Origin of the sequence: Streptomyces sp. OR43, from assembly GCF_008042275.1 — a bacterium.
Classification (GTDB): domain Bacteria; phylum Actinomycetota; class Actinomycetes; order Streptomycetales; family Streptomycetaceae; genus Streptomyces.
Genome location: NZ_RDBK01000006.1, coordinates 1 through 46,026 on the forward strand (window position 1 = coordinate 1; position 46,026 = coordinate 46,026).

40 protein-coding genes and 2 pseudogenes are annotated in these 46,026 nt (G+C 69.3%); 15 read left to right on the forward strand and 27 right to left on the reverse strand.

The window, feature by feature from the left end; all coding sequences use genetic code 11:
* The 7 genes and pseudogenes from EAO72_RS42695 to pqqE all read left to right on the forward strand — a co-directional run.
* A pseudogene (locus EAO72_RS42695) lies at positions 1 to 601 on the forward strand (PQQ-dependent sugar dehydrogenase); the annotation flags it as partial.
* Between the two features lie 867 nt (positions 602 to 1,468).
* Positions 1,469 to 2,113: a ThuA domain-containing protein gene (locus tag EAO72_RS42700; RefSeq protein ID WP_261991299.1), complete on the forward strand. Its 645-nt coding sequence runs from the start codon at positions 1,469 to 1,471 to the stop codon at positions 2,111 to 2,113.
* 261 nt (positions 2,114 to 2,374) lie between these two features.
* Positions 2,375 to 2,512, forward strand: a complete 138-nt coding sequence (pqqA, locus tag EAO72_RS41770) for a pyrroloquinoline quinone precursor peptide PqqA (RefSeq protein WP_187284915.1) — start codon at positions 2,375 to 2,377, stop codon at positions 2,510 to 2,512.
* Positions 2,513 to 2,523: 11 nt separating this feature from the next.
* The gene (pqqB, locus tag EAO72_RS03080; protein WP_148015666.1) at positions 2,524 to 3,420 is read left to right on the forward strand and encodes a pyrroloquinoline quinone biosynthesis protein PqqB; all 897 of its coding nucleotides are present in this window, start codon (positions 2,524 to 2,526) and stop codon (positions 3,418 to 3,420) included.
* Entirely contained in the window at positions 3,417 to 4,175 is a 759-nt protein-coding gene (pqqC, locus tag EAO72_RS03085) for a pyrroloquinoline-quinone synthase PqqC (RefSeq protein ID WP_148015667.1), read from the forward strand. Before pqqB ends, pqqC begins: the two co-directional genes overlap by 4 nt.
* The gene (gene pqqD, locus EAO72_RS03090) at positions 4,172 to 4,444 is read left to right on the forward strand and encodes a pyrroloquinoline quinone biosynthesis peptide chaperone PqqD (RefSeq protein WP_148015668.1); all 273 of its coding nucleotides are present in this window, start codon (positions 4,172 to 4,174) and stop codon (positions 4,442 to 4,444) included. Before pqqC ends, pqqD begins: the two co-directional genes overlap by 4 nt.
* Complete coding sequence (gene pqqE, locus EAO72_RS03095; protein WP_261991288.1) at positions 4,441 to 5,544, forward strand: pyrroloquinoline quinone biosynthesis protein PqqE; 1,104 nt, start codon at positions 4,441 to 4,443, stop codon at positions 5,542 to 5,544. The genes pqqD and pqqE overlap by 4 nt, the downstream gene beginning before the upstream one ends.
* A gap of 77 nt (positions 5,545 to 5,621) precedes the next feature.
* On the opposite strand, the gene EAO72_RS03100 is transcribed toward pqqE, so the two are convergent.
* The 3 genes from EAO72_RS03100 to aroQ are packed head-to-tail and all read right to left on the reverse strand — an operon-like array spanning position 5,622 to position 8,768.
* A complete protein-coding gene (locus tag EAO72_RS03100) occupies positions 5,622 to 7,409 on the reverse strand; it encodes a bifunctional sugar phosphate isomerase/epimerase/4-hydroxyphenylpyruvate dioxygenase family protein (RefSeq protein ID WP_148015669.1) in 1,788 nt (595 codons plus the stop codon).
* Between the two features lie 19 nt (positions 7,410 to 7,428).
* On the reverse strand, positions 7,429 to 8,301 hold the full coding sequence (locus tag EAO72_RS03105) for a shikimate dehydrogenase (RefSeq protein ID WP_148015670.1): 873 nt from the start codon (positions 8,299 to 8,301) through the stop codon (positions 7,429 to 7,431).
* Entirely contained in the window at positions 8,298 to 8,768 is a 471-nt protein-coding gene (gene aroQ / locus EAO72_RS03110) for a type II 3-dehydroquinate dehydratase (RefSeq protein ID WP_148015671.1), read from the reverse strand. The genes EAO72_RS03105 and aroQ overlap by 4 nt, the downstream gene beginning before the upstream one ends.
* A 151-nt stretch (positions 8,769 to 8,919) precedes the next feature.
* Here aroQ and EAO72_RS03115 point away from each other — a divergent pair, with 151 nt between their 5' ends.
* Positions 8,920 to 9,621 (forward strand): TetR/AcrR family transcriptional regulator, encoded by a 702-nt coding sequence (locus tag EAO72_RS03115; protein WP_148015672.1) that lies wholly within the window; start codon positions 8,920 to 8,922, stop codon positions 9,619 to 9,621.
* Between the two features lie 240 nt (positions 9,622 to 9,861).
* Here the strand turns inward: EAO72_RS03115 and EAO72_RS03120 are convergent, their stop codons facing one another.
* The 7 genes from EAO72_RS03120 to EAO72_RS03150 all read right to left on the reverse strand — a co-directional run bounded on the left by EAO72_RS03120 (position 9,862) and on the right by EAO72_RS03150 (position 19,137).
* Complete coding sequence (locus EAO72_RS03120) at positions 9,862 to 11,103, reverse strand: serine hydrolase domain-containing protein (RefSeq protein ID WP_148015673.1); 1,242 nt, start codon at positions 11,101 to 11,103, stop codon at positions 9,862 to 9,864.
* A gap of 305 nt (positions 11,104 to 11,408) precedes the next feature.
* Positions 11,409 to 11,777, reverse strand: a complete 369-nt coding sequence (locus EAO72_RS03125; protein ID WP_148015674.1) for a VOC family protein — start codon at positions 11,775 to 11,777, stop codon at positions 11,409 to 11,411.
* Between the two features lie 409 nt (positions 11,778 to 12,186).
* Positions 12,187 to 12,486 (reverse strand): hypothetical protein, encoded by a 300-nt coding sequence (locus EAO72_RS42705; protein WP_261991289.1) that lies wholly within the window; start codon positions 12,484 to 12,486, stop codon positions 12,187 to 12,189.
* 115 nt (positions 12,487 to 12,601) lie between these two features.
* Positions 12,602 to 14,719, reverse strand: a complete 2,118-nt coding sequence (locus EAO72_RS03135) for a phosphocholine-specific phospholipase C (protein ID WP_148015675.1) — start codon at positions 14,717 to 14,719, stop codon at positions 12,602 to 12,604.
* Between the two features lie 360 nt (positions 14,720 to 15,079).
* Complete coding sequence (locus tag EAO72_RS03140) at positions 15,080 to 15,373, reverse strand: putative quinol monooxygenase (RefSeq protein ID WP_148015752.1); 294 nt, start codon at positions 15,371 to 15,373, stop codon at positions 15,080 to 15,082.
* Positions 15,374 to 15,405: 32 nt separating this feature from the next.
* Complete coding sequence (locus tag EAO72_RS03145; protein ID WP_148015676.1) at positions 15,406 to 17,967, reverse strand: glycoside hydrolase family 32 protein; 2,562 nt, start codon at positions 17,965 to 17,967, stop codon at positions 15,406 to 15,408.
* A 219-nt stretch (positions 17,968 to 18,186) separates the two neighbouring features.
* Complete coding sequence (locus EAO72_RS03150) at positions 18,187 to 19,137, reverse strand: carbohydrate kinase family protein (RefSeq protein ID WP_148015677.1); 951 nt, start codon at positions 19,135 to 19,137, stop codon at positions 18,187 to 18,189.
* 247 nt (positions 19,138 to 19,384) lie between these two features.
* Here EAO72_RS03150 and EAO72_RS03155 point away from each other — a divergent pair, with 247 nt between their 5' ends.
* The 4 genes from EAO72_RS03155 to EAO72_RS03170 all read left to right on the forward strand — a co-directional run bounded on the left by EAO72_RS03155 (position 19,385) and on the right by EAO72_RS03170 (position 23,452).
* Positions 19,385 to 20,407: a sugar ABC transporter substrate-binding protein gene (locus tag EAO72_RS03155; protein ID WP_148015678.1), complete on the forward strand. Its 1,023-nt coding sequence runs from the start codon at positions 19,385 to 19,387 to the stop codon at positions 20,405 to 20,407.
* A 128-nt stretch (positions 20,408 to 20,535) separates the two neighbouring features.
* Positions 20,536 to 21,531, forward strand: coding sequence for an ABC transporter permease (locus EAO72_RS03160; protein ID WP_148015679.1), 996 nt, complete (start codon positions 20,536 to 20,538; stop codon positions 21,529 to 21,531).
* Positions 21,528 to 22,361: an ATP-binding cassette domain-containing protein gene (locus tag EAO72_RS03165; protein ID WP_148015680.1), complete on the forward strand. Its 834-nt coding sequence runs from the start codon at positions 21,528 to 21,530 to the stop codon at positions 22,359 to 22,361. Before EAO72_RS03160 ends, EAO72_RS03165 begins: the two co-directional genes overlap by 4 nt.
* A gap of 74 nt (positions 22,362 to 22,435) precedes the next feature.
* Entirely contained in the window at positions 22,436 to 23,452 is a 1,017-nt protein-coding gene (locus EAO72_RS03170; RefSeq protein WP_148015681.1) for a LacI family DNA-binding transcriptional regulator, read from the forward strand.
* Between the two features lie 174 nt (positions 23,453 to 23,626).
* Here the strand turns inward: EAO72_RS03170 and EAO72_RS03175 are convergent, their stop codons facing one another.
* From EAO72_RS03175 to EAO72_RS03195, 5 genes are all read right to left on the reverse strand, one after another.
* Positions 23,627 to 25,084: a glycoside hydrolase family 32 protein gene (locus tag EAO72_RS03175; RefSeq protein ID WP_148015682.1), complete on the reverse strand. Its 1,458-nt coding sequence runs from the start codon at positions 25,082 to 25,084 to the stop codon at positions 23,627 to 23,629.
* A 76-nt stretch (positions 25,085 to 25,160) separates the two neighbouring features.
* A complete protein-coding gene (locus EAO72_RS03180) occupies positions 25,161 to 26,033 on the reverse strand; it encodes a carbohydrate ABC transporter permease (protein WP_148015683.1) in 873 nt (290 codons plus the stop codon).
* A gap of 1 nt (position 26,034) precedes the next feature.
* Positions 26,035 to 26,961 (reverse strand): carbohydrate ABC transporter permease, encoded by a 927-nt coding sequence (locus EAO72_RS03185; protein WP_187284916.1) that lies wholly within the window; start codon positions 26,959 to 26,961, stop codon positions 26,035 to 26,037.
* Between the two features lie 72 nt (positions 26,962 to 27,033).
* Positions 27,034 to 28,335: an extracellular solute-binding protein gene (locus tag EAO72_RS03190; protein WP_148015685.1), complete on the reverse strand. Its 1,302-nt coding sequence runs from the start codon at positions 28,333 to 28,335 to the stop codon at positions 27,034 to 27,036.
* A 145-nt stretch (positions 28,336 to 28,480) separates the two neighbouring features.
* On the reverse strand, positions 28,481 to 29,515 hold the full coding sequence (locus tag EAO72_RS03195; protein WP_261991290.1) for a LacI family DNA-binding transcriptional regulator: 1,035 nt from the start codon (positions 29,513 to 29,515) through the stop codon (positions 28,481 to 28,483).
* A 495-nt stretch (positions 29,516 to 30,010) separates the two neighbouring features.
* On the opposite strand from EAO72_RS03195, the gene EAO72_RS03200 reads away from it, so the two are divergent.
* Entirely contained in the window at positions 30,011 to 32,854 is a 2,844-nt protein-coding gene (locus tag EAO72_RS03200; protein ID WP_187284917.1) for a GH32 C-terminal domain-containing protein, read from the forward strand.
* A 152-nt stretch (positions 32,855 to 33,006) separates the two neighbouring features.
* Here EAO72_RS03200 and EAO72_RS03205 read toward each other — a convergent pair whose 3' ends face one another.
* The 10 genes from EAO72_RS03205 to EAO72_RS03245 all read right to left on the reverse strand — a co-directional run bounded on the left by EAO72_RS03205 (position 33,007) and on the right by EAO72_RS03245 (position 43,135).
* The gene (locus EAO72_RS03205) at positions 33,007 to 34,995 is read right to left on the reverse strand and encodes a PQQ-binding-like beta-propeller repeat protein (RefSeq protein ID WP_148015687.1); all 1,989 of its coding nucleotides are present in this window, start codon (positions 34,993 to 34,995) and stop codon (positions 33,007 to 33,009) included.
* A 71-nt stretch (positions 34,996 to 35,066) separates the two neighbouring features.
* Complete coding sequence (locus tag EAO72_RS03210) at positions 35,067 to 35,738, reverse strand: ThuA domain-containing protein (RefSeq protein WP_148015688.1); 672 nt, start codon at positions 35,736 to 35,738, stop codon at positions 35,067 to 35,069.
* Between the two features lie 88 nt (positions 35,739 to 35,826).
* Positions 35,827 to 36,837 carry a hydroxyacid dehydrogenase gene (locus EAO72_RS03215; RefSeq protein WP_410089987.1) on the reverse strand — a complete coding sequence of 337 codons (1,011 nt, stop codon included), beginning with the start codon at positions 36,835 to 36,837 and terminating at the stop codon, positions 35,827 to 35,829.
* A 33-nt stretch (positions 36,838 to 36,870) separates the two neighbouring features.
* Positions 36,871 to 37,803, reverse strand: coding sequence for a carbohydrate ABC transporter permease (locus tag EAO72_RS03220; RefSeq protein ID WP_148015755.1), 933 nt, complete (start codon positions 37,801 to 37,803; stop codon positions 36,871 to 36,873).
* Between the two features lie 8 nt (positions 37,804 to 37,811).
* Positions 37,812 to 38,708 carry a carbohydrate ABC transporter permease gene (locus EAO72_RS03225; RefSeq protein WP_148015689.1) on the reverse strand — a complete coding sequence of 299 codons (897 nt, stop codon included), beginning with the start codon at positions 38,706 to 38,708 and terminating at the stop codon, positions 37,812 to 37,814.
* 96 nt (positions 38,709 to 38,804) lie between these two features.
* Positions 38,805 to 40,109: an ABC transporter substrate-binding protein gene (locus tag EAO72_RS03230; protein WP_148015690.1), complete on the reverse strand. Its 1,305-nt coding sequence runs from the start codon at positions 40,107 to 40,109 to the stop codon at positions 38,805 to 38,807.
* A 113-nt stretch (positions 40,110 to 40,222) separates the two neighbouring features.
* Positions 40,223 to 41,407: a substrate-binding domain-containing protein gene (locus tag EAO72_RS03235; RefSeq protein ID WP_261991291.1), complete on the reverse strand. Its 1,185-nt coding sequence runs from the start codon at positions 41,405 to 41,407 to the stop codon at positions 40,223 to 40,225.
* Positions 41,408 to 41,428: 21 nt separating this feature from the next.
* Complete coding sequence (locus EAO72_RS03240; protein ID WP_261991292.1) at positions 41,429 to 41,908, reverse strand: polysaccharide lyase; 480 nt, start codon at positions 41,906 to 41,908, stop codon at positions 41,429 to 41,431.
* 60 nt (positions 41,909 to 41,968) lie between these two features.
* Positions 41,969 to 42,199 carry a hypothetical protein gene (locus EAO72_RS42710; RefSeq protein ID WP_261991293.1) on the reverse strand — a complete coding sequence of 77 codons (231 nt, stop codon included), beginning with the start codon at positions 42,197 to 42,199 and terminating at the stop codon, positions 41,969 to 41,971.
* A gap of 12 nt (positions 42,200 to 42,211) precedes the next feature.
* Positions 42,212 to 43,135, reverse strand: coding sequence for an SDR family NAD(P)-dependent oxidoreductase (locus tag EAO72_RS03245; RefSeq protein ID WP_148015691.1), 924 nt, complete (start codon positions 43,133 to 43,135; stop codon positions 42,212 to 42,214).
* Between the two features lie 98 nt (positions 43,136 to 43,233).
* Between EAO72_RS03245 and EAO72_RS03250 the strand changes: the two genes are divergently transcribed.
* Positions 43,234 to 43,917, forward strand: a complete 684-nt coding sequence (locus EAO72_RS03250; RefSeq protein WP_148015692.1) for a TetR/AcrR family transcriptional regulator — start codon at positions 43,234 to 43,236, stop codon at positions 43,915 to 43,917.
* Positions 43,918 to 43,993: 76 nt separating this feature from the next.
* Here EAO72_RS03250 and EAO72_RS03255 read toward each other — a convergent pair whose 3' ends face one another.
* The gene (locus EAO72_RS03255) at positions 43,994 to 44,467 is read right to left on the reverse strand and encodes a MarR family winged helix-turn-helix transcriptional regulator (RefSeq protein WP_148015693.1); all 474 of its coding nucleotides are present in this window, start codon (positions 44,465 to 44,467) and stop codon (positions 43,994 to 43,996) included.
* An 84-nt stretch (positions 44,468 to 44,551) separates the two neighbouring features.
* On the opposite strand from EAO72_RS03255, the gene EAO72_RS03260 reads away from it, so the two are divergent.
* Positions 44,552 to 45,478 (forward strand): quinone oxidoreductase family protein, encoded by a 927-nt coding sequence (locus tag EAO72_RS03260; RefSeq protein WP_148015694.1) that lies wholly within the window; start codon positions 44,552 to 44,554, stop codon positions 45,476 to 45,478.
* 60 nt (positions 45,479 to 45,538) lie between these two features.
* Here EAO72_RS03260 and EAO72_RS03265 read toward each other — a convergent pair.
* Positions 45,539 to 46,026: pseudogene (locus EAO72_RS03265) on the reverse strand (hypothetical protein); the annotation flags it as partial.

The following is a 46,026-nucleotide window of genomic DNA, read 5'->3' on the forward strand; positions in this document are numbered from 1 at the left end:
ATCGCCGTGGGGTCTCGCGAAGCTGCCGGACGGCGATCTGCTGGTGGGCTCGCGCGACAAGGGGACGATCACCCGGATCAACGCGAAGAGCGGCAAGAAGACGCTGCTGGGCACCGTCCCAGGGGTGGCGCCGGCCGGCGAGGGCGGACTGCTGGGCCTCGCGGTCTCCCCCGACTACGGCACGGACCACCTGGTGTACGCGTACTTCACCACGGCGTCGGACAACCGCATCGCCCGCATGCTCTACGACGAGGACGGGACGACGCCGGGCCAGCTGCTGGGCGCCCCGGACACGATCCTGCGGGGCATCCCGAAGGGCGCCATCCACAACGGCGGCCGGATCGCCTTCGGCCCGGACCGCATGCTGTACGCGGGCACGGGTGAGACGGGGGACGACGGCCGCGCGCAGGACAAGGAGTCCCTGGCCGGCAAGATCCTGCGGATGACCCCGGACGGTGAGCCGCTGCACGGCAATCCGGAGGCCGACTCCGTGGTGTATTCGTACGGTCACCGCAATGTGCAGGGGCTGGCCTGGGACGGTAACAAGCAACTGTGGGCGGCCGAGTTCGGCCAGGACACCTGGGACGAGCTGAACCGGATCGTGGGCGCAGAACGCCATGTCCCCGCAGCACCTCGCCGTCGCCCGAGGCACGACGGTGACCTTCACCAATCCGGCGGCGAACAAGTCCGCGCACGGGGCGGTCGCCTTCTTCGAGGCCGAGTTCGACACCGGACTGCTGATGCCGGGCGACTCGTACACGTACACCTTCAACACGCCCGGCGAGTTCTTCTACAACGACCCGGTCTCACCGCAGAGCACCGGAAAGATCGTCGTCTCCTAGCCGGCTCCCGCACAGCACCTCTCGCCGGGCGGATCGACCCGGCCGGGAACCGCGACCGCCCGGCCGGCGCCGCCGGGCCACCGGTCGCCGCATCACCACACCGTTGGCATGGCCCGCGCGACACGGCCGGCCCGCCGTGGATCGCGCCGGCAGCGGCGGACGGCCCGACCGGCGCCCGCACCGACCCGGTGCGCGAGGCACCCCGCCCCACGACGCCCCACCTCTCTCCGGCATGCCGTTTTCCCGGCACGTCACCTACCAGAGAAGGAAACACACCCATGTCAGGAAGCACGCTCCGAGCGAGAGCCCTGAGCACACGCTCGGCGGTCCTCGCCACCCTGGGGATGGCAGTCGCCATGGTGGTGGCGCTCATCGCCACCGGCACCCTCAGCGTCGCCCACGGACGGATCGGGACCGGCGCCGAGGAACTGGGCGATCCGGACTACGGCGTCTGCCGCGGCCTCGATCCCGACTGCTACCACGACTGGGGCAACTTCGACCCGGCCAAGGGCTACAAGGTCCTGCTGTACACCCGTACCGCGGGTCCCCGGCACGCGAACCTCGGCCCCGCCCTGGCCACCGGTCTCAACCCGCCGCTCACCGACGCGAACGTGGTCCAGAAGGCCATGATCAAGCTGGGCGAGACCGGAGGTTTCCAGGTCGACTACACCGAGGACGTCACCCAACTGGCCTCCCCCAACACCCTGTTCAAGTACAACGCCGTGGTCTTCTTCTCCACCAGCCGCGACGCGCTGGACGACGCCGCCCAGACCTCGCTGCGGCAGTACATCCGCGGCGGCGGCGGCTTCGTCGGTATCCACAACGCCTTCGGCACCGAGTACAACTGGCCCTGGTACGAGGGGCTGCTGGGCAACGCCAACTTCTACGACCACGGCGCGTCCCAGCCCGGCACCGTGCAGACCGTCGAACGCAAGGACGTCTCCACCAAGGAGCTGCCGGCGCGGTGGAACTTCACCGACGAGTGGTACAACCTCGTGCCCGCACCCACCAAGGTGCGCGTGCTCGCCAAGGTCGACGAGAGCACCCTCGCCAAGGGAGTGACCGGCAACTACAACCACCCCGGGCACGGCGACAACCACGCGGTGGCCTGGTGCCAGTACTACGACGGCGGCAAGTCCTGGGTCACCACCCTGGGGCACGACGCCAAGGAATTCACCACGGACGGCTCCTTCGCCGGCGCCGCCGAATTCCAGAAGCTGGTCGTCGGCGGCATCCAGTCCGTCTCCGGCATCAAGCCCTTCTGCAAGTAGTCCCGGAACCCGAGCCGGGAACCGCACGCGGCTTCACCCGCTGCCGGCAACCGCGTGGATCCACCCCTGCTCACCTCTTGCCACCGCTCACTGCCGTGTCTAGCGTATGACGCGAACCGCCTGGCGGGACACAGGAACCGCACAACGGATTCCCGAATGGTCCTCAACTCACTCGCCGCGAGGGCTCTCCTGCCCTCTGCGGAGCCCGGCTCCGCCCTTCACCTCCTCATCGACCGCACGTCTTCCGAAGGGACCTCGATCATGCTCGAAGCCAGCGCATCCGCCCCGCAGGACCAGGCCACGTCCGGCACCACTCCCGTGGTCACCTGGTCGTCGCCGGACTTCACGGTCATCGAGACCGGCATGGAAGTCACCGCCTACTACCTCAACGACCTCTAGCAGACCCCGTCATGCTGTTGCTCACGCTGGGCACGGCAGCAGGTGGAGGAGTTCCTCAGTGGAACTGCGCGTGCCCCGGTTGCTCCGGGGCACGCGCGCACCCCGACCGTCGCCGCAGCCACGACTCCCTCGCCGTCTTCAACGGCGGCCCGTCCTCCTGGTTCCTGATCAACGCCGGTCCCGACATCACGGACCATATGGAGACGCACCCCGAACTCCGCCCCGCGGCGGGCAGCGAGCGCACCCCCGTGGTCCGGATCCTGCTCACCGACGCCGAACTCGACCACACCCTGGGGCTTCTGAGACTGCGCGAGGCCCACCACCTCGAAATCTTCGCCACCGCACCCGTCCGGCAGGCCCTGCGCAAACGCCTGGCCCTGGACGCGGTCCTCACCCCGTACGCCACCCTCACCTGGCACGATCTGCCCGCTGCCGCACAGAACCCGGCAGTGGCCGCCGGGATCGAAGTGTCCGCCGTCCCCCTGTCGACGAAACGTCCCCGCTACGCCGCCGACGCCGTGGAGGACGACACCTGGGTGGTCGCTGTCCGGCTCCATGACCCCACCACCGGCATGACGGCCCTCTACGCGCCGGCACTCGCGGCCTGGACCGAGGGCTTCGCCGACGAGGCCGCCGGAGCCGACTGCGTCATCGTCGACGGAACGTTCTGGGACGACGACGAGCCCAGACGCCTGGGCATCTCCGCCCGGACCTCCACCGGCATGGGACATCTGCCGATCGACGGCCCGGGCGGCACGTCCGGACAGCTGGCAGGTCTCCCCGGCCGCTGCCTCTACACCCACCTCAACAACACGAACCCGCTGGTCGATCCCTTCGCCCCCCAACACGGCGTGCTCGCCGGGCTGGGGCTCGAAGTAGCACAGGACGGCATGGTGATCGAACTATGACAACCGCGCCCGCACGCCCGACACGAGCTGCGACGACGACGGCACCGCCCGCCGACAGCCCTTTGCCGGCCGACGCGTTCGCGCACGAACTGCGCGGGCTCGCACACAGCCGCTACCACGACACCCATCCGTTCAACGTGCGGATGCACCAGGGCGGGCTCAGTCCTGCCGAAATCCGCACGTGGGTCGTCAACCGCTTCCATTACCAGCGCAGCATCCCGGTGAAGGACGCGCTGATCCTCGCCAAGCTGCCCGAGCCGGCCATGCGCCGTTCGTGGCTGCGCAGGATCCAGGACCACGACGGCGTCGCGGAGGGCGAAGGCGGCATCGAGCGCTGGCTGCGGCTCGGCGAGGCGGTCGGCGTCGACCGCGCGGAGCTGGAATCGGGCGAGTCCGTCCTGCCCGGGGTGCGATTCGCGGTAGACGGATACGTGAACTTCTGCCGGCTGAGCCCCGTCATGGAAGCCGTGGCCTCCTCGCTCACGGAACTGTGCGCGCCGGACATCATGCTGACCCGCTTGGAAACCTTCCCTGTCCACTACCCGTGGATCGAGGCACCGGGCCTCGCCTACTTCCGCAGCAGGGTTCCCCAGGGACGCCGCGACGGAGTGGAGGCTCTGACCTGGGTCACCGCCTGGGCGCGGAGCCGTTCCGAACAGCTCGCCGCCCTGTCGGCGCTTTCCTTCAAGTGCGACATCCTGTGGTCGCTGCTGGACGCCGTGGAGCACGGGAGCCGGCCGGGGAGCGCACGATGACCACCCCCGATCCGGACCACTGGTGCCCGCGACCGGCACCCGCCGTGCTCATGCGGCACGACCGGGCGCGCGGCAACCACGTCCTGCTGATGCCCGAGCGGGTCGTCGTGCTGACGGGCAGCGCCCGCCACGTGGTGGAACTGTGCGACGGCACACGCACGCTCGCCCGGATCAGCGAGGAACTTCGGGCGCGCTTTCCCGATGCCCCTGTCGACGCGGAAGTGGGTCCGTTCGTCGAACGGATGCGCAAGGAAGGCTGGATCCGGTGACGATTCCACCCCCCTGGGGTCTCCTCGCGGAGCTGACGCACGCGTGTCCACTGCACTGCGGCTACTGCTCCAACCCGCTGGAGCTGACCCGCCGTTCACGCGAACTGACGGCCGGGCACTGGGTGGACGTATTCCGGCAGGCCGCGGAGATGGGCGTTCTGCAGACCCATCTCTCCGGCGGCGAGCCACTGCTCCGCAAGGATCTCGAAGCCATCGTCACCGGTGCCGAGGAATCGGGGATCTATACCCAGCTGGTCACCAGCGGTTCAGGGCTGACCGCGGACCGCCTCGGTTCCCTGGTCGGCGCGGGACTGCGCAGCGTCCAGCTTTCGGTGCAGCACGCGGACCCGGCCCTCTCCGACCGCATCGCGGGCAGCCGGGCGTTCGCCGCGAAGGAATCCGCGGCGGCACTCGTCACCGAAGCCGGGCTGCCCCTGGGCGTCAACGCCGTACTGCACCGGCACAACCTGGACGCCGTCGACGCTCTGGTGGAGCTCGCCCTGCGCTGGGGAGCGGACCGGATCGAACTCGCCAACACCCAGTTCTACGGATGGGGCCTCCTCAACAGGGAGGCGCTGATGCCCGGTCGTGACCAGCTCGCCCGTGCGGTGGAGTCCGTCAACAGATGGCGGGAGCGTCTGGCCGGAAGCCTGGAGATCGTCTGGGTCGCGCCGGACTACTTCAACGGAGTGGCCAAACCTTGCATGGGAGGGTGGGGAGCGGTCTCCCTCACCGTGACTCCTGACGGCACGGCCCTGCCCTGTCCTGCCGCGGCCACCCTGCCCGGACTCGACCCGGTCAACGTCAAGGATCATCCCCTGCGCTGGATCTGGGAGGAGTCCACAGCGTTCAACCTCTATCGCGGAACCGACTGGATGCCCTCGCCGTGCCGGTCTTGTGAGCGACGTGACCAGGACTTCGGCGGGTGCCGCTGCCAGGCTTTCGCCCTCACCGGCGACGCCGCACGCACCGACCCCGCCTGCTCCCTCTCCCCCGACCACACGGCGCTGACGGCCCTCACCCACGCCACTCCCGGCGAACTGGCCGCTCTGGTCCCCCGCCGTCCGACCACGGGCCCGCAAGCCGCCTCCCGCGCCTGACATCACGTGGCCGGCGCCCGAGGGGTTCCCCGAACCCCTCTTCGGCCTTCGCCGGCCCAGTCATGTGGCCGGGCCGGTCACGCCTGCCTCTGGGCGTGCTGAGCGGTCAGGCGCACATGGGCACTCTGCTCGCCGAAGCCCGCATAGCCGTGGTCGCGCTGGACGACTTCGAAGAAGACGTCCCCCATGGTCCTGGTGTAGAAGTGGCGGAACTGGCCGTGCTCGTCGCCGTCGTAGAGGATTCCCAGCTCACGGTACATCTGGAGTTCACCGGGGCCGAGGGCGTAGCGCGCTCCGAGATCGTCGTAGTAGTTGTCCGGAACGGGCAGCAGATGCCCCGTGGCTCCGATCCGCCGCGCGGCCGCGACGATGTCGTCGGTGGCCAGGGCGATGTGCTGGGACGCGTGGGAGGAGGCACTCGGTGCCGGGTCGATGCTCAGCGCGATCCGCACCGACTCGCCCTCGTTGCTGACGGCCCGGCTGCGCCGCAGGCCGTACGGGTCGGAGACATCGACGCCGTCGTGCGGCCGGAGCCCGATCACGCTGCGGTAGAAGAGGAGCGCTTCGTCGTACTGGTGCCACGGCTGCGTGAGCGCGACATGATCGACCCCCGTGATGAGCTCCGGCTGCGGCGCGGAGGCCGGTACGGGGGCGAAGTCGTCGAGCCAGTCGGGCAGACCCTGGCGGCCGGACGCGCAGAAGAACAGCTCCGTGCCGTCCGGGGCCGCCACCGTCTCAAGCAGGACGTCCGTGCGAGCGCGCCGGCGCGGCAGAACCGGCGCGCCCAGAGCCTCGGCCCGCTTGGCCGCAGCCCCGGGGTCGGGTGACTCGAGGCCGACGGCCGCGAGACGCGGCCCGCTGCCGCCGGTGGCGGGCTCGGTGTTCACCAGGACACGCGCGGCGCCCTGCTCCCAGAGATCGACGGGCTTGGACAGGTGCTTTCCGGTGCGGGAGAATCCCAGCGCCCGGAGCAGGGCGGTGACCGGCTCCGTGTCCAGGGTGACCAATTCGGCAAAGGCGATTCCGATCGGCTCGACGGCGGCGGGAAGTCGCAGTACTCCGGCGGCCTCCTGCAACGCCGTGAGGGAACGTCTGGCGTCGATGGCGGTGCGGCCGGAGTCGGCTTGGCGGAAGACGTCGTTGAACACTTCCAGCGAGAGCGGGCCGTCGTACCCGGAACGGACCACGGACCGGACGAACTCCGCCAGGTCGAAGTCACCCTGGCCGGGGAAGCACCGGTGATGCCGGCTCCATTGCAGGACGTCCATACCCATGAGCGGGGCATCGGCCAGCTGAACGAAGAAGATCTTCTCGCCGGGGATCGAGGCGAAGCCTGCCGGGTCCGAACCGCGGGCCAGGATGTGGAAGCTGTCGAGGCAGACTCCGAGAGCGGGGTGGTCCGCTGCCTCGACGATGCGCCAGGCGTGGTCATACGTGTTGACGTGGCGTCCCCACGCAAGTGCCTCGTAGGCGACGCGGATCCCGTACTCGTCTGCCAGCTCGGCCAGTTCGCGCAACTGTGCTGCGGCCAGGGCATCGTCGTCGCGGGCGTGCGCGGAGACGCTGGAGCAGACCAGCACGGTGTCGACGCCCAGTCGGCGCATGACACGGAACTTGTGCTCCGCCCGGCGCATGCTTCGCGCGAACGCGTCGGCGGGGAGTCCTTCGACATCCCGCATCGGCTGGTAGAGAAAGAGTTCGAGGCCCAGGTCCGCCGCTCGCTCCCTGATCCGCTCGGGGCTGAGCGGACTGCCCAGCAGGTCGTTCTCGAAGATCTCCACACCGTCGAACCCGGCACGGGCCACGGCGTTGAGCTTCTCCGTCAGCGTTCCGCTGACGGAGACGGTGGCGATGGACGTACGCATCGTGATCCTTCTTCTGGCTTCAGCTGGCTGGAGGGACCCTGGTGAGATCGGTGACGTCGGCGAGCATGCGTTCCACATCGGGTTCACGCCGGGTGAAGAGCCTGAAGGCGTCCGCGGCCTGCAACGCGACCATTCCCGAACCGTCCAGCGTGGTGCAGCCCAGGGCGCGTGCCTCGGCGAGCAGCCGTGTCTCCAGCGGCCGGTAGACGACTTCGGCCACCCATATCCCCGGGTGGAGCAGCTCGGGGGCGAACGGCGTCCCCGGATGCGCGCTCATCCCGGTCGGGGTGGCGTGCACGAGGCCGTCGCAGCGGGCCAGTTCACGGGCGAGATCCCGCGGGCCGCCGGCCGCCACCCGTTCCGTGCGGAAGATGGCGTTCAATGAGGCCGCGAGGGACTGGGCACGCGACTCGTCGGTGTCGATCAGGGTGAGGTGTCCGGTGCCCAGGGTGAGCATGGCATGGGCGACGGCCGCACCTGCCCCGCCGGCTCCCAGCTGGACCACGTGCGAGGTGGGCGCACGGGGCAGTCCCCGGGCGAACGCCGCGCCGAATCCCGTGACATCGGTGTTGTGCCCGGTGGCCCGCCCGTCCTGGAAGACGATGGTGTTCACGGCACCGAGCGCCTCCGCCTGGGGGTCGAGGACGTCCAGGTGCGGGATGACCGTCTGTTTGCAGGGGTGGGTGATGTTGAGCCCGTCGTACCCGAGGTCGCGGGCGGCTCGCACGAGGTCGCCCACCTTCTCGGGGCCGGCGCCGAGATCATCCAGGTCCAGGATCCTGTACAGGTAGCGCAGGCCCTGCCGGTCCGCCTCGCGCTCGTGCAGAGCGGGGCTGAGCGACGTGGTGATGCCCGCGCCGATCAGCCCCACCAGGTACGCCCCCGTCGTCACCGCGACCCCTCACCGAGCAACGTGGCGAGACGCATCAGCGCGAAGACGTACCCGTCCGTGCCCGCCCCGCAGATCACGGCGGCCGCCACCCCCGACACGTAGCTGTGGTGACGGAACTCCTCACGTCGGTGAATGTTCGTCAGGTGCACCTCCACGACCGGCCGTTCCACCGCCGCGAGGGCATCGCGGATGGCAACCGACGTGTGGCTGTAGGCGCCCGGGTTGATCACGATCCCGTCGAATCCGGTGCGGGCCTCATGGATGGCGTCGACCAGGGCGCCCTCGTGGTTGCTCTGTCTGCAGTCGGCTTCCAGACCGTGGGCGGCCGCGGTCTCCTGGCAGAGCTTCTCCACATCGGCGAGTGTGTCGCTGCCGTAGAGGGCCGGCTCACGGGTGCCGAGCAGATTGAGGTTGGGCCCGTTGAGAACGAGTACCCTCCCGATCGCCCGCGCAGGGGTCCGGTCCATCGCGCCTCCAGTAATGTACGAACCAGTACGTTACTTATAGCAAGAGCGGGCCACGTCGAGAAGCCCTCGCACCGAAGGATCCGGGCACGGCCTGCTCCTACAATCGCGGGACAATCACGGGACACTCACGACGCACCGGAGGAGCCAGGGCATGCCCCACGCCCAGAAGCCAGCGCCCGCAGAGCGTCAGCGCGACGCGGCCCGCACCCGGGCGGAGATCCTCGCGGTGGCGACCCGGGAGTTCGCCCGGGACGGTTATGCGGGCGCACGGGTCGACAAGATCGCCGACCTGACCCGTACGACGAAGCGGATGATCTATTACTACTTCGGCGGCAAGGAACAGCTCTTCACAGCCGTGCTCGAAGCCGCCTACTCGGAGATCCGCCAGCTGGAAGGCGACCTGGACGTCGAACATCTCGATCCCGTCGCCGCCACCCGCCGGCTCGTCGAGCTGACCTTCGACCACCACGAGGCACACCCCGACTTCATCCGGCTCGTCAGCATCGAGAACATCCACGAGGCGGAACACATCATCGGCTCCGAGAAGTTGAGCCGACTCGGCTCCCCGGCGACCGACGTACTCCAGCGCATCCTCGAGTCGGGACGGCAGGCCGGACTCTTCCACGCGGAGGTCGACGCCATCGACGTCCACGCGATGATCAGCTCGTTCTGCTTCTTCCGCGTGTCGAACCGCCACACGTTCGGCGCGCTCTTCGCCCGCGACCTGGTCGCCCCCGACAGCCGGGACCACTACCGGACCATGCTCGCGGACATGATCTGCGCCTACCTCACATCGCCGCCCGCGCACAGCGGCAGCGAGGAACCGGAACAACACCGCGCACGCCGCCGGTAGGCGGGCGGCACCTGTGGGCGACGAGGCGCCCGCGCCCGGACCCTGCTTCCCGGGCGCCGGCCCTTGACCGGACCAGGTACCTGCGGCGGGCCGTCGAGACAAGCCCGAAGGCCCGGTACGCCAGAACCTGACCGCCGAGTACCCGTGCGGAACCACCGAGGGCCCGGCCGCCGGGTGATGACCGTGGGCGCCGCGGGGCGAGGGCTGGTGCTGCCCCGGCCCGCGGCGTCCGGAGCGGTGTCAGTCGTTGATCGCCTGGTAGAGCGTGGTCCAGAAGTCGTGCATGAGCCGTACCGGGTCGGGGACGGACGCTCCGACCTGGGTGAGCAGAATGCCGGTGAGCCGGTTGCCGGGGTCCGCGTACGTGGAGGTACCGCTTCCGCCGTCCCAGCCGAACTGGCCGATGGGCGCGTAGTCACCGCGATAGGTGCGTACCGCCATCCCGAAGCCCCAACCGCCGTGCTGGCCCTGGCCGAAGGAGATGTGGACGTTGTCGGTGGCCAATGCGTGCCGGGCCGCTTGCTGCTGCGGGCCGAGGCGGTTGGTGGTCATCAGCTCGACGGCGGCGCGGGAGAGGATCCGCTCGCTCCCGTGCGTTCCGCCGTTGAGCAGCATCCGGAAGTAGGCGTGGTAGTCGTCGGCCGTGGAGTTCAGTCCGCCTCCACCACCCTGGAACGCCGGAGGAGCACTGTGACGTCCTCCTTCGGCCTCGTCCCATACGTGGAACTCTCCGGTCGCCGGATCGGGAGCGTACAGCGGCGGCAGCCGGTCCAGGTGGTCGGCGGGCACGTGGAATCCGGTGTCGTTCATTCCCAGCGGATCGAAGATGCGCTCGCGCAGGAACGACTCGAACGACTGGCCCGTGACCCGGGCGACGAGCACGCCGAGCAGATCGCTGGCGATCTGGTACTGCCAGCTCTCGCCGGGCTGGTGCATCAGCGGAAGCGTGGCCAGGCGGCGCATCCACTCGTCGGGCTCGGGCATCGGTTCCGGCAGGTTGGGGGTGATTCCCTGCTCGAAGACCGCGCCCATGATCGGGGTTCCCAGCACCGTCATATCCATGCCGAGTCCGAACGTGGACGTCAGCACGTCCCTCACGGTGATCGGCCGCCGCGCCGGCACGGTGTCGTCCAGCGGGCCGTCTATCCGCTTCAGCACCTGGCGGTCGGCGAGTTCGGGCAGCCACTCCTGTACCGGGTCGTCAAGGCGCAGCCGGCACTCGTCGAGCAGGACCATGGCCGCCGACACCGAGACCGGCTTCGACGTCGAGGCCATCCGGAAGATGGTGTCCCTGCGCATCGGTGCGCCGCCCTCGTGGCGCATCGTTCCGACCGTCTCGACATGCGTCTCATCGCCCTGACTGAACAGCGCCACGAGTCCGGGGATTCTCCCGGACTCGACGTGCCGGTCCAGCACCGCGCGCACGCGTCGCAGTCCGGTCTTCGAAAAGCCTTTGTACTCGTCGGCAAGGCCGGTGGGCATGGCGGTGTGCTCCTTCGATCGGACGGACGAATGGCAGATGAGCTGAACAGCGGGTCAGCAGCCGAACGATGCCCGTCCCGGCCGGCCCGTGCGTGGCCGGCGAAGAGGCGCCGAGGGCGTGGTGGAGGGCTCCCTGCATGGCTGCGGCGACGGTGCTGCGATCAGTATCGGACGTGCCCGTCGGCCGAGGGGCCGAGTCCGGCAGTCTTGACGCGATTCTGATCCGCGTTACCGGACACTTCCCGTCGAACACGACTTGTGCGCATGGGATGTGATGGGCAATCAGCACGTGCTTCGAACGCGCCTCACCGGGCCGGGATGGGCTGAGTGAGGTTCACCGGGTTGCCGTCGGGGTCCTTGATGTGGGCGACGCGCTGTCCCCAGGGCATGTCGTTGGGGCCTCCGCTGACCGAGCCGCCCAGCGCCTCCACCCGGGCGAGCGTCTCATCGACGTCGTCGACGCCGATGCTGAGCAGGATCCGCGGCGCCGCCGGGGCCCCCGGGTGGGCCTTGGTCACCAGCCCGAGGTCCGTATCGCCGATGCGCAGGCCGCGATAGAAGGCGGCACCTTCCTCCGGTACCCGGAAGATCTCCTCGGCGCCGAACAGTTTCGTATAGAAGCCGAGCAGGACGTCCTGGTCGGCAGTCAGGATCACCGGCTGGATGGTGGACATGGAATTCCTCTCGAGAACGGTCGTGTCGCCGGGTAGACCGTTCGGGGAGGGCGAACTCATCGGCGACGCCGCCCCGCCGGAGAGGGGTCCGGGCCCTCCCCGTCTGTGGTCAGCCGGTCAGAGGCTGCCACCGGCCCTCGTGGAGGGGATCGGTTCTGCTCCCCCACACCAATGCCTCGCCGACCAGGCCGGGCCTGTCCCGCGTTGCCAGAGACGGACATTCGAGCATGTCGGCGACAGATTGTCCTCGTGGGCCTGGGACTTCACCTGCTGACGGTAGAGGCACGCCACGGCATCCAGAGTCATCAGGGCGTTGTTGCCCGGCAGGCAGCCCGCGCCGTCGACCCCGTCATCACCCGCCGACAGCGACCACAGCACCCGCAGCCCGACGGGCACGTGAACACCGAGGTCATGTTCCAGACCGGTGATGGCCGCACCGCTTGCGCTCGACGGCATCGGTGGAACGCGACGGCTTCACGTACCGGACGTCGATGCGGGCGTGTTCGCGGACGTAGCCAACAGTCGAGGAGAGGCAGTCCTCGAACAGATCGCCGTCGACCGACACGGTGAGAACGCCCGGCCGGCCCGATGCCTGCCCCATGTCCGGGTCGTCGGACAACTGGCCGGCCACCACTTTCAAGGCATGCGGAACACCGGCCCCCAGCCGTGCGGCGGCGTCGCGTATGTGGGCGGAGATCTCGACGTCCACGATCCGGTACTCCTTGCTGAGGGAGGACGACGCTCACAGGGCAGGCCGGCTCACCGGCCTAACGCCGGAACGGCGGGCTGCCCGTGCCAAGGGGCGCCCGCCGCCCGCGCCCGGGTCAGCCCGAGACGCTCGCCCGGCCGTTCTCGATGTGCCCCATCAGCCGGCGCCGGAAGGCGTCGTCCCCGTCGACGGTGATGTCCAGGTCGTACCAGCCGTGCGCGTCGGCCGCCGAGTGCACCACCGTACGGCTGCGCCCCGGCTTGACCTTCACGGTCCGGGCCCAGTCGCGCAGGTCCGCCTCGTCGGCGTATCCCCGCGGCCGCACCATGAAGGTGAGCGTCGTCCGCCCCGTGTTGCGCAGCGTGAGATGCAGATCGCGCTCGCGGGCGTCGACCCGCGAGGCGACCTCGGCCGGGGCGCCGTCCGCGGACCCGGCGAACTCGCGGCGGAAGCCGTTCGGCCCCGTCACCGTGAACCGGTACGCCGCGCCGGTGACGGGCACCGTCCACTGCGCCGTGCCCTTCACGTCCCGGTGCTGCGGTACGGGGAACTCGCCCGCGTACGGATACAGCGCGAAGTGCGCCGACGAGCGCCCCGTGTTGCTGAGGGCCACCCGCACCACGCCGTCCGCCACCTTCGCCTGTGCGTCGGGCTGGTACGGCAGTGCGCGGGCCGGACGCACGCCCGGCTCCTGCACGGGCATGTGCTGCACGAGCGGCGGCCTCGGCGACCAGCGGCCGCTGAACGGCGGAATGGCGCCCGGCTGCTCCACCTCGGGCTGCCTGCGTCCCCGCGAGAAGTCGAAAGCAGAGGTCAGGTCGCCGGTGACCGTGCGCCGCCAGTCCCCGATGTTCGGCTCCTTCACCCCGGTCCAGCGCTCCAGGAAGCGGATCACGGAGGTGTGGTCGAAGACCTCGGAGCAGACGTAGCCGCCGATGGTCCAGGGCGACACGACAAGCATCGGCACGCGCACGCCGAGACCCGTGGGCTTGCCGTCCCACTGCTCCTCGGTCACCTCGGGCGGGGCCACCGGCGGCGGCACGTGGTCGAAGAAGCCGTCGTTCTCGTCGTAGTTGATGATGACGGCGGTGTGCCGCCATACGTCGGGGTGCTTGCCCAGCGCATCGAGGACCTTGTAGACGATGGTCGCGCTGTGGATCGGCGAGGAGACGCTCGGGTGCTCCGAGTCGACGGCGGAGGGCACCAGGTAGGAGACCTCCGGCAGCGTGCCCGCCGCCACGTCCTTGGCGAACTCGTCGGCCAGCGTTCCGGTCTCCACCCGGCGCAACGCCCGGTCGAAGAGGCGGCGTTCGGTCGCGTCCAGGGTGGTGACGCCCTCCTCCAGCAGGCCGAGCAGCCGCTCCCGCCCGGCTGCGTCCGCGTCCCGCACGGCGGAGTAGAACGACTCCATGTACGTGTGCCCGCCGGTCCTCGCCAGCGCCTTGCGGGCGATGGCCTTGAAGGTGGCGAAGAACTCGATCTGGTTGTCGGTGAAGTTCTCCCACTCGGTGTACGTGCGCCAGCTGTGCCCGGCCTTCTCCAGCCGCTCCGCGTAGGTGCCCCAGTCGTAACCCGGATGGGTGCCCTCGTCGTACGCGTCGTTGCCGACGGCCCGCTTGCCGTTCGGCTCGTTCCCCGTCTTCCCGCTCCACAGGTGGTTGCGGTTGGGGCTGGTCGAGGAATGGATGGAGGAGTGGTAGGCGTCGCAGACCGTGAAGGTGTCGGCGAGTTCGTAGTGCAGCGGGATGTCGCGACGGTCGTAGTAGGCCATGGTGGCGGCCGTCTTCGCGGACACCCAGCCGTTCATCCACCCACCGGCCCACGCCTTGCCGCCGCCGCTCCAGGAGTGGTCGAGCGCACCGATGTACTGGAGGTCCTTCTTCTGCGTCTCGGCGGCGCCGCGCACCGGGAAGGGCAGAACGGAAGTGCCCAGCGGTGCGGGCTGCTCGAAGACCGGCTTGCCCGAGGGCAGCTCGACGGCGTTGCGGTCACCGAAGCCGCGTACGCCCCGGAGCATCCCGAAGTAGTGGTCGAAGGAACGGTTCTCCTGCATCAGGATCACCACGTGCTTGATGTCTCCGAGCCCGCCACGGCCTCCGGACCCCGCCGCATGTGCCGGCTGCGCGGCCATCGCGGCCTGCAGGGAAGGCGGCAGCAGCGACCCCGCCGCCGCAGCGCCGAACGCACCGCCGCCGAGCGCGAAGAGCCGTCGCCGTGAGATGTCCGTGGTCACGTTGATCCTCCCGAGTTCTGTCGTACAGCCGGGAAGCTAATCAAGCCGGATGGCGCGGGGAAGGATTTCGTACGGCTTCGCGGTGAACCTCCAACACGTCGTACGGGAAAGTCCAACCGTCCGCCACGCACCCCGGCGGACCCGGCCGGGCAGCACCTCCGGACAGACGCTGCCCTCACAGCGGTGCGGATCCGTCACGGTGCACGTCTTGCCGCCTCGCGCCCGCCCCGCATGCGGCGCCGCGTACGCGATGTGTGGATATTCGGCCTTCGCCTCCCCCGAGCGTCTCGGCGTCRGCCGGACCGGCCATGCCGACGACGACGGGAGTTGCCCGCGTCCGGTCCGGCYGACGCCGTGTCGTCAGAACTCGGGGTTGAGGAAGGTCAGGTTCGAGGCGGCCTCCTCGATCAGCGGGGCGAGGGCCGTGTTGAACGGGCCGGCGTACCGCGCCGTGAGGTGGCGCTGGAAGGCGGCCTCGTCCTCGTACGTCTCGAAGACGAGGTAGGCACGAGGACTGGACGCCTTGGTGCAGACCTCGAAGGACAGGTTGCCGGCCTCCTCGCGCACCGTCCGGGCGTACTCCCGCAGGAGGTGTGCGACCTCGTCCTCCGCTCCTTCGCGCGCGGTGAACTCGGCGAGCAGGCTCTTCCTCACGTCCGGCCCTTCGCGGTCGGGGATCACCGGCGTCACTTCCGCGAGGATTCGAGGTGCCAGACGCGGGCGTGGTCCAGCTTCACCGATCCGTTCTCGGCGAAGACCTCCACTCCCTGGCTGGAGGGATCGGGGAAGACCTGGTCCGTGATCACCGCTTCGCCACTGCCGCCGAAGACCTCGACGGATGACCAGTCGACGATGATCCGCAGCTTCACCTTGCCGTTCACGGCGTGCAGGGGCGCGCGCTGGACGCCGGCGAAGGTGTCGCTGAAGTCCACGGCGCCGGACCGGGTCCGGTCGACGTACAACTCCTGCGTCGTGGTGTCGTATCCGATGACGGTCTCCTCTCCGTTGGCACCGGTGCGCACCTTGATGCCGAACCGTTCGGCGTCCTTGAGGGAGAAGGACGCCTCGATGTCGAGGGCCTTGCCCTTGGCCGCGCCGCGGCCCATGGGCCGTGACGTGCTGGTCACCGTGGTGCCGGCCGACGCCACCGGGCGGCCCTCCCGCAGGGATGTCAGGCTGTTCACCGGCTCGCTGGTCAGCTTGATCCGGCCGTCCACGGTGCGCAGGGCCATCTGGCGAGGGAGGCTCTGCGCGCTGCGCCAGGGGGACGTGGGGAGGGAACCGCTGTACTCCCAGTTGTTCATCCAGCCGATCATGTGCCGCTGGTCGCCCGGTGCGTCCTCCCAGGACACGGCCGCGTAGTAGTCCTTGCCGTAGTCGGCCCAGTCGGCACGCTGCACGGCCGATTTCGCGGGCGTCGCCGCGGCGGTGAACTGGTCGGCCATGATCTGGCCCCAGCCGCCGGTGTTCATGTCGACGATCTGGATCTGTGCCTTCTTGCCGGCGTAGGCGCGCATGTCGATGGAGGCCCAGTCCAGCGTCTCGCTGTCGGCCCCGGTGGCACTGCCGACGACCTTGCCGTCGACGACCAGGTTGACGGCGGTCTCCCGGGAGACGGGCTGGGCCCGTGTGTCGGAGAGCACGATGTGGTCGACGTTGATGTGGCCCCATCCGCCGGTGTTCTCGTCGACGATCCTGATCTGCGCCTTCTTGCCGATGAGTTCGCGGACGTCCCATGAGTCCCAGTTGAGTGCCTCACCGTCGTGTCCGGTGGCGCTGCGCACCACCTGGCCGTCGACGAGGAGTTCGACGGCGGTGGGCTCGGCCTGACGTGCGGGATGGTTGCCGCCGCCGATGAGGAAGTCGACGTAGTCCTGGTCGATGGTGAATTCCGGCGAGGTGAGGCTGCCGGTCGTGGCGTCGCCGTTCAGGAACGAGTTGGCCAGACCACCGCCGAGAAAGCCGGTGACCTCCTGCTGGCCCGCGTGAGCGCCGGTGGCCGGGGCGGTTCCGAAAGCGTCGCCCGTCACCGTCCAGCCGCCGTAACTGCCGCCTTCGAAGTCTGCGAGGGTCGTCCCCTCGGGCACGGGCCCTCGTTCCTGCACGGTGCCGTCCTGGTGGGGGTGGCGTCCGCCGGCGACCTTGAAGTTGAGGTACGGGCTGTCGACGGTGAAGGGCGGCGAGGAGAGGGTTCCGGTGCCGCCGTCACCCGCGTGGAAGCTGTTGGCGAGTCCCTTGCCCTCGAAGCCGCTGACGGGTCCCTGCCCCGTCAGCGCCCCGGCCGCCGGCCCTTGGCCGAATGCGGTGCCGGCAGCCGTCCATGTGCCGAAGTCCGGGTTCTCGAAGTCCTGCATGACGGTGCCGGTGGGCGGGGTGTAGGAGCCCTTGTCGTCGGCGGTGAACTTCGTGCCGTCGAAGTCACCGACGAAGTACTGGGCGCCCGAACCGCCGGCGATTCCGCCGGGGTTGATGTTGACGACCAGGACCCACTTGATGTTCTTCTTGTTCCCGTCGACCGCGAGGGGGAACAGGTCGGGGCATTCCCATACGCCGCCCGTCGCCCCGGCCGGCCCGAACTCGCTGAGCAGGTCCCAGTTCTTGAGATCCTTCGAGGAGTAGAACCGCACCTTGTGCTCGGTGGAGAGCGACACCGTCATCAGCCAGCTCCTGGTCGGCGCGTACCACTGCACCTTGGGGTCGCGGAACTCCTTGGAGCCGATGTCGATGACGGGATTGCCGTCGTACTTGGTGAACGTCCGTCCGCGGTCGTTGCTGTAGGCGAGCGACTGGGCCTGGGTGCCGGTGCTCTTGTCGTAGCTCGTGTAGATCGCCACCATGGGCGGGTTCTTCTTCGTGCCGAAGCCGGTGGTGTTGTTCCAGTCGATGACCGCGCTGCCGGAGAACACCATCTCGTTGTCGTCGTGGGACAGGGCGAGCGGCAGCTCCTTCCAGTGCATGAGGTCGGTGCTCACCGCGTGCCCCCAGGACATGTCGCCCCAGGAGTTGCCGTTGGGGTTGTACTGGTAGAAGAGGTGGTATTCGCCCTTGTAGTACACCAGTCCGTTGGGGTCGTTCATCCAGTTCTTCTGCGGCGTGTAGTGGAACTGGGGCCGGTAGGTCTCGGTGTAGGGCCGGGTTCCGGAGGCGACGGCCTGGGGCGTCAACAGGGCGGCGGACAGGGCACATACGGTCGCCGTCGCGGCGATCATCCGCGTGCGGGCATGCCGGGATACGCGTCTTGAGGTCATGGTGTCTCCTGGGCTGCGGCCGTTTCCGCAGCCGGGTGCTTCCCGGCGCGCGGACGGAACGAAAAGGGGAGGCCCTGCCGACGCCGTGGCGCCGCGTCGGCCGTGAGTGTCATCGTTGACTTATGTCAGCGATGACATTGGGTGGGCCGATGATGGACGCATTCCGGCCGACGCGTCAACGGCTGGGACACGGTTCCCCCGGCTCGACCGCACCGCCCGTCACAGGGCGTACTGCGGAAGCTGGCTCTGCCACGGAGGGTTCGGACCGGCGACCGAGCAGGTCAGGGCCGCGACATGGGCGGCGAACAGACAGGATTCCGCCACCTCGCCCACACGGAGGCCGGTCAGCCGCCCCCCGAGAAGTCCGCGCGCGCCCAGGTGGTGCAGCAGACCCGCCGTGAAGGAGTCACCCGCCCCGACCGTGTCGACGACCCGCGTCGCCACGGCCGGCACGTGCACCCGCTCTCCGTCCAGCGAGACGAGCGCGCCCTCGGCGCCACGCGTGACCACGACGAGCCGTGCGCCGGCTGCGTGCCAGACGTCGCACGCCTGATCCAGGGGCGTTTCCGGCAGCAGGAGCCCGAGGTCCTCCTCGCTCAGCCGGAGTATGTCCGCGAGGTCGCACCAGTGCCGCAGTTTCGCACGGTAGGTCTCGGGATCCACCAGCAGCGGCCGGACGTTGGGATCGATGCTGATGGTGGCCCGGGACGAGGCCGCTGCCAGGAACTCCTCCACCGCCGCCGCTCCCGGCTCCCGGACCAGGGCGAGCGAACCCGTGTGCAGACAAGCGGTGGAGGACAGGTCCACACCGGCCAGTTCGGCACTCGACCACTGCCAGTCGGCCGTTCCCTGCGCGTGGAACGCATAGGCGGCCTGCCCCTGGGCGTCCAGCTCCGCCACCGCCAACGTGCTCGGCTCCGTCGCCACGACGGCGTGAGACAGGTCCACTCCCGAAGCCTCGAGGTGAGCCCGGAACAGCCGGCCGAACACATCCCCGGACAGCCGTGCGAGAAGGCGGGACGGAGTGCCCAGGCGAGCCAGGGCCACGGCCGTGTTCGCGGGCCCGCCACCCGGCAGTACATGCAGGTCGAGCTCGTGCGGAGCGCTTGCGGGCCGGGCGAACGCGTCCGCGACGCATTCGCCCAGGACGGTGATCTGACGCGGACTCATGGACTGCTCTTCTCTGACGAACGGACGGGCCAAACCGAGTACGTCGCGACACGGGCGTTGCGGCTGCGGGTGAGCGACGGCCGGGGACGTTGCCGATTTGTAACAGCGGCAAGGCATTGACGTGCCCGGGAGACGGAGTCCATCATCCTCGGCAAGCAGTGTCAACGATGACATAAGTCAACGATGACACCCGGGACGGCATGCTTCGATGCCGGCCGAGCCGCACGCGATCCCGCAGGAGCCGTTCATGCCTCGCACCATTCGTCCGACCACCTCCCTGATCAGAGTCGCCGCATGTCTGGGTGTCGCGGCTCTCACCCTGACGGCCTGCGGATCCGGCTCCGGATCGGATTCCGCGGGCGACGGCTCGGGCAGCGTCAAGGTCGGCCTGATCACCAAGACCGACACCAACCCGTTCTTCGTGAAGATGAAGGAGGGCGCGGAGAAGGCCGCCAAGGACAGCGGTGCCCAACTGATCACCTCGGCCGGCAAGTTCGACGGGGACAACGCCGGACAGGTCACCGCGATCGAGAACATGGTCGCCGCCGGAGTGAAGGGAATCCTGATCACTCCCAGCGACTCCAAGGCGATCGTGCCCGCCCTCGAGAAGGCCCGCGCCAAGGGAATCCTGGTCATCGCCCTGGACTCCCCGACCGACCCCGAGAGCGCGGTCGACGCCCTGTTCGCCACCGACAACCTCCGGGCCGGGGAGCTGATCGGCGCCTACGCCAAAGCCTCGATGAAGGGCAAGGCGGCCAAGATCGCCACCCTCGACCTGGCGCCGGGCGTCGCCGTCGGGGTCCAGCGGCACAACGGCTTCCTCAAGGGCTTCGGCATCGGCGAAAAGGACCCGGCGATCGTCTGCTCCCAGGACACCGGAGGCGACCAGGCAAAAGGCCAGACCGCGATGGAGAACTGCCTGCAGAAGGCACCCGGCATCAACGTCGTCTACACCATCAACGAGCCGGCCGCGCTCGGCGCGTACACCGCGCTGAAGGCCAAGGGCCGGGAGAAGGACGTCCTGATCGTCTCCGTCGACGGTGGCTGCACCGGGACGCAGGCGGTCAAGGACGGCAAGATCGGCGCCACCTCCCAGCAGTACCCGCTGAAGATGGCCGCCGAAGGTGTCGGGGCCGTCGTGAAGTACGCCAAGGACGGCAAGAAGGCGACGGGTTACACCGACACCGGCGTCAGCCTGATCACCGACAAGACGCAGGCAGGGGCCGCGTCGAAGGACACCGCCTACGGCCTGGACAACTGCTGGGGCTGAGTCGCCCTCCGCCCGAGCAGCCGCCGTCCGAAACCCGTTGTCGGGGTGGCCGGCCCTGTCCCCCATCGGGGCGGCCGCCCCCGTCCGTCCTCCCCCGAGGACCTCTGCTTTTCCGACAAGGACTTCGCATGACAGCCTCCACCGCGCCGTATGCCGAGCTGAAGACGCCGGCCACGGCCCGCAGACTCCTCACCGCGCCGACCACCGGCCCACTGGCCGCCCTCCTCCTCGCCTGCGCGTTCTTCTCCCTGTCCACGGACCAGTTCCTCACGGGCGGGAACTTCTCGCTGATCGTGCAGCAGGTCATGGTCGTCGGCACCCTCGCCATCGGCCAGACCCTGATCATCCTCACGGCCGGCATCGACCTGTCGTGCGGTGCCGTGATGGCGTTCGGCAGCATCGTGATCGCCAAGATGGCGGCCGAGGGCACCCTGCCGCCGCTCCTCGCCATCACCCTGGGCCTGGTCGTCTGCGGCGGCTTCGGACTTCTCAACGGGCTTCTGGTCCAGAAGATCCCGCTGCCGCCGTTCATCGTGACGCTCGGCATGCTCAACGTGGCGTTCGCCCTGACGCACATCTACTCCGAAGAGCAGACCGTCACCAGCCTGCCCGGCCCGCTGACCGCCCTCGGGGAGACCTTCCCGCTCGGCCGCACGGACATCACCTACGGCTCGCTGGTCACCATCGTCCTCTTCCTGCTCCTGGCCTACGCCCTCAGCAGCACCGGATGGGGCCGGCACGTCTACGCCCTGGGCAACAGCCAGGAGGCCGCACGCCTCAACGGCATCCGCACCTCCCGCCTGACCATCGGCATCTACACCGTGGCAGGGGTGCTGTACGGCCTGGCCGCCCTGCTGCTCATCTCCCGCACCGGGGTGGGCGACCCGCAGGCAGGACAGACCGAGAACCTCGACAGCATCACGGCCGTCGTCCTCGGCGGCACCAGCCTCTTCGGCGGTCGCGGTTCGGTCCTGGGCACCTTCATCGGTGTGCTCATCGTCGGTGTCTTCCGCAACGGCCTCCAACTGATGGGTGTGGCCTCCATCTACCAGACCCTGATCACCGGGATCCTCGTGATCCTCGCGGTGACCGTCGACCAGCTGTCCCGGAGGAAGGCCCGATGACCACCACCACTCCCACCCCCGTGCTCCAGGCCCGCGGTCTGGTCAAGCGCTACGGGCAGGTCACCGCCATCGACGGCGCCGACTTCGACCTGATGCCCGGCGAGGTCCTCGCGGTCATCGGCGACAACGGAGCCGGCAAGACCAGCCTGATCAAGGCCCTCACCGGTGCGGTGGCACCGGACGCGGGCGAGATCCGCCTCAACGGCGAACTCATCCATTTCACAGGGCCGCAGAGCGCGCGCGCCCATGGCATCGAGACCGTCTACCAGGACCTGGCGGTGGCCGCCTCGATGGACATCGCCTCGAACATGTTCCTGGGACGTGAACTGCGCCGGCCCGGCGTCCTCGGCAGTGCCTTCCGCATGCTGGACAAGAAGCGCATGCGCCAGGAGGCCGCGGAGCACATGGCCGACCTCAAGATCGGACTGCGCTCGCTCACGCAGGCGGTCGAAACCCTCTCCGGCGGGCAGCGGCAAGCGGTGGCCGTCGCACGTTCCGTCGCCTGGGCGCGCAGCGTCGTCGTCATGGACGAGCCCACCGCCGCCCTCGGCGTCAAGGAGTCGGGGCAGGTCCTCGACCTGATCCGCCGGGTCCGCGACAAGGGCATGCCCGTGGTCCTGATCAGCCACAACATGCCGCACGTCTTCGAGATCGCCGACCGGATCCACGTCCACCGGCTGGGCCGCCGCGCCGCCGTGATCAAGCCCTCCGACCACAGCATGGCCGAAGTCGTCGCCATCATGACCGGCGCGCTGACCCTCGACGATGCCGGAGGTACTGTCGTAGCGGATTCCGAGGCCGCCAAGGCAGCGGGAGTCCGGGCCACCTGACATCCGACGACACCCTCACAGGTTCCGGCCGAGGCCGCGGCCGGAACCGACGAGCACAGGGAGACCTCCGCTCCATGGCAGCGAACCGCCGCCCCACCCTGGCCGACGTCGCCCGAGAAGTAGGCGTCAGCGCCAAGACGGTCTCCCGGGTGCTCAACGAGGACGGACCCGCCTCGGCCCGGACCAGGGAACAGGTGCTCGCCGCCGTGGCCAAACTCGGCTTCCAGCCGAACCTGATGGCCCGCAACATCCGTGTCGGAGGACCCGACACGACCATCGGGCTCGTCGTGCCCGACCTCGGCAACCCCTTCTTCGGAGCGGTGGCCGGCGGCATCGAGGACGTCGTGCGGGACCGCGGCCTCACCCTGCTCATGGGGTCCTCCGCGGACGAACCCGCACGCGAACGGGGACTGACCGACACGTTCCTCGCCCGTCGTATCAGCGTCCTGATGGTGATCCCGTCCGTCGGCTCCGACCATGCGCACCTGCGGAGCCATCGGAGCACGGGGCTGCCCGTCGTCTTCGTCGACCGGCCTGGAGCCGGGCTGACCACGGACAGCGTCGTCAGTTCCAACCTCGCGGGCGCACACGAGGGTGTCGCCCACCTGATCGCCCACGGCCACAGGCGCATCGGCTTCGTCGGCGACCTCCCCACCAACCTCTACACCCGCCGTGAACGCCTGGCCGGATACCGCTCGGCCCTGGCGGAAGCAGGTCTCCCCCACGACCGCGCCCTGGTCATCAACGCCCACGACCAGGACGCGGCCTCCGTCTGTACCTCGCGCCTGCTGGAGTCGGCGAATCCCCCGACCGCTCTGTTCGCCGGCAACAACATCGTCGCGCTGGGAGTGGTCGCCGAACTGGCCCGCATCAAGCGGAAGGACGTCGCCGTGGTCGCCTTCGACGACGTGCCACTCGCCGAAGCCCTCGAACCCGCCCTGACCGTCGTGGCCCAGGACCCCGAAGAGATCGGCCGGAAGGCGGCGGAGACCGCCCTGGCACGCCTGGACGGCGACCGTTCCCGCGCCCGCACCCTCACCGTCCCCACCAGGCTGATCGTCCGGGGATCGGGCGAACTCACCGCTTCGTAGGGGCAGGAGCACGGAGGCGGCGCGGGCCGGTACGCCGGTCCGCCCGGACCCCCGAACCTCGACGAACCTCGTCGTGACGGTCGTGACGGTCGTGGCACCGAGGGACGGTGGGCACCGCGGTGAGCGGGTCGGGTCAGGCGTGCCCGGTCAGGCAGGGACTCGGCCGTCCGGCGCTCATCCCCGGCCCGCCGGAGTCGGCTCTCTCAGGGCGTCCGCCGGTGCCAGGTCCCAGGACTCGACCGCGAATTCGCTGCCCAGCGTGCCCGTCGTACGGGCCTGGAGCCGCCACGGCCCTTCACCCAGTGGATAGAACCGCAAGGTGAGGACCTGTTCGTCGGCCAGGTAGATCTCGGCTATCGAACGGTCCACGATCACGCGGAGTCCGACGGGACTGCCGGAGCGCTTCATGGCCGGGTGGGGCAGGGTGTACGAGCCTCCCCTGGCTCGTCTGTCGAGCGACGCGTGACTGCGGTCGACGACGAGGTGCCCGGCCGCTGGATCCAGAAGGATGTCGAGGTGTTCGGAACCGTCTGCGGAGGTGACCAGGCGCAGCCCGCTCGTCCCCGTGGCGTCGGGAACGAGGACAGCGGTCAGATCGAAGCTGGGGCTGACCTGGCCGAGCTCGACCGGCTCGCCCTGTGTGACGTGTCCGGTTCGGTGCAGTGTGCGCGCACCTCGCAGAGCAAGCACTTCGCGAGCGGGGCGTTGGGCGACCGTTCCTCCGGCCGTCAGGCTCACCTCACGGGGAAGGGTGAGGACACCTGCCCAGCCCGCCCCATGCGCCCAGGCGTCGTCACGCGCCTCCCACGCCCACGCCCACAACAGCCACCGTTCGTCGTCCCCGGGAGCCTTCAGCAGCGCGGGGGCGTAGAAGTCGGGGCCGTGGTCCAGCGGGGCAGGGGGCGAGTCCGCCACGAAGCGGCCGTCGCTCTCGCGGCCGGTGTGGACGGTGGTGTGGCTGGGGCCGTTCCGCGGAGTCCAGTCGCTGACGATCAGCGCACTCCGGTCGCCGAACGTCGCGTACTGCGGGCACTCCCAGCCGATCGGGCCGGTGCCGGCCGCGGCGTCGCCGGTGTGGAAGGGGCCGAGGTACGCCCAGTTCTCCAGGTCGTCGGACTCGTACAGCAGTGCCGCGGCGCGGCCGTCGTCGAGTGCGGAGCCGACCAGCATCCGCCAGCGGTCGTCCTGCCGCCAGACGTAGGGGTCCCGGTACATGGTGGTGCCGGCAGGGGGCTCAGGGATGAGCAGGTGGGGGCGCTTGGACCAGGTGCGTCCGTTGTCCTGCGACTCGGCGGTGGTGATGGGCTGCCACCAGCGGTCGTTTCGGTGGGCGGAGTAGAAGGCCACCATACGGTCGTCGACGGAGACGGCGTTGCCCGAGAAGCAGCCGTCGGCGTCATAGCCGTCGGGTGTGGGGGCGAGGGCGACGGGGAGGGGCTCCCAGTTGATCAGGTCAGGACTGCGGAAGTGGCCCCAGTGCACGTTCGAGTGCTGCGGTCCGTGCGGGTTGTACTGGAAGAACACGTGGTAGTGACCGCGGTGGAAGACCAGCCCGTTGGGGTCGTTGATCCAGTTGCGGGGCGGTCGCAGATGTACGGCCGGGAGATGGGGGTCGGCAGGCAACGCGGACACACAGGGCCTTTCTCGGGGTGCGCGGAGCACACGGAAGTCATCAGGGGGAGGGCGAGCGGCGTGGTGGTGCCGCGGGTCAGCCCTTGACGCCGCTGGAGGCGATGCTGTTGACGAAGGAGCGCTGGAACGCCACGAAGAGCGCCAGGATCGGCACGGTGATCATGGAGGAGTACGCCATGATCTGGCCCCATCCCACGTTCAGCTGGAAGAAGTAGGAGATGCCCACCATCACGGGCCGCAGTTCCTCGCTCTGCACGACCATCAGCGGCCACAGGTAGGAGTTCCAGGCCGGCAGGAAGGTCAGGATCGCCACGGTGGCGACGGCCGGGCCGGACAGCGGCATGACGATCCGGCGGTAGATGGTGAACCAGCCGGCGCCGTCCACGATGGCCGCCTCGTCCAGTTCCCTGGGAATGCTCTGGAAGTACTGGTGGAAGAAGAAGACCGAGAAGGCGTTGGCGACGAACGGCAGGATCTGCACCTGGTAGGTGTCCATCCAGCCGGTGCTCCACTCCAGGTGGAATCCGTTGACGTTCAGGAGCGGAAGCTGGTTGACCCACCAGACCAGCGGCAGCGCGAAGGTCTCGAACGGCACGATGAGCGTGGCGATGATCGCCGTCAGGACGAGCTTGCGGCCGGGCCACCGCATCCGTGACAGGGCGAAGGCGGCCATGCTGTTGACGACGATGCCGAGCACCACGGTGATCGAGGAGATCAGCACGGAGTTCAGCAGGAACCGCGCCGCCGGCACGCGTTCGAACACAGCGGTGTAGTTCTCCAGCGACAGGGCCCCGACCGGCAGGAAGGCGCGCAGGGAGTCCAGGTCGCCGAAGATCTGGTCGTCCGGCTTGAACGACGAGACGAACATGAAGACGAGTGGCAGTGCGAAGACCAGGGCCAGGACGATGCGGCCGGTGTGGCCGCCGAGGTGCTTGAGGAAGGAAGTCATGTCAGTCCTTCTCCCGGGTCAGGAAACGCTGGACGAGGGACACGCTCAGGACGAGCACGAAGAAGATCAGCGAGACGGCCGCCGCGTAGGCGGTCTGCTGCTGGTCGTAGCCGCTGTGCACCGCCTGGTAGACGACGGTGGTGGTGGAGTCGAGCGGGCCGCCCTGCGTCATCACCCTGATCTGGGTGAAGAGGCTGAGCGCCGCGATCGTGATGGTGACGAGGACGAACGTGCGGGTGGCGCGCAGTCCCGGCCAGGTGACGTGGAGGAAGCGGTGCCAACGGGTGGCTCCGTCGAGATCCGCCGCCTCGTACAGCTCGGCGGGGATGGTCTGGAGCCCGGCCAGCCAGATGATCATGTGGAAGCCGACGCCCTGCCACACGGACATCAGGATGATGGCGGGCATCGCGGTGGCCGGGTCGCCCAGCCAGTCCGGTCCCTCGACATGGCCGAGGGTGAGCGTGGACAGGACGTGGTTGACCAGTCCGTCCTCCCGGTAGAGGAAGGTCCACAGGAGGGACACCACGACCATCGAGGTGACGACCGGCAGGAAGTACACGGTACGGAAGAAGTTGACGCCGCGGACCTTGGCGTTGACCAGCAGGGCCAGCACCAGCGCGAGTCCGGCCTGGAGCGGGACGACGACGGCGGCGAAGTAGGCCGTGTTGCGCAGGGACTTGTAGAAGGTCGGGTCCTGGAAGAGCAGGGTGAAGTTCCTCAGGCCCACGAAACGGGCCGGGGTGGGTGAGACGAGTCTCGCGTCGGTGAACGCCAGAGTGAAGGCCAGGGCGACCGGTACAACGAGGAAGACGATCAGTAGCACGACGGCCGGGATGGCCATGCCGAAGGCGGTGAAGCTCTCACGGCGACGGGCGTTGGTCGTTCGGGTTCGCCGGACCGGACGCAGCCGCTCGCGGGCTGCGAACATGGTGGGCACGGTATCTCCAGGGAATCGGTCCGGTTCGGGCGGCGTGGTGGCGCCCGAACCGGACCGGACGGGTCAGTTGGAGTAGTAGTTGTTCGTCTTCAGGTTGTTGTCGATGCTCTTCGCGGCCTGACCGAGAGCGTTCTTCGGGTCGGCGCCGGCCAGGATGTCCTTGGACGCCTTCTCGAACTCGGTGGAGATGTAGGGGTAGGCCGGGGTCGCGGGGCGCACCATGGCGTACTTGCGCGCGAACTGGACCAGCACGTCGAACTTGCCGCCCGGCTGGTAGTCGGCGATCTGCTGCGCCGCGTCGTCGGTGGCGGGGATGGTGCTGGTGGCCTTGGCGTAGTCGACGAAGTACTTCGTCTGGCGGGAGAACTTCAGCCACGCCTGCGCGCCGGCCTTGTTGGAACAGGTTGAGCTCATGGCCCACTGCCAGGAGGCGCCGCCGATCTTGGGCCCGTCGCCGAAGTCCACCGGCGGGATGATCGCCAGGTCGTCGCCGAGCTTCTCGGCGTTCTTGGCCGCGTTCCAGCTGCCGTCCCACTGGATGGCGCTCTTGCCGGCCAGGAAGTCCTTGTTGGGGTCGGCTCCGGACTTCTTCGCCATGTACTCCTTGGCCACCAGCGAGTGGAACCAGCTGGCCCACTCCACGGCGTTCTCGCCGTCGAGGGTGCCCGAGGCCGTCTTGTAGTCGCCACGGTCGATCAGGTCCCCGCCGAAGCTCTGCAGCTGCGGGGAGTAGCCGTAGGACCACCACTCGCCGGTGCCGCCGGTGCCCATCTCCAGCGGGTAATCGAACTTGCCGCTCTTCTTCAGCTTGGCGAGCGCCGCGTCGAACTCGGCCTTCGTCCAGGGCTTCGCCATGGTGGGGACACGGACACCGTTCGCGTTCAGCACGGACTTGCGGGCGAAGAAGGCCAGCGAGACGTCGTAGAAGCCGAACGCGTAGAGCTTGTCGTCGTACCGTCCGACGGTGCTCTCCAACTGGCTGAGCACGGGCACTTCACTGCCGGAGACGTCGATGGGGTCCAGATAGCCGCCCCACGCCCAGTTCGCCACGTTGGGGCCGTCCACGTCGAGCAGGCAGGGCAGCTTGCGGGCGGAGGCCGCCGCGACGACCGAGTTGTTGTAGTCGCTCTGCGGGAACGCCTGGAGCTTGACCTTGTAGGTGTCCTGGGAGCCGTTGAAGTCCTTGATGATCTTCTTGACGACGTCGAGTTCCACCGAGTTTCCGGCGTTGTGCGTCCACAGCGTCAGCGTGTCGCCGCTGGCGCCGGACGTGCTCGCGCTGCCGGACGTGCATCCGGCGACCAGGGCGGTCGCCGCCGTGACGGCTACACTGGCAGCAGCGAGGCGTCGTGTTCTGAACAGCATGAGGTTCCTCCATCTCACTGAGACGGGTCTTGCAGGACCCGCCCTCGGCGACCGGTTACGACGGTCGCTGTTCTTGGTGGCCGTCCCGCCACCCGCCCGGAATCAGCGGTGCGGGTGGCGGGACGACTGTCTTCTGGAGCCGGTGTCAGCCGCTGGTGGGTGCGGCGAGCGAGGCGCGGCTCTGCAGCGGCATGGGCACGCGGTGCACGACTGCTTCGAGCGGGCCCGGGCGGAGGATCAACTCCATCGCGAGGTGTCCGAGCCGGTAGTGCGGCAGCCGGAGCGTGGTGAGCGCGGGACGCAGCACGGAGGCGATGTCCTGGTCGTCGAACGAGATGACCGACACATCGCCGGGCACCGACAGACCTGCCTCCCCGAGCGCCTGGTAGGCGCCGAAGGACACGCGATCGGCCAGGCACACCAGGGCACGGGGCCGGTGGCCCGCTGCCAGCAGGGCGGACACCTCACGGTGGCCGTCGAGCGTGTCCCAGTCGCACTCGATGACGCCCTCGAGCCGCGCCCCGCCCTCGCGCAGGACCTCCTCCAGACCGCGCATGCGCTCGTTGCCGGCGATGATTCCCTCAGGGGTGGCCGGCACGGCCTGGTGGCCGCCGATCGCCCAGATGCCCTCACTGTGACCGGCCGCCAGCAGCGCCCGGGCCGCATCCCGTCCGGCCTCGAACTCGTCCGGGACGACGGAGGGTGCGTCGAAGTCGGGGGCCAGGCAGTTCAGCAGGACCACGCGGCGCCCGAACAGTTCCTTGGGCGGGGTCACGTACCGGGTGAACATGGACGCGTAGACCACCGCGTCGACCTGCCGGTCCAGCAGCGCGTGGACCAGCGACGACTCGGCGGCGCGATCGCCGCCCGCCTCGGTGATGAACAGCAGGTGGTCCCGCTCCCGGGCAGCCTCCATGGCCCCGCGGATCACTTCGCCGGCGAACGGGGTCGTGGTGATCCGGTCCGATACGAGCCCGATGGTCTGGGTGGACTTCGTCCGCAGACTGCGCGCCGTGACGTTCGGGCGGTAGCCCAGGTCCCGGGCGGCCTCCAGGACTCGTTCGCGGGAGGCGTCGGAGATACGCATATCGGTCCGGCCCGACAGGGCGAACGACGCGGTCGTCGGCGAGACGCCCGCCCTGCGGGCAACGTCGGCCATGGTCACGCGGCGTTCGGACATCAGAGGATCAGCCCCGTTCGGCTAAATCGGATTAGCAAGGTGTGACGAGATTGCGCCACCCGTCATGCGCTGTCAACACCCCGGACATCTCGCCTGCATAACGACGACCTTATGTGGCGATTCATGCACCTACAGGGGGTGCGCAATCGAATTCCGTCTGCGTTAGCTCTTGCTTTAGCGGCTGCGGCGCCCGAACCATGCCGACCCATGACCTAAATCGAATTGGCGAACCGTCAGGTGACTGCCGGTCACAAGCCTGCGCAGGCACCTCCCGTGTACACGGCACCGCAAGGGCCGAAGACGCTGCGCCGTCACCGATGCCGGAATCCCCGGGCAACGCCCGTAACTACCCCGCCCCCCATACCCGCTGACCACGGACCGTGTCGCGTCCGGGGTCGGCACCTTGCTCCACCCGCTCACCTCGACCCCACACCACCGGAGGTTCGGATGCGAACCCGCTCCCCAGCGAAACCCGCGACGACGAGCAGAAGCAACGTGCTGCGCCTGTTGCTCGCGCTCACGATATGCCTCGGCCTGACCTCACCCCTGATGTCGCAGCCCGCCCGCGCAAGCGAGACCGCCCTGTCCAACCCCGGCTTCGAGACCGGCGACCTCCGCGGCTGGACCACCACCGGAACGGCCTTCGACGGGGCCGTCACCGACGATCCGGGCTGGGGGTGGGGATGCTGCTTCAACCAGGAAGGCACCCACCACCTGTGGGGATTCGCCGGCGCCGGCGACGACGCCACGGGCACCGTCACGTCCGAACCCTTCACCGTGACCGGTACGGGAATGATCAGCGCCCTGGTCTCCGGCGGCCGCAACGAGGCCCAGTTGTACGTCGCGCTGACCGCACCGGACGGAACCGTCCTCCACAAGGCCACCGGCACCGACGACGAGGCGTACCACCGCGTCACCTGGGACGCCCGCGACCACCTCGGCGAACAGCTCCGCGTCACCGCGGTCGACCTGGCCACGGGCGGCTGGGGCCACATCAACCTCGACGACGTACGCGTCGGAGTCGACAAGGCGCCCACTCCCGCCGAGGAAGGGCTCGCCGCCTACTGGGACTTCGCCGAGGGCCGTGGCACCGCGACCACGGAGCGGATCAGCCAGGCCGCGGACCCGATCAGCTACGTCTTCAACGACGCGGTGTACAAGCCGGACAGCGACCCCCTGTGGCGCACCGCGCGCGAGGAGGAAGGCGTCCTCTCCGGCGCCCTCCTGTTCGACGGCTATTCGACCTGGGTCACACGCGCCGCCTCACAGACACAGCTCCCCACCGACGGCATGACCGTCGAAGGGTGGGTCGCACCGCGCGCCTTCGAGTGGGGCGACGACGGCAAGCCCTCCGTCATCGTCAACCAGCAGGACAAGGCCGCACGCCGCGGCTTCTCCCTGGGCGTCGGCCGGCACGGAGTATGGGAGTTCGGAGTCGGGACCGGAGATGCCTGGTACGAGACGAAGGTGCCCGGGGCCGCGGCCCTGGCCGCCGGGAAGTGGGCCCATCTCGCCGCGGTGTTCGCGCCGGCCGAAGGCGCCATCAGGCTGTACCTGAACGGCGAGCAGGTCGCCCGGACCGCCATCCCCACGACTGCCCGGATGGCCAAGGCCGACGTCCCGATGATCATCGGGCGCCACAACCAGCCGACCGTCATCAACGGCACCTTCGCCGTGAACATGTTCAACGGTCTGATCGACGAGGTGAAGGTCCACACCGGCCCGCTCACCGCCGCCTCGGTCGCCACGAGCCATCAGCAGGACCTCCAGACGTTCAGCGGGGGCAGCATTCCAGCGGCGCGCATGGCCATGGACCGCTCGCGCTACGACGGTGACCGCTACCGCCCCGGCTACCACTTCACCGCCCCCAACCACTGGATGAACGAGCCCCACGCCCCCATCCAGGTCAACGGCAAGTACCACCTCTTCTACCAGCACAACTCCCACGGCCCCTACTGGCACAACATCGGCTGGGGCCACGCGGTCAGCGAGGACCTGGTCCACTGGCGGGACCTGCCCGTCGCCCTCGCCCCCACCGCGGGCAGCGTGGCACCCGACGGTGTCTGGTCCGGTGACTCTACGCTCGACGAGAACGGCGTCCCCGTCCTGCTGTTCACGGCAGGCAACGACTCCCAGCGCCCCAACCAGGCCACGGGCCTCGCCCGTCCCGTCGATCCCAGCGACCCCGACCTGGTCGAGTGGAAGATGCACCCCACCCTGGTCACCAGCCAGACAGCCGACCTGAACGTCGGTGAAGGACGGAAGGTCCGCTTCGGCGACTTCCGCGACCCCTTCGTCTGGAAGGAGGGGGACACCTGGTTCCAGCTGATGGGCTCGGGCGTCCAGACCGCCTCCGGCACCGACGTCGGCGGCACCGCCCTGCTCTACACCTCCAAGAACCTCACCGACTGGACCTACTCGGGCCCCCTGATGGTCGGCGATGTCGCGGCCCATCCCAAGACCGGCCAGGTCTGGGAACTGCCCACCTTCCTGCCCATCGGAAAGGACGCCCAGGGCCGCCAGCGCCGGGCGCTGCTCGTCAACCCGGCGTTCCCCGCCGGCCCCGGCGAGTACAGCAGCAAGTACGTCTACTACTGGGTCGGCACCTGGGACGCCGGTGCCCGCCGCTGGACACCCGACACGACCGAGCCCAAGCTGATGGACTACGGCGACCACTTCACCGGCCCGAGCGGCACGGTCGACGACAAGGGACGGTCCCTCGTCTTCAGCATCGCGCAGGACCGGCGCACGGAACGCGCCCACTACGACGCCGGGTGGGCCCACAACGCCGGCCTCCCCGTCCAACTGTCCATGCGCCCCGACGGAGACCTCGGCTTCGGCCCCGTGGCGGAGGTCTCCCGCCTCCACACCGGCGCCCCGCTCCTGGACATCAGCGAACCGGCATCCGTCAACGACGCCAACACACGCCTGGCCGGCATCAAGGGCGACATGCTCCACATCAAGCTGACCGTGCAGCAGGGCACCGCCGGCACCTTCGGACTCGATGTGCTGCGCAGCCCCGGGGACGAGGAACGCACCCGCCTCTTCTACGACCCCGCCGCCGGACAGCTGGGCGTCGACCGCACACGCTCCGGGAACAACTCCAGCGCCGAAGGCGACCTCGGGATCCAGAAGGGCCCGCTCACGCTCACCAACGGTGAGCTGACCCTCGACGTGTTCCTCGACCGCTCGATGATCGAGGCCTACGCCAACTCCCACAAGTCCATCACCACCCGCGCCTACCCCTTCCGCCAGGACTCGCTGGGCCTGCGCCTCTTCGGCGACGGCAGCGTCATCAAGTCCATGACCGTCTGGAAGATGGGCAGCATGACCGACTGACCCAGGCCCGCCTACGGAGAGCACGGCGGTCACTGGTCTCGCGTGTCCGCCACCTGCCCGGTCCGCTGCCTCACGGCGGTGGACCGGGCAGGTGCTTCCCCGTGCATCGGTTCGCGGCGCGCGCAGCCCCGGCACTTCACCGGTACGGGCGCTCAGCAGCGGCTGACGTCGATCCGGATCAGGTTGCGCCCGCGGACGGCGTAGAACCTGCCACGCTCGTCCACCGCGGCTCGCGGAATGCCGTACCAGTCCGCATCGAGCGCGACCAGGTCGGTGCGCGCGAACGTCCTGGGGTCGTAGCGGACGAAGTCCGAGCTGGACGCCCCGTACACGTATCCCCGGTCGGCCAGCAGCGTCCCGTAGTTCGGCACCACCGGGCCGTGGTCGGCGGAGTGGATCACCTTTCGGGTGCGCAGGTCGATCACGAAGAAGTCGCCCCTGTGACACATGACGTACAGGTGACGGCCGAGCACGGCGAGGCCGGTGATCCCGGTGGGCTCGGACTGCGGCGTCATCCGCCACAGTTCCCGCCTCCGGACCGGGTCCCACGCGACCAGGGTGCCGGCGGTGGCGGCGACGTTCTGACCGCCGAGATAGGTCACGCCGTCGTGCGCGACGACGGCACGGATCATCTGCCTGTCATCGATGGGATTGACGGCGACCGTGGTGGCGCCGCTCTTCGGGTCGTACGTCATCAGCGAGCCGCCCGACGCGTAGTCGGACTGCAGCCCGACCAGCATCAGCCGGTGCCGGTCGTCCCAGACGATCTGGTGCGGGCGGTTCTGCTCCGGCGGCAGATCGGCCAGCTTGCGGGCCCACGCGTCGTCGGTGCGCGGGTCGTACGCGAGCAGGCCGATCGCGTTGTACTGGGCGAAGTGGGCGGTGCCACCGCGCAGCAGGATGTCCTTGGCCTCGCTCGTCGCCAGCACCCGGCTCTGCTGCCCGGTGCGCAGATCGTGCCGTGCCACCGCGTTCGTCCCGCCGACGTACACGTTGTGCGTGTCGGCGGCTATCGACATCGCCAGCTGGGGCCCGATGGGGGCGCCCGCCTCGATCAGGTCCCAGGAGGTGTCCGAGCCCGTGCTCGGATCGACTTCGAAGATCAGGCCGAAGGCCGAGACGACGACGACCTTGTCGTCGCGGATCCACAGGCCCCAGATCTCGCCGAATTCGCCGTCCTTGGGCTTGATCTCGCGGAACGTGCCGGTGCTCAGCGTCAGTTCGATCAGCGCGGCGCCGTTGAAGTACATCTTGTCGCCGAGCTTGCGCGGCAGCCGGAGGAAGTGCTGCTCACTCTGCAGGAGGGTGTACCGGGCCGGGTCGTCCGCGTCCATGACGGCGACCGCCGCCCCGGCGTCGGTGGTCGAGCACACATACAGGGTGCCGTCGTCAAGACCGATGTCCCGGACCTCGACCTGACCCGCGAACTCCTTCGGCAGGATCGACGTGATCTTCTTCGTGGCGCGGTCCATGACGAAGAGCCCGGCCCTGGTGCTCGTCGGAGTGGCGCCGAGCGAGGCACCGGTGCCGATGTAGATCCTGTCCCGCGTCGCCAGCAGGCAGCGGATCATCGGTACGTCCGGATCGGGGATCGCGATCTCGGTGAGCTCACCGGTGGCAGGGTCGTACTCGCGCAGCCTGGGCCGGGGCTCCCGCCCGCCGAAGAAGATCTTGTTGTCCGGCGACACCGTGATCGCGTACGGATCGAGGCCGGGGATCGAGTGGAGATCCTCCTTGGGCGCGCCGTCCACGGAGAGATCGAGCCGGATGAAGCCGGGGCCCGGGGCGGAGTCGTACTCCCGGACCGCCGCGTACAGATACCGGCCGTCCGGGTCCACGGCGAGCAGCTGCGTACTGATCCCGGGTCCTTCGGTGACACTGGTGACCTTCGCGGTGCCGAAGTCGAAGCCGATGATCCGCATCGGGTCGATGTTGCGCGAGGCGATGTATGCCTTGTCTCCCACCGGAATGGCGGCGGCGAGCGAGAAGTTGTTCACGCCCGGGCCGAGGTCCGTGACCTGCGCGCCCGACCCCGGCGTCGCCCGGGCGTCGGTCGCGGTGAGGCCGGCGACGGCCAGCGCCCCCGCACCGGCGGCTCCCCACTGCATCATCTGACGTCGTGTGATCGATCCGTCCTGCATGGTGTGTACTCCTTCGTGGGTTTCTGAGGATGCGCACGGGGAATCGACGTCATTTCCCGTGGCCGGAGGGATCAGCCCGCAGCCCAGCGCAGGCCGCCCAGGAGATGACCTCGGAAGGCCGGGTCGGTGTAGGCGTCGTCCGCGTGGCCCAGCGACGTGTAGAACGAGCGGCCGGCGCCGGACTCCTTGCACCACACCAGGGGGTGATCGGCGCCCATGGCGCCTCCCTCGTAGCCGGCTTCGTCGATGGTGGCGAGGATCTGTACGCCGGGGCGCCGAGGGCTGCACCGGAAGTCGTACCACTCGTCGTTCCAGTCCCACCGCGGCGGCAGATGGCGCATCGCCGGATGGCTCCGGTCCTCCACCAGCACGGTGCCGGACTGGAACTCCGGGTGGCCGGCGAAGCGGGCGCCGATCAGCTCCCCGTAGTACGGCCAGCCGTACTCGGTGCACGCGGCGGCATGGATTCCCATGAAGCCGCCGCCGTCCGAGGTCCAGCGGCGGAGCGCCGTCCGCCCGTCCGGGGTGAGCACGTCGCCGCTGGTGGACAGGAAGACCACCGCACCGCGGCCTGCCAGCGAGGCGTCGGTGAAGACCGAGGGGTCCTCGGAGGTCTCCACGGCGAAGCCGTGCTCCTCCCCCAGCTCACGCAGGGCCGTCTGCCCGGCAGGTATCGAGTCGTGGCGGTAGGCCGTGGTGCGGGTGAAGACGAGAACGTCCGACAGGCGGTCGGTCCGGGGCATGCGGTCCCTCCGGGTTCTGGCGCGCGGTGTGGTCACGGTGATCGGCACTCCCATGTGGCGGGTGGCTCGGCAGCCGTCCGGATGCGGCTCAGGCCGATGTGGTCAGGGCCGCCCGGGTCACGGGGTACGCGAACTCCCACCCGGCGCAGTAGCGTTCGATCTCGTCCAGCGCACTGCGGGTGATTCGCAGGAGCTCGCCGCCGAGCGAGCCGGCGATGTGCGGGGTCAGCAGCACGTTCGGCAGCGAGTAGAGCGGAGAGGCCGCCGGCAGTACCTCGGGCTCGGTGACGTCGAGGACGGCGTGGATGCGTCCCGAGAGCGCCTCGGCGGTGAGTGCCGCGGTGTCGACGAGGGATCCGCGCCCCGTGTTGACGAGGGTGGCACCGTCCCGCAGGAGCGACAGTCTGCGGGCGTCCAGCAGGTGGTACGTCTCGGGCAGCGCGGGCGCGTGCAGCGAGACGACGTCGGAGCCGGCCAGCAGTTCGTCGAGCTCGACGAGCCGGGCGCCCATCGACCGGGCCGTCCCGGGATCGAGGTGCGGGTCGGCCAGCAGCACGTCGAAGTCGTGGGGCCGCAGCAACTCCAGCACCCGCCGGCCCACGAGGGACGCGCCCACCAGGCCGACCGTCCGGCGGTAGTTGCCGAAGCCGGGGAAGCGATCCGCCCAGTCCAGGGGGGTTCGTTGGTCCCGGTAGAGCCCGCCGATCTCCAGGACGCGCTTGTTGGCGAAGAGGATGGCGGCGAGCGTGTATTCGGCCACGGGTACGGCGTTGGCGGCGGCCGCCGTGGAGACGAGGATTCCGCGGTCCCAGCAGGCCTCCGTCACATGGTGCTTGACGCTTCCGGCGGCGTGCACGACTGCCTTCAGCATCGGCATGCGGGCCAGCACGGCGTCGTCGAGGGGGCGGCATCCCCAGGAGGTGATCAGGAGCTCGACGGCTGCCAGGCGGGGCACATCGTCGAAGTCCTCGGCGACGAGCTGCGGTTCGATGTCGACGAGACGGGTCAGACGGTCGATCGCGGAGGGCGGGAAGAGGGCGTCCCGGTGCGGGCGGCCCATCGCGAACAGGGCGCGCGGGCGGGGCGGTGTGGATGACATGGGGTTCCTCGGGACGATGGCCTGCTTGACGGCCTACTTGACGGCGCCGGCTGTCATGCCGGACTTCCAGAACCGCTGGAGCATCAGGAAGAGGACGACCAGCGGGATCACGGACACCAGCGATCCGACGATGGCCAGGAGGTAGTCCTGTGGGTGCCCCTGGGAGAGCGCGGAGGAGTACCAGACGTACAGCCCGAGGTTGACCGGGAAGAGGTCCTTGTCGGACAGCATCACCAGGGGAAGGAAGAAGCTGTTCCAGATCTGGGTGAACTGGAAGAGGAAGATGGTCACGAAGCCCGGCGCGATCATGGGCAGGGCTATCCTGCAGAAGGTCCTGAACTCGCCCGCCCCGTCCACGCGGGCGGCCTCGAGTACCTCATTGGGGATGTACGAGGCGCTGAAGACGCGGGCCAGGTAGACCCCGAACGGGAAGACGAGGCCGGGGATGAACACGCCCCAGAAGGTGTTCACCAGACCGGCTTCGGCAGCGATCAGGTACAGCGGGATCGCCATCGCCGTTCCGGGCACCATCACGCCCAGCAGGACGAACGAGAAGAGCTTCTCCTTGCCGGGGAAGTTCAGTTTGTCGAACGCGTACCCGGCGGCCACGCTGAACACGGTCGCCAGCAGCGAGCCGACACCGGCGTACAGGACCGTGTTGAGCAGCCAGCGCAGGAAGATCCCGTTGTCGACCTCGAACAGGTACGAGAGGTTGTCGGCGAGCGCGAAGTCCTTGCCCGGGGCGAAGCCGTTGGTGGCGAAGAGGTCCTGGCGGCTCTTGGTGGACGAGAGGACCAGCCAGAGCATCGGCAGGAGCGTGTAGAGGGCGGCGAGACCCAGCATCGCGGTCACACCGGCTCTGGACAGCAGGAGCGACGGACGGTTCGCCGGGCCGCGCCCGCCCGGCCGGGTCCTGTCGGTCCGCTCCGGGACCGGATCGGTGCCGGCGGGGGCAACGCGCGTCATGGTCTTGGTCACGGCTTGCTCCTGCTGCGCGAAAAGCGGGTGACGAGGAAGGACAGCAGCGCGGCGAACAGCGCGATGAGCAGCGAGGCCGCCGCTGCCAGTCCGAAGTCGTTGTGGGTGAAGGCGGCCGTCTGGACGAACATGTTGGGCGTCCAGCTGCTGCCGATCGAACTGGAGGCGCTGTAGATGACCTTCGGTTCGGTGAAGAGCTGGACCGACCCGATCACGGTGAACAGCACGGCCAGGGCGATGGCCGGGCGGATCATCGGCACCTTGATCGACAGTGCGGTACGGATCTGGCCGGCACCGTCGATCTTCGCCGCGTCCAGGGCCTCGGTCGGCACCGCCTGGAGGGCGGCGTAGAAGATGACCATGTTGTACCCGATCCACTCCCAGACGGCGATGTTCGCCGCGGAGAAGACCGCGTTGTCCGCCGACAGGAAGTCGATGTCGAGGCCGCCGGCGCCGAGGAAGTCGATCACCGGGCTCAGTCCGGGTGTGTACAGGTAGACCCAGATGAGTGCCGCGATCAGACCGGGCACCGCGTGCGGGAGGAACAGGGCCAGCTGGAAGAAGGTCCGTGCCCTGGTCAGCGCGGAGTCCAGCAGCAGGGCGAGGACGAGCGCGCCGCCGATCATCACCGGGATGTAGATCGCGACGTACGCGGCGATGGTGAGGAATCCGCCGCGGAAGGACGGGTCCGCCAACGCGTGTACGTAGTTGTCGAGTCCGGCGAAGACCTCTTCCGTACCACCGAAGCCGAGGCCGGAGGTGTGGGTGGTGAACAGGCTCATCCAGCCCGCGTAGACCAGCGGGGCGAGGGTGACGGCGGCGAACAGGACGAAGAAGGGGGCCAGGAGCAGGGTGGCGGTGCGGCGCTGGGCGCGGGCTGACGGAGTTGTCATACCGGGCCTTTCTCGAGGGGTGCGGGAAGCGTCGGGGCGGGAGCCGATGCCGGCCTCGGCCTGCGGTGCGGGCATCGGCTCACCGGGGTTCGTGTACTACGGGGCGACGTTCATCCCGCGCCGCTCCATGTCCTTCACGGTCTCCTGCTGGGAGCCGGTGAGGACGTCGAAGAGCTTCACCTTGCCCTGGGCGACCTTCGGGAGCTGGTCGACGATGGCCGTGTTCGTGGTCCCCATCACGGGGCCCCACGTCCAGCCGGGCCGGACCGCGGCGTAGGACTCGCTGCCCAGGGCGTACACGTCCTGGCCGCCGAAGTAGTCGGTGGGGAAGGCGGCCTTGGTGACCGGCAGGAGCTCGGGGTCGGCGGGGAACATGCTGCTGGTCCCGGAGGATACCCACGCCTTCATGCCCGCGGGATCAGTGGTGATCCACTTGATGAACTCCTCGGCGGCGCCGCTGTTCTCGGCGCCTTTCGGGATGACGAACGAGGAGCCGCCGTACATGGCCGAGGCGGGCTTGCCGTCCCAGGTGGGCACGGGGGCCACCGACCACTTGCCCTTCTGGTCGGCGACGGTCGCCTGCTGCGCGCCCGCGCACCAGCTCGCGCAGACGTAGGCGACGGTCCGGTTCTGCTGGACGCTCGTCCAGAACGGGTCGAGCGAGCTCACCGAGGCGACGAGGTCCTTCCGGGCGAGGTCACCCCAGTAGTCGGCGACCTTCCGGGACGGAGCGTCGTCCAGCGACACCTTCCAGGAGTCCTTCTCCGTGCCGAACCACTGCGAACCGGCCTGCCAGGCGAGGGCGGTCAGCAGCCCCGGGTTGTCGGTGTAAAGAACTCCGCCGCGGGCTTTCGGGTCCGCCTTCTTCACCTGGGCGGTCATGTCCCGGTAGGCGTCCCACGTCTTGGGGACGCTGATCCCGTGACTCTTGAAGAAGTCGTTGCGGTAGTACAGCATCAGCGGGGCCGCGTCACGGGGAACGCCCCACGTCTGGCCACCGAGCTCGACCAACTGCCTTACCGACTTGGGGAAATGGTCCTTGACGAGCGGACCGAGCGAGTCACTGAGCGTTTCCAGCTTGCCCTGGGTGGCGAACTCCGGCAGCTGCGGGTACTCGATGACCGCGGCATCCGGGGCGGTGCCGGCCTTCACGGCGTTCGTGAGTTTGGAGTAGTACTCCTGGCCCGAGGGAACCGCCTCGAAGGTCACCTCGATGTCCGGGTGGGTCCGGTTGAAGGCCTTCGCCACTTCGTCGGAGCCCTTGACGAAGGACCAGAAGGTGACCTTTCCGGTGCCCTTCTCCGCCGTGGAGGTCCCGCTGTCCGAGTCACCACATCCTGTGGCGAGCAGGCCGACAGCCGCGACGGAGCAGACCAGCGCTGTCAGTCGTCTACGAAACATGGTGTGCCACCGATCGTTTGCTTGGGTGTCACCGCAATCATTCGTTACGTACGACAGCGAGTCAATGCATATGCTTTCGTTTTTTGATATCGAAACCATATGACATCACTTGCCTATGCGTCGCTCCGTCGGTCGGCGCCGCAGGACGCGCGGACCCGCAGTTCCGGGCGGAGCAGGATCTCGGCCAGCGGGGTGGCCGGGTCGGACAGCCGGCGTACCGCCAGGTCGAGCGCCCATGCCCCCACCGCCTGTTTGGGCGGTGCGACGGCGGTGAGGGGGACGTCGCTCAGCTCGGCGACCTCGTCGTCGTAGGTGACCAGGGCCAGATCCTCCGGCACGCGCCTGCCGCGTGCGCGCAGGATGCCGACGAGCGCGATGGCATCGATGTCGTTGTGCACCAGGGCGGCCCGGACCTCACCGGATTCCACGGCGCGGACCACCTCTTCGAAACGCGCGTCGGCGGGAGCCGCGTCACCGGTGGTGCTGATGAGGAACTCGGGCCCCGGCGTCAGCCCCATGGCCTTCACGGCCTCGGCGTGACCGGCGCTGAGAAGAGCCGTGTTGGGGCTTTCGATCCTGGCGACGAGGGCCACCTTGTCGTGTCCGAGCCCGGCCAGATGGCGCACCGCGAGGGCCGCTCCATAGGCGTGGTCGGAGGCCACCTGCTCCAGCCGGCCGGCCCGTATCCCGGCCCTGCGCTCCACCAGCACGGCCGGGACCTCGAGGGTGCTCAGCCACTGCTCGGCCTCGTCCAGCGGGCGCAGGCCCGGGTGCAGCATCAGCAGCAGGCTGTCGATCCCGCCTGCCACCAACTGGCGGACCTGCTCCTGGTTCTCCGCCAGCGACTCCCCGGAGACGGTCAGCACGACGCGGACGCCACGCGCGCGGGCCGCGTTCTGGACGCCCCGGATCACCTCCGCGTAGTAGTAGCCGCCCGGCGGCACCACCAGCCCTACGGAGTACTTCTCCCCGGCGGGAACCGGGGCGGCCGCGGAGGCGGGGACGGGCGCCGGGGCATCGGTCGGTGCCGGAGCGGGAGCGTCCGGGGCCGGCGCCGCGGCCCCGCCGTGCGGCCGGTTCAGCACCGTGGCCCCGCCGTGCACCCGGTTCAGCAGTCCCTGGCCGGCGAGCTCCCGTACGTCCTGACGCAAGGTCACGGCGGAGACGCCCATCTCCTCCGCCAGCGCCTTCACCGTGATCGAGCCCTGGCGCTCCACCGCGCGCAGGATCGCTTCCCGCCGCTCGTTAGCCAACACCTTCAGTCCTCTCTCGATGACGAGTGAGGCATCGTTCTTCACTCGACCATCGAAAGATATCAATCAAAGGTCAACGATGGCCTGGAGCAGCGGATTCCGGGGGCGGGTCAGGGCGACGGACTGCCGTCGACGGCGCCGCCCTCGGTGTCCGGCGCCGGAGGTCCGGGAATCCGCGTCATGACAGGTCGAGAATGCGGATGTCGTCGTGCTGGACGATCCGCGTGTGGGTACGTCACCGTTCCCGATCGACTCCGAGGGCCGGTAGAGCCCCCACTTGATGTAGCCGTGGTCGGCCGGATTGGCCGGCTGGTAGGTGCGCACGTTCTCGTACGAAGCGGAGGGCTTGTAGCCGGACTCTCCGGGAAGCCGTACGGAGACCTTGAAGCAGCCCGCTTCGTCGGTGGTCCAGCGTGCGTCCACGCGGAAGCTCATCCACTGGTTCACGTACGGACGGAGGTCCGGCACCACCGCGGCCTGCTGGTTCAGATGGGGCGACCTGAACGCGATCTTGTTGCGCATCGCCATGAGGTAGAAGGCCGGCACGTTGCCACCCGCGTACTTGCCCTGGAAGACGATGTCGCCCGCGTCGCTGTCACCGGCCGCCTAGGACTTCCAGTCCTTGAGCAGCACGCTGAACTCGTAGCGCCGCACGTCACCGACCTCGAACCGACCGGCCGGAAGCAGGTCCGTCGCGCTCTCGCTCCGCGGCGCGCCGTTGGACTCGTAGTCCGCCTTCAGCTTCCCGGTGGCGGACCGCGCGGGTGCGGGGCCCGGGCGCGGGGAACCGTCCGGTGCGGCTCCTGCCGCGTACGACACCAGCACGGGAACCAGCACCGCCCCCGCGCCTCAGGAAGCCTTCCGCTGCGGCGCCAACTCCGGGAACGTCACCCCGGTGAGCTCCTCCGAGACGGTCCACAGGCGCTGCTGGGCGGCCCGGTCGTGGGAGTCGGGGCTGGAGACGACCGGCTTCGGGTAGCCGCGGATCTCTCCACGGTTGCCGGGGCCGTAGTACTGGCCGCCCGTCGCGGCCGGATCGGTGGCGGCGCGCAGGGTGGGCAGGGCGCCCATCTCGGCCTTCTGGGTCAGCAGCGGCGCGAGCCAGGTGACGGGCACCCGCAGCGCGGCGGGAGCGTTGCGGGTCAGTTCGGTGTTGGACACGCCGGGATGGGCGGCGACCGCGACGGTGGTGCCGTGCGGTGCGAGCCGGCGCTGCAGTTCGTACGTGAACATCAGGTTGGCGAGCTTGGCCTGGCCGTAGGCGCCGATGCGGCTGTACGAGCGCTCCCACTGGAGGTCGTCGAAGTGGATGGCGGCCCGGATGCGGTGGCCGGTGCTGCTGACCGTGACGACGCGGGAGCCGGGGACGGGCAGGAGCCGGTCGAGCAGCAGGCCGGTGAGGGCGAAGTGGCCGAGGTGGTTGGTGCCGAACTGCAACTCGAAGCCGTCGGCGGTGGTCTGCTTCGGGGTGTACATCACGCCCGCGTTGTTGATCAGAAGGTCGATGCGCGGGTGGGCGGCGCGCAGGTCGGCCGCCGCGGACCGGATCGAGCCCAGCGAGGTCAGATCGAGGGCCTGGACGGTGACGTCGCCGGTGATACGGGCAGCTGCCCGCCTGCCCTTGTCCACGTCGCGGACCGCCAGGACCACCGCCGCCCCGCGCTCCGCGAGCATCCGGGCGGTCTCGAATCCCAGCCCGGTGTTGGCGCCGGTCACGATCGCCACCCGGCCGCGCTGATCAGGGATGTGCTGTTCGGTCCAGTTGCCGCTCATGATGCTCCTTTAAGAAACCGCCGGTCTGTTAAGCGTCAACTTAAGAGACCACCGGTCTCCTGTCAAGGTACCGGCGGTCTCTAAGCTAGGCTGGGGGCGTGACATTCCAGCGGGCGCGAAGCGAGGAGCAGCGGGAGATCCGCCGCCGGGCGATCCTGGACACGGCGGCGGCGATGCTCGACGAGATGCCCGTGGCCGAGGTCAGCCTCAACGAACTCAGCCGGCGGGTGGGCCTGGCCAAGTCGAACGTCCTGCGGTACTTCGAGTCGCGCGAGGCAGTGCTGCTCGAACTGCTGGACGTCTTCCTCGAGAGCTGGCTCGCCGAGCTGGCGGACGAGCTGGCCGCGGACGTCGAGCCCGACGGGCCACCGGAAGTGCGGGCGGGCCGCCTGGCCGAGACGCTCAGCCGGTCGCTGTCGGACCGGGCGGTGCTGTGCGACCTCCTCGGCGCGCAGGGCGGCGTCCTCGAACACAACGTCTCGGTCGAGGTGGTCAAGGAACACAAGCGTTCCGCGCTCGGCCGGCTCGCGACCATGACCGACCTCGTGCGCTCCCACGTGCCCGAACTCGGCGACGGCGCTCAGCTGTTCTGCCTGATGAGCCTGGTCTCGGCCGGCGCCCTGTCGGCGTACGTCCCGCCGCCGCCCAGCGTCCTCGCCGCCTACGCGGACGAGCCGGCCCTCGGCGTGCTCCACCTGGAGCTGCGTGACGCCCTGCGGGCCTCCTTCACGTCGGCGCTCCTGGGCGTACTGCCGCGCGGTCAGCAGACGCCCCCGACCTAGGGTTTGCCCAAGTGGATCATGGGCGCGCCGTCTCCCGCGTAGCGCTTTCGCAGGCCCGGCAGATGCGTCGCGCCGCTCAGAACGTCCCGTGCACCGGGCGTTCGGGACGCGGCGCCACCGGCAGGGGCGGGGAGAGGAGGGGCTCGAGCAGCTGAGCGAGCTGTTCGCGCTGCTCCGGACCGAGTCGGCCGGTGGCCGGTGCGAGGACGGCCTTGCCCTCCTCGTACAGGCGCTGGGTGAGGGCGCGTCCCTCGTCGGTGATCTCGACGACGACGGCGCGCTTGTCCCCGGGACTCGTACCGCGGGTCAGCAGCCCCCGCCGTTCGGCGCGGGCGATGAGGCCGGACATGGTCGACTTGTCCAGTCCCAGGAACGCCGCGAGGTCACTCATGCGCGGGGTTCGGTCGCGCAGAATGCCGAGCACGCGCAGCTGCGTGAGGGACAGGTCGTACTCCGCGCCAATCCGGGTGAGCACCCCCATGACCTGGAAGGCGCTGCGGACCAGGCCGTCGACCAGGGCGTCCGTGGAGTCGTCGTCATCGGGAGCCATGCACGCCACCCTACTTGACATTGTTTGCATTACCAACAACTCTCTTAGTGATTGGTAATACAAACCAACCCGTGGGAGTTCCTCATGCATGCTGCGATCATCACGGCGTACGACGCTCCGCCCGTCTACGGCGAGCACCCCGAACCCGTGGCACGGGGCGAGCACGACCTGGTCGTGGACGTCCTGGCGGCGGGCCTGCACCACCTGACCCGGTCCAAGGCGAACGGCAGCCACTACTCCGCCTCCGGGGTCTTCCCGCTGGTCCCCGGCATGGACGGCGTCGTGCGCGATCCTTCGGGCCGTCTGCGCTACGCGGCCCTGGACGACACGAACCTCGGCACCTTCGCCGAACGCACGGTGATCGACTCACGCCGGAGCATCGTCCTGCCGGACGACGTGGATCCCGTCCGGATCGCCGCCGCGATGAATCCGGGCATGTCCTCCTGGGTCGCCCTGCGCCGCCGCATCACCTTCCGCGAGGGGCAGCGCGTTCTCATCCTCGGCGCCACCGGCAACGCCGGACGCATGGCCGTCCAGATCGCCAAGCGGTTCGGCGCCGCCCAGGTCTTCGCCGCCGGCCGCGACGCCACCCGCCTCGCGGCGCTGCCCGGCCTCGGCGCGGACCGGGTGCTCACCTTCGACGATGTCACCGCCGCAGCCGATGTCGATGTCGTCCTCGACTTCGTCTGGGGCGAACCCGCCGCCGGAGCCATGCTGCCCCTGCTTACCGCGCGCGCCGATCGCTCCGCTCCGCTGACCTGGATCCAGATCGGCTCCATGGCGGGCGCGTCCGCCCCGGTCCCTTCCGCGGCCCTGCGGGCGGCGCGGCTGAACATCGTGGGCAGCGGCATCGGTTCGGTCCCTGCCCGCGACTTCATCGCCGAACTGCCCGAGCTGGCGCAAGCGGTGACCGAGGGGGCCATCGACGTCCAGGCCCGTGCCGTGCCGCTGGCCCGGATCGCGCAGGCATGGTCCGAGACGACCGACGCACGCCTGGTCTTCGTCCCTTAGCGCCTCCCGTTCGGATCATGCCGGACTCGCGGGCCCCCGGCATCGTGCAAACGAAAGACCCTAGGTCCCCCGCCCTGCGTGTTCCGGCTGCCCGTCTCGCGTCGGATTCCAGGCTGCCGCGCACAGGGACTCGGCCACGGCAGCCGTATAACGGGCGGCGCTGAGCCAATAGGTGGCGAAGACGTCGGTGTCGGCAGGGAGCAGACGGCCGAAGAGGTCGCGTTCGCGTTGGGCCGCCGATGCGCACAGGGCGGCAAGGAGGCCGGCGGCCGTGGGAAGGCCCGCGCGGCGGATGCGGCCGGTCTCGGCGGTAACGTCGCCGAGCATGCCGAGGGCCGCGCGGCCCGCCGGGACCGTCTGCTCGACCCGGCGCTCCAGGAGATACAGGGGCGAGTGCGCGCCGGAGCTCTCGGGCTGCGGCGGGGCGAGGTGCGCGGGGGCTCCCGGATCCGGGAGGTCGGCGCGGCGCAGGGCGACCCAGGAGGACATGCCCGGATTCATCGCGGCGGCGATCCGGACGGGATCCACGTCGTCCGGCAGGACGATGC

Excerpts from the sequence above, each read along its gene's own strand:
- EAO72_RS03205 (WP_148015687.1), bottom strand. The coding sequence starts at position 34,995 with ATGCAGGACGGATCGATCACACGACGTCAGATGATGCAGTGGGGAGCC.
- EAO72_RS03150 (WP_148015677.1), bottom strand. The coding sequence starts at position 19,137 with ATGAGTCCGCGTCAGATCACCGTCCTGGGCGAATGCGTCGCGGACGCG.
- EAO72_RS42700 (WP_261991299.1), top strand. The coding sequence starts at position 1,469 with ATGATCAAGCTGGGCGAGACCGGAGGTTTCCAGGTCGACTACACCGAG.
- EAO72_RS03245 (WP_148015691.1), bottom strand. The coding sequence starts at position 43,135 with ATGAGCGGCAACTGGACCGAACAGCACATCCCTGATCAGCGCGGCCGG.
- EAO72_RS03115 (WP_148015672.1), top strand. The coding sequence starts at position 8,920 with ATGCCCCACGCCCAGAAGCCAGCGCCCGCAGAGCGTCAGCGCGACGCG.
- aroQ (WP_148015671.1), bottom strand. The coding sequence starts at position 8,768 with ATGGACCGGACCCCTGCGCGGGCGATCGGGAGGGTACTCGTTCTCAAC.
- EAO72_RS03230 (WP_148015690.1), bottom strand. The coding sequence starts at position 40,109 with ATGTTTCGTAGACGACTGACAGCGCTGGTCTGCTCCGTCGCGGCTGTC.
- EAO72_RS03180 (WP_148015683.1), bottom strand. The coding sequence starts at position 26,033 with ATGACTTCCTTCCTCAAGCACCTCGGCGGCCACACCGGCCGCATCGTC.
- EAO72_RS03160 (WP_148015679.1), top strand. The coding sequence starts at position 20,536 with ATGACAGCCTCCACCGCGCCGTATGCCGAGCTGAAGACGCCGGCCACG.
- EAO72_RS03260 (WP_148015694.1), top strand. The coding sequence starts at position 44,552 with ATGCATGCTGCGATCATCACGGCGTACGACGCTCCGCCCGTCTACGGC.
- EAO72_RS03220 (WP_148015755.1), bottom strand. The coding sequence starts at position 37,803 with ATGACGCGCGTTGCCCCCGCCGGCACCGATCCGGTCCCGGAGCGGACC.
- EAO72_RS03145 (WP_148015676.1), bottom strand. The coding sequence starts at position 17,967 with ATGACCTCAAGACGCGTATCCCGGCATGCCCGCACGCGGATGATCGCC.
- pqqB (WP_148015666.1), top strand. The coding sequence starts at position 2,524 with ATGCTGTTGCTCACGCTGGGCACGGCAGCAGGTGGAGGAGTTCCTCAG.
- EAO72_RS03185 (WP_187284916.1), bottom strand. The coding sequence starts at position 26,961 with ATGTTCGCAGCCCGCGAGCGGCTGCGTCCGGTCCGGCGAACCCGAACG.
- EAO72_RS03190 (WP_148015685.1), bottom strand. The coding sequence starts at position 28,335 with ATGCTGTTCAGAACACGACGCCTCGCTGCTGCCAGTGTAGCCGTCACG.
- EAO72_RS03155 (WP_148015678.1), top strand. The coding sequence starts at position 19,385 with ATGCCTCGCACCATTCGTCCGACCACCTCCCTGATCAGAGTCGCCGCA.
- EAO72_RS03125 (WP_148015674.1), bottom strand. The coding sequence starts at position 11,777 with ATGTCCACCATCCAGCCGGTGATCCTGACTGCCGACCAGGACGTCCTG.
- pqqC (WP_148015667.1), top strand. The coding sequence starts at position 3,417 with ATGACAACCGCGCCCGCACGCCCGACACGAGCTGCGACGACGACGGCA.
- EAO72_RS03210 (WP_148015688.1), bottom strand. The coding sequence starts at position 35,738 with ATGCCCCGGACCGACCGCCTGTCGGACGTTCTCGTCTTCACCCGCACC.
- EAO72_RS03100 (WP_148015669.1), bottom strand. The coding sequence starts at position 7,409 with ATGCGTACGTCCATCGCCACCGTCTCCGTCAGCGGAACGCTGACGGAG.
- EAO72_RS03255 (WP_148015693.1), bottom strand. The coding sequence starts at position 44,467 with ATGGCTCCCGATGACGACGACTCCACGGACGCCCTGGTCGACGGCCTG.
- EAO72_RS03215 (WP_410089987.1), bottom strand. The coding sequence starts at position 36,837 with ATGTCATCCACACCGCCCCGCCCGCGCGCCCTGTTCGCGATGGGCCGC.
- EAO72_RS03195 (WP_261991290.1), bottom strand. The coding sequence starts at position 29,515 with ATGTCCGAACGCCGCGTGACCATGGCCGACGTTGCCCGCAGGGCGGGC.
- EAO72_RS03170 (WP_148015681.1), top strand. The coding sequence starts at position 22,436 with ATGGCAGCGAACCGCCGCCCCACCCTGGCCGACGTCGCCCGAGAAGTA.
- EAO72_RS03225 (WP_148015689.1), bottom strand. The coding sequence starts at position 38,708 with ATGACAACTCCGTCAGCCCGCGCCCAGCGCCGCACCGCCACCCTGCTC.
- pqqD (WP_148015668.1), top strand. The coding sequence starts at position 4,172 with ATGACCACCCCCGATCCGGACCACTGGTGCCCGCGACCGGCACCCGCC.
- pqqA (WP_187284915.1), top strand. The coding sequence starts at position 2,375 with ATGCTCGAAGCCAGCGCATCCGCCCCGCAGGACCAGGCCACGTCCGGC.
- EAO72_RS03165 (WP_148015680.1), top strand. The coding sequence starts at position 21,528 with ATGACCACCACCACTCCCACCCCCGTGCTCCAGGCCCGCGGTCTGGTC.
- EAO72_RS03120 (WP_148015673.1), bottom strand. The coding sequence starts at position 11,103 with ATGCCCACCGGCCTTGCCGACGAGTACAAAGGCTTTTCGAAGACCGGA.